The sequence below is a fragment of the Pantoea sp. X-Soil-TKNS-1207 genome (genome assembly GCF_059730485.1).
Window position 1 is genome coordinate 3038959 of the sequence record NZ_AP035958.1, and the last position, 55954, is coordinate 3094912.

A 55954-nucleotide genomic window follows, 5' to 3' on the forward strand; every position below is an offset into this window, starting at 1 on the left:
CCTCTAATCAGCAGCCGCATTGCGCCGCAGGGGCCGCTACCGGCCAGTCGCCTGCGGCGCTGCCCCACGCCATGGGATGGCCGTCGCGCTTCCAGAAATCCAGCCCGCCAATCAGCTCCTTGACCTGAAAACCTAACGCTGCCAGTTTCAGCGCCGCTTTGGTCGAGCCATTGCAGCCGATGCCGTCGCAATAGGTGATATAGACCTTTTGCCGATCCAGCTGTGCGGTGGAGGCGGCGTTCATGGTGCGATGCGGAAAGGAGATAGCGCCACAAATATGCCCGGCCTGATACGCCTCGTCGGCGCGCGCATCGATCACCACAATCGCATCCACGCCCTGAGCCAGATCCTCGGCTAAATCCCAGGCATCGGTGTAATACGCCAGTTTATGTTGCAGATAGGCCAGGCTATCGGGCGCGCTGGCTGGGGGAAAGGCTAATACCGCTGACATCGCATTCTCCTGTTGTGATTTTCCCTCAGTGTACGGCAAAGTGGTCTCCATTCTGATACCACTTTTCATCAGGGAATAAGACCACAATGACGCCCTCTCCTCTTCTGACCCTGTTCAGCCACCACAGCCAGGGTGGCCTGCGCGAGCGGCTGTGCGGCACCCTGCGTCAGGCCATCGCCAGCGGGCATCTGCATTTTGGTCAAAAGGTGCCCTCCAGCCGCCAGCTGGCAGGGGATCTGGGCCTCTCCAGGGTAACGGTGGAAGCGGCCTATGCGCAGCTGGAAAGTGAAGGTTATCTGCAACGTCGCGGCGGGCGAGGCACTTTTGTCGCCATCGCCATGCCGCTGCGCGTGGCGGCTGCCAGTCCGCGCGGCGCGCTGCGCTTTTCCACGCGCGGCAGCCAGGTACTGGCGACGGGAGGCTGTCAGGATCCGCCATTTCCCCACGCATTCGCCGCCGGTTCGCCGGAATTACGCGCTTTTCCCCACACCCTCTGGCGACGCATCAGCGCCAGCGTGCAGCGCTCGCTCGGCAGCAGCGTGATGGGTTATGGCGATCCCTGCGGTTATGCGCCGCTGCGCCAGGCGGTGGCGGATTATCTGGCGCTGTCGCGCGGTGTGCGCTGCGAGGCCGGGCAGGTGCTGATCCTCACCAGTTCCCAGCAGGCGCTTCAGCTGCTGGCGCTGATGTTTCTCGACAGTGGCGACGATGTCTGGCTGGAGGAGCCGGGCTATGCTGGCGCGCGTAATGCTTTTCTCGCCGCTGGCGCCAACTGCCGCGCCATGCCGCTGGATGAATCTGGCGCGGTGCCGCTCAGCGGCAGCGCAAAACTGGTGTATCTCACCCCTTCCCACCACTACCCGACCGGCACGCCAATGAGCCTCGCACGACGTTTACAGTGGCTGGCGTGGGCGCGGCAGCAGGATAGCTGGCTGATTGAGGACGATTACGACAGCGAGTTTCACTATGACGAACGCCCGATGCCAGCGCTACAGGGGCTGGAGGCCGATAGCCGCGTTATCAGTCTCGGCACCTTCTCGAAAACGCTGTTTCCCTCGCTGCGCCTTGCCTGGATGGTGGTGCCGCCCGCGCTGGTCGATGCGCTGGGCCGTGCACGCAGCGTACTGGACGGGCATAGCGCGCTGTTGCCGCAGGCGATCACCGCCGAATTTCTTCAGCAGGGCCATTTTGCCAGCCATCTGCGTCTGATGCGCCAGCTGTACCACAGCCGTCGTGATGTCCTGCTGCAACAGCTGAACACGCGATTTGCCCACTGGCTGGCCCCGTTCCCGGCGGCAGGCGGTTTACAACTGACGGTGCGATTATTACAAGGGGAAGAGGCGGCGCTGACCGCGCAGGGGCGTGAGCTGGGATTACAGCTGCCGCGTCTGTCGCCGTTATATACCGGACAGACGCCGCAGCCAGGCTGGATTTTGGGTTTCGCCGCGCTGACGCCCGGCGAAATTGTCGCAGCCTGCGATAAGCTGGCTAAGCTGCGCTGACGTGACGGGCAAAACGCCAGGTCACCAGGATGCCAAGCGCTGCGCAGCAGGCACCGGCCACGTACACCGAACCGTAACCCAATGCTGTTGCCAGCAGGCCGGTGAGCGGGCCGCTGGCCCCATAGGCGATATCCTGGAACGCGGAGAAGCCGCCCAGCGCGGTGCCGCGTATCTGCGGCGAGACGCGTTTGATCACCTCCACGCCGAGCGCCGGGAAAATCAACGAACAGCCGCAGCCGGTCAGCGCCGCACCGATCAGCGCGACCCAGCCCTGTCCGGCCAGCGCCAGCAGCAGCAGACCGGCGGCTTCCACCAGCAGCGAGACCATAGCCACGCGCACGCCGCCGTGACGATCCGGCAAACCGCCGAAGAACACGCGCACCAGCACGAAGGCACAGCCAAAAGCGGTTAAGGCAAAACCGGCATTGCCCCACTGCTCCGCCGCGAAGTACAGCGAGGTAAAGGTGCCGATCACCGCAAAGCCGGTGCCCTGCAACGCCAGCGCCAGCCCCGGCTGGAAAATGGTTTTGATAACGCTAAACAGCGAGGGACGTTCCCCGCCCACCACCGGCACCGCGGAGATCCAGCTGTTAAGCGCCAGCGCCAGCAGCGGCAGCAGCAGGGCCACACCGCCGAGTGCGGCAAATCCACCGTGTTGATGGATCAGCAGGCCGAGCGGCGCGCCGGCAGCCAGCGATCCATAAATCGCCATGCCGTTCCACGACATCACCAGGCCGGAACGTTTGCTGCCCACCAGCCCCATGCCCCAGGTGAGGTTGCCGGTCAGCAGCAGGCTTTCACCAAATCCAAGCAGCAGACGCCCCACCGCCAGCAAGCCAAACTTCGCCCAGGGAGAGACCGGCAAAAGCGCCGCCGCCAGATAAGCCACGCCCACCAGCGCAATCGCCATCATGCCGTGCTGGGTCGTGAGTTTGGCGCCGTGCTGATCGGCGCGTCGTCCGGCAAAGCTCCGCGTCAGCAGGGTGGCAAAGAACTGAATCCCCACCGCCACGCCCACCATCACGTTGTTCATGCCCAGCTCCTGGTGGACATACAACGGGATCACCGGCAGCGCCAGGCCCGCCGTGAGGTAGGTGAGAAACACGGCAAAGGATGTGCAGGCTAAGGGAAATACAGATTGCGTCTGCGCGCTTGCAGCCGTAGTCATAATCGACGTAACTCCTTGTTCTAAGACGTACCTTGCAGGCAAAAACCAGACACACGCAACTCTGCTGGGATTAACAGCAATGGGCGCGAGGATCTTCGTGAACGTTTACGTATGTAGAGATGAGGGAAATGATTGTGGCAAGCGAGGCGCGGAATGTCAAAACAACAAGGGCCGGATTAACCGGCCCTGGAGAAATCGCTGGTCCTGAATCAGGACGGGTACTTACGCATCGTCAGAGTGGCGTTGGTACCGCCGAAGCCGAAGCTGTTTGACATCACGGTGGTCAGCGCTTTTTCGGTCGGTTTGGTCACGATGTTCATGCCCTGTGCCGCCGCGTCTGCTTCTTCAATGTTGATGCTCGGAGCAATAAAGCTGTGTTCCAGCATCAGCAGGGTGTAGATCGCTTCCTGCACGCCCGCCGCACCCAGGGAGTGGCCGGTCATGGCTTTAGTTGCAGAGATGTACGGGGTGTTGTCACCGAACACTTCACGAATCGCACCCAGTTCTTTCACATCGCCAACCGGCGTAGAGGTACCGTGGGTGTTGAGATAGTCGATCGGTGCATCCAGACCCTGCATCGCCATCTTCATACAACGCACTGCGCCTTCGCCTGACGGTGCTACCATGTCAGCGCCATCTGAAGTCGCGCCGTAGCCGACGATTTCAGCGTAAATATGTGCGCCACGCGCCAGAGCATGTTCCAGCTCCTCAACCACCACCATACCGCCGCCGCCAGCGATGACGAAGCCATCACGGTTCGCGTCATAAGTACGGGAGGCTTTTTCCGGCGTTTCGTTGTATTTGGTGGAAAGTGCGCCCATTGCGTCGAACTCACAGGCCATTTCCCAGCTCAGCTCTTCACCGCCGCCAGCAAAGACGATGTCCTGTTTGCCCAGCTGAATCTGCTCAACCGCGTTACCGATGCAGTGTGCAGAGGTGGCGCAGGCGGAGCTGATGGAGTAGTTCACGCCGTGGATTTTGAACGGCGTCGCCAGACAGGCAGACACACCGGAACCCATCGCTTTGGTCACCACATAGGGACCGACCGCTTTCAGGCCGCGTGGGCTGCGCATCGCATCCGCACCGAAAACCTGATAACGCGGGGAACCACCGCCAGAACCGGCAATCAAACCTACGCGCGGGTTGTTCTGATACTGTTCGTCGCTCAGGCCAGCGTCTTTAATCGCTTCAGCCATTGAGAGATAAGCGTAGATAGAGGCATCACTCATGAAACGCACGATTTTGCGATCGATAAGCCCGGTGGTATCCAGTTTTACGTTACCCCACACGTGGCTACGCATCCCGGCTTCTTTCATCTCTTCGGAGAAAGTAATACCAGAACGGCCTTCACGCAGAGATGCCAGCACCTCTTGCTGGTTGTTACCAATGCTGGAAACGATACCCAGGCCAGTAATCACTGCACGTTTCATCAAATAGTCCTCTTCCACTTCTTTTGGATTGACGTGCACTCTAGCTTACAGTTGTAAGCTGAACAAGTCCGATCAGCCATTTCCTTTTGTAAATTTGCGTCATGTGACGGCTCTCGCTAAAATCACGCCACTGCCTGAAAAATGAGCCTTTCCCTTGAAGTTATCCCCCGTTGAACACGCAAAACTGAACTGGAATGAACAGGGTACACCTGTATCCCAAACATTCGACGACGTCTATTTCTCCAACGACAATGGTCTGGAGGAGACGCGTTATGTGTTCCTCGATGGCAACCAGATTCTGCAACGTTTTCCTGCGCACGATCGCGACCTGTTTATCGTGGCGGAAAGCGGTTTTGGCACCGGTCTGAACTTTCTCACCCTGTGGCAGGCCTTTGACCGTTTCCGCGCCCAACAGCCGGACGCGCGCCTGCAACGCCTGCACTTTATCAGCTGTGAAAAATTCCCCCTGACGCAACAGGATCTGGTAGCCGCGCACGCCCACTGGCCGGAACTGCGCCCGTGGGCCGAACAGCTGCAACAGCAGTGGCCTGCCGCATTGCCGGGCTGCCAGCGCCTGCTGTTTGGCGCAGGCGAGGTGACACTCGACCTGTGGTTAGGGGATATTAACGCGCTAATTGATACCTTTGATGACAGTCTGCATCGTCAGGTGGATGCCTGGTTTCTTGATGGTTTCGCCCCGGCGAAAAATCCGGAAATGTGGACGCCGGGCCTGTTCGCGGCGATGGCGCGCATGGCGCGCCCGCATGGCACGCTGGCGACCTTCACCTCTGCCGGTTTTGTACGTCGCGGTTTGCAGGAGGCCGGTTTTACCCTCAGCAAACGCAAAGGCTTTGGTCACAAACGTGAAATGCTGGTCGGCGTGTTAAATGATGCCGCCCCCCTGCCCCCGACCCAACCCTGGTATGCACGGCCCGCAGCCCGCAACCCGGAAGTCGCGCTGATTGGCGGCGGTGTCGCCAGTGCGGTGTTGGCGCTGGCGTTATTACGTCGCGGCTGGCGCGTGACCTTATATTGCGCCGATGCCGCGCCAGCGCTGGGGGCTTCCGGCAATCGACAGGGGGCGCTTTATCCGCTGCTGAATCAGCACGATCCGGCGCTGGCGCGCTTTTTCCCGGCCGCCTTTAGCTTTGCCCGTCGCCTGTACGACGCGCTGCCGGTCGCCTTTGAGCATGACTGGAGCGGCGTATTGCAGCTGGGCTGGGATAGCAAAAGCGCCGACAAAATCGCGCAGATGCTCACCATGGCGCTGCCGCACGACATCGCTTACGGCGTGGATACTTCCGGGGCAGAAGCGCTGGCAGGCGTTGAGCTGGGCATGGGCGGGATTTATTATCCGCGCGGTGGCTGGCTGTCGCCGTCGGAGCTGACCAGCAATCTGCTGGAGTATGCGCAGACGAAGGGCTTACGCCTCCACTGGCTGCATCGCGTTAACCAACTGACGCCGCAGGAGAATGGCTGGACGCTGCATTTTGCCAGCCAGCCGCCGGTGCAGCATCAGCAGGTGGTGCTGGCTAATGGCCATGCGCTGCTGGATATCGCCCAAAGCCAGGCGCTGCCGGTCTACGCGGTGTCGGGTCAGGTCAGCCATGTGCCGACCAACCCTGCGCTGGGCGCCTTGCGCAGCGTGCTGTGCTACGACGGCTATCTCACCCCGGTCAGCCCGAATTATGCCACCCACTGCATCGGCGCCAGCTACCATCGCGGCGATACCGCTACTGACTGGCGCGCCGACGATCAGCAGGAAAATCGTCAGCGGCTGATTGCCTGTCTGCCCGACTGCAACTGGCCGCCGCAGGTGGATATCAGCGACAATGAAGCACGCGTCGGCGTACGCTGCGCCACCCGCGACCATCTGCCGATGGCAGGTAGCGTACCGGATTACGCCGCCACCCTGACGCAATACGCCACGCTGGCGGAACAGCGCGCGCAGGGCGAGGACGTGGCGGAAGCGCCGCACTATCCGGGATTGTTTGTGCTCGGGGCGCTGGGTTCACGGGGATTGTGCAGCGCACCGCTGGCGGCCGAAGTGCTGGCGGCACAGATGAGCGGCGAACCACAGCCGCTGGATGCGGCCACGCTGGCGGCGCTGAATCCTAATCGCTACTGGATCAGAAAGTTACTGAAGGGAAAAAAAGCCGGACGTTGAGCGTGCGGGGCGCAGGATCGCCCCGACAGATCAGGCGGACTGGCGCGCCTGGGTGAACAGATTGTCCCACATGCCAATCACCAGCGCCTGGTCGCGCGGCGAGAGTTCACCGGCGGCGATGGCTCTTTGCAGGCTGTTGGTCACATGAATCTGCAACGCTTCCGGGGTGTGCTCACCGGTAAGTTCGATCTCGGCTACCGCCAGCGTCAGATGTCCCCGCAGATAACCGCCGGCAAACAGCTCGTCGTCACTGGCGTGATCCACCATATCGTCAATCAGCGCCAGAATGCGTGCCTCAAATTCTACGATCATCGTTATCCTCTAATTAAACCCGCGCGCTAAATCGCGCCGCTACAATATGATGTTGGTCACAAATCTTCCGGCCAGGGGAAGTGTGCCGCCGTCAGCGCTGGCGTGCCGTAATACTCCCCTAATGCCTGAATAAAACGCGCCGGGCGCGCCGGAATGCCTTGTTCAAGGTAAGTCATGACCTGGGCATGGACCTTGCGCTGAAACGCAATGCGATCTGGCTCACAATCCCCGTCGAGATTGTCACAACTTACATTGAAGGGAAAGCCTGCCGCCATACAAAACAGCCACTCCAGCGCCTGCGGCTTAATCTCCACCGACTCAAACTGGTTTTGCGTCTGCGCATCGCGCCCGTCCGGGCAGTACCAGTAACCAAAATCCACCAGCTTACGTCGCGCCTCACCGGCGATGCACCAGTGCGAAATTTCATGCAGCGCGCTGGCGTAAAAACCGTGCGCGAACACCACGCGATGCCACGGGGAAGTGTCATCTGCCGGAAGATAAATGGGTTCATCATCGCCTTTAATTAGACGCGTCTGAAAGTCGTGCTGGAAGCAGCTATCGAACAGCGTAATCAGCTGTTCGTAATGGTGTGTTGTGCTCATGATGTCATTGTTCTGTTGAAAACCGGCGTTATTGTCGCATCGGCTGTCGCTATTGACGAGTGTTTGATCACAGGGTGGCCATCCATGCCAGCAGCGCGCTGCCGTGGCTGTCCCATAACAGTTTGGCGCTCATGACCGCTGAGACCGTAACCACCATCGGGCGGATCAGTTTCTGACCCCGGCTCAGCACCAGACGCGCACCGAGCCGCGCGCCGCAAAACGCCCCGAGCAGCATAATCAACCCGGTGCCCCACACCACTTTGCCGCCAAACATAAAGAACAGCAGGCTGCCAAAGTTGGAGGTGAAGTTGAGGATTTTGGCGTGGGCAGTGGCTTTGGCCAGGTTAAAGCCACATAAGGTAACGAACGCCAGCGCGTAGAACGAACCGGCGCCGGGGCCAAAGAAGCCATCGTAAAAACCGACGCAGCCGCCACCGACCAGCGCATACGCCAGACCGTGCAGACGCTGCGCGCGGTCCTGCTCGCCAATACGCGGCATCAGCAGGAACCACAGCCCGATGCTGATCAGCAGCAGCGGCAGCACCTGGCGCAATACATCGGCCTTGATATGCTGAATCAATACCGCGCCACCGATCGCGCCAATAAAGGTCATGGCGATATTCAGCCGCTGCGCACGCAGGTTAATTACCCCACGCCGCACAAAGTACAGGCTGGCGGAGAAGGAGCCGCCCACCGATTGCAGTTTATTGGTGGCTAACGCCTGCGCCGGCGAGAGACCGGCCGCCAGCAGCGACGGCAGGGTAAGCAAACCACCGCCACCGGCGATGGAATCGATAAAAGCAGCCAGAACCGAGACACCAAACAACACTACCAGCACCAAAGGGCTGGCAACGAACCATTCCATGGAAATTCCTAGAGTAAATGTTTATCCAGCAACGCCTGACATGAGGGTGGCAACGGCGGCGGCGTTTTTTTTCACCGGCGGCGTGCTGCCCGGCTGCTTCGGCAGGAACCAGCTGTCCAGCTCCGCGCCACAGCCATCGCCCGGCGGCGGCGGTGCCTGATCCTGACACTCCAGGCTACCCGGCGGGCAGCGCAGGCGCACATGCATATGCGCGCGATGGGCAAACCACGGTCGGACTTTGTTCAGCCAGGCGCGATCGCTACCGGCATCGGCACAAAGCTGCTTTTTAATCGCCGGATTGACGAAGATACGCGTCACGTCGTCATCTTTCGCCGCCAGTTTGATCAGGCTGTCGATCTGCGGCTGCCAGTGGCGTGCCACCACCTGTTTGCCATCGGGGGTGACCAGGTCGAGCGGCTGCGGTTGCAGCAACTGCTGCGCCGTCCAGCGGCTTTGCGGCAGTTGCAGCCAGATATCCACATCCAGCCCGGTTTGATGGCTGGCGTGACCACTGCTGAAACGCCCACCGGCGGCCATGCCCATATCGCCAATCAGCACCTGCCCCAGTTGCAACTGATGCACCTGGGTGCTGAGGCGCTGAATAAAGGCGATCAGATCAGGATGGCCGTAGTAACGACGCTGATCCTGACGCATCACCTGATAGTCTGGGGAATTGAGCGGCAACGACTGCGCGCCGACAATACAGCCGTTGGCAAAGCTGCCAATCGACTGCGGTGCGCCGCTAATCGGTTGATGAATTTGCTGCCACGGCGTGGCAGCCATCGCTGCCGCACTGCACAGCAGCGCGGCAAGGGTCAGCAGCAGACGACGCATTGGCTTACCAGCGCGGAACGGTGGAGTGAACGTCGGCGCACTGCGCACGCTGACGCAGCAGGTGATCCATCAGCACAATCGCCATCATCGCTTCGGCAATCGGCACCGCACGGATACCGACGCAGGGATCGTGGCGACCTTTGGTGATCATCTCAACTTCTTCGCCGTCGCGGGTGATGGTTTTGCCCGGCACGGTGATGCTGGAGGTGGGTTTCATCGCCAGGTTGGCGCTGATGGTCTGGCCGCTGCTGATGCCCCCCAGAATGCCGCCCGCATGATTGCTCTGGAAACCGTTGGCGCGGATCTCATCACGATGCTGGCTGCCGCGCTGGTTAATCACCGCGAAGCCGTCGCCAATTTCTACGCCCTTCACCGCGTTGATGCTCATCAGCGCATGGGCAAGATCGGCATCCAGACGATCAAACACCGGCTCACCCAGTCCCGGCGGCACGTTTTCGGCCATCACCGTGACTTTGGCGCCGATGGAGTCGCCCTCTTTTTTCAGCGCGCGCATCAGTTCATCCAGCGCTTCCAGCTTGTCTGCATCCGGGCAGAAGAACGGGTTATCTTCAACGATGCTCCAGTCCTTCAGCTCGCACTCCACGTCACCAATCTGCGCCAGATAACCACGTACCTGGATGCCGTGCTTCATTTGCAGATACTTTTTCGCAATGGCACCCGCCGCAACGCGCATCGCGGTTTCACGCGCCGACGAACGACCGCCGCCGCGATAATCACGCATGCCATATTTTTGTTCGTAGGTGTAATCCGCATGGCCGGGACGGAACAGGTCTTTAATCGCGCTGTAATCCTGTGAACGCTGGTCGGTGTTCTCAATCAGCAGACCAATTGACGTGCCGGTGGTAACGCCTTCAAACACGCCAGACAAAATTTTCACCTGATCCGGTTCGCGGCGCTGGGTGGTATAGCGCGAGGTTCCCGGACGGCGGCGATCGAGATCGTGCTGAATGTCCGCTTCGGTCAGTGGGATGCCCGGCGGCACACCATCAACAATGCAGCCCAGCGCAATGCCGTGCGACTCGCCAAAGGTGGTTACTCGAAAAAATTGTCCGATGCTGTTTCCGGCCATGTTGATTCCTTGTTGCGATGTTCGTTTTTAGTCTTTGTAGAAAGAGAAATGATGCTGCGCGTCAACAATCTGCTGACGGGTCAGCATAAATACGCCGTCGCCGCCGTTGTCAAACTCCAGCCAGGTAAAGGGCACATCGGGATACTGCGCGATCATATGCACCATGCTGTTACCCACTTCGCAGATCAGCACGCCCTGCTCGCTGAGATAATCCGGCGCGCAGGCCAGAATGCGGCGCACCAGCTTCAGGCCATCGCTGCCTGCGGCCAGGCCCAGTTCCGGCTCGTGGCGATATTCACCCGGCAGGTCATCCATATCTTCGGCATCAACGTACGGCGGGTTGGTGACGATCAGATCATATTTTACCTGCGGCAAACCACGGAACAGATCGGCGCGGATCGGCGTGACGTGGTTGAGCAAACCGTGTTCTTCAATGTTGCGTTCGGCGACGGCCAGCGCATCGGTAGAGATATCCACCGCATCCACTTCGGCTTCCGGGAAGGCGTAGGCAGTGGCGATAGCGATACAGCCGCTGCCGGTACACATATCCAGAATGTGGGTCGGATAGTCAGCGATCAGCCCGGCGAAGCGGTTTTCGATCAGCTCACCAATCGGTGAACGCGGTACCAGCACGCGCTCATCAACATAAAATTCGTGACCGCAGAACCAGGCTTTGTTGGTGAGGTAGGCCACCGGAATGCGCTCGTTCACGCGGCGAATCACGCGCTCAACGATGCGATGGCGCTCGCTGGCGGTGAGGCGCGCATGGCGCATATCTTCCGGGATATCCAGCGGCAGCCAGAGGGTGGGCAGGACCAGTTGTACCGCTTCGTCCCAGGGGTTATCTGTGCCGTGACCGTACCAAATACCGGCCGCTGAGAAACGGCTGACGGCCCAGCGCAGCATATCCTGAATGGTGTGCAGTTCATTAACTGCCTCATCGACGAAAATTTTGTCCACGTAGCCCTCCAGCAGGCCATAAAATCAATCGGCCGATAGTTTGCCACGAAGCCGGGCAGAATTCAGCGCGGTAAGGCGAAAAAGCTGACATTTGTTAACGCTTACGGGTAAGGTATGGCATCGGGATCCCCCGCCATTTCTGATGATATTTGTTGAGACATGAGTAAGAAGACGCCGCTTAGCCAGGACGATCAGGCGCTGTTCCGCCAGTTAATGACTGGGACGCGTAAGCTGAAACAGGACACCATCGTGCATAAACCGGTGGTGAAAACGCGGGAAGTACCGCTGAAAAGGCTGCTTTCCGAACAGGCCGACAATAGCCATTATTTTTCCGACGAGTTTCAGCCGTTGCTGCAAAGCGACGGGCCGGTACGCTATGTGCGCGCTGATGTCAGCCACTATGAGCTGAAAAAACTGCGGCGCGGCGACTACACGCCAGAAATTTTCCTCGACTTACACGGTTTAACCCAACAGCAGGCCAAGCAGGAGCTGGGCGCGCTGATTGCCGCCTGCCGCCGCGAGCATCTGTTTTGCGCCAGCGTGATGACCGGGCACGGTAAACACATCCTCAAGCAGCAAACGCCGCTGTGGCTGGCACAACATCCGTGGGTGATGGCATTTCATCAGGCACCAAAATTGTTCGGCGGCGATGCCGCGTTGCTGGTGCTGATTGAGGTCGAGGAGTGGCAACCGCCGGAGCTGCCTTAAGGGATGGGGCCGCGCAGGCGGCCCACAGAGGGATTTACATCGCTTTGGCCAGTTTTGACGGGCTGACCTGCCACTCCAGCTTGCCTTCGCAGGTCGCCGGATCGAAATTGACGCAGGCAATCGCGGAGGTGGCGAACATCGGCGGCGCTTCCTGCGGGCAGAGTTCAGAAACCAGATAACCCACCAGCGGCAGATGCGAAATCACCAACGCCGATTTCACGCCTTCATTCGCCAGCGTCTGCAGATAGCAGGCCACCAGCCCCGGATCGCCGCCTGGCGTCAGCTCTGGCAATACATCTTCCCCTTCGGGCAGAGTCAGGGCTTCGCGTACCGTCGCGAGGGTCTGACAGGCTCGGAGATAAGGGCTTACCAGCACCCGTTCGATATCCAGCGCCTGGCCGTTAAGCCAGCTCGCCATCTGGCGTGATTCGTCACATCCGCAAAGCGTAAGTGGTCTGACTGAATCACTTGCTGCTTCCAGAGCCGCATCGCCATGACGCATGATAAAAACTTGCATAAAGCACCGCTGTTGTTTGTCGATATCGTCCGGTACCACAGCACCAGACGCTTCATTCTGCGAATGAACGCTGTGTTTTACCGCAATGGCTTCAGTATAGTCAACCGGTTGTTTATTAAATAAGCATATCTCAGAATGGTGCCGCGCAGGCCGTTTGCCGGCACCCTTTCTAACCCGCTGAATCTGTACGCCTATTCACATTTGTGCAGAAGTGTAAAAATTCGTTTGCTGTTGTGCCGCTGTCATCAGCGCGTCACAGGGGGCAAAACGGTCGCCGTGCTGCCGCATTAAGGTGTTTAATGTATTGACCATATCACTGGCCCCGCGCTGATCCATATAGCGGAACGGCCCCCCCAGAAATGGCGGGAAACCCATGCCAAATACCGCTGCGATATCGCCGTCACGGGCGCTGCGAATGACGCCTTCATCCAGACAGCGCGCCGCCTCGTTGAGCATCATCATCACGCAACGCGTGGCTATCTGCGCTTCACTCTGCTTCGCCAGCGGTTTGATACCCAGCAGGCTGTAAATCGTGGCATCGGCCCGGCGCCGGGTTGGCCAGCGTGTCTGCCGATATAAATAGAAGCCTCTGCCGTTTTTACGCCCTTTACGATCGTCAGCGAGAATAGCGCTCACCGCCTCGGGGGCGCTAAAGCGATCGCCATACGCCTGCAACAGAATCGGACTGATCTTGCTGCCGACGTCGATCCCCACTTCATCCAGCAGCTGCAACGGCCCCACCGGGAAGCCAAACTTCACCAGCGCCTGGTCAATATGTTCAATCGGCTCACCTTCCAGCAAACATCGCATCGCTTCATTTATATAGGGCGCGAGAATACGGTTGACGTAGAAACCGGGACGGTCAGCCACCACCACCGCCGTTTTACCCAGTCCACGCGCCAGCTGCACCGTGGTCGCCAGCGTCTCCTCTGAGGTGCCACCGTGCGGAATCACCTCCACCAGCGGCATTTTGTCTACCGGGCTGAAAAAATGCAGGCCAATCACGTTTTCCGGGCGCTGCGCATGGGCGGCAATGTCGCCAATCGGCAGCGAGGAGGTGTTGGAAGCAAAAATGGTATGCGGCTGGCAGTGGTCCTCAATCTCCGCCACCATCTGCTGCTTCAGCGCCAGATCTTCGAACACCGCCTCGATCACCAGATCGCGCCGGGCGAAACCCTGATAATCCTGGGTGCCGCTGATCAACGCCATCTGCTGCTGGCGCTGTGCCGCATTGATCTGGCGACGCTTCAGCCGCTGGCTAAGCCGATCCCAGTTGTACTGCAAGGCATGGTTGATGCCGCTCAGATTGATGTCGCGGATACGCACCGGCAACCCGGCGTTCAGCGCGGTGACGCTGGCGATGCCGCCGCCCATCAGGCCGCCGCCGAGCACGCCGATATGCTGAAGGTCACGCGGTGCCGCAGCGGCAACCGCCTCCTTCTTCATTGCGGTGGAGGCAAAGAACAGGCTACGCAGCGCGGCTGATTCGCGGGTCATCGCCAGCTGACCAAAAGCGCGTGCTTCAGCTTCGTGGCCGGCATTGCTGCCCTGCTCCAGCCCGATTCTCACGACCTGTAAGATACGATCGGCCGCCGGATAGTTACCGTGAGTTTTGCTGTTGGTCTGGCGCTGCGCCAGCGCAAACAACACCTGCCGGGCAAGCGGCCCCTGCAACAGGCGGTCACGACGCGACAGCGGACGCCGCGTTTTTTTCCCTTTCAGCACCCGTTCAATAGCGGTTTGCAGCAGGATGGCCTGCGGCACCGCATCATCCACGATACCCAGCTTCAGCGCCTGTTTTGCCCGCAGCTGTTTCCCCGTCAGGATCAGCGGCAGCGCCTGCTGCACGCCAATCAGCCGCGGCAGGCGTTGGGTGCCGCCGGAGCCAGGCAGTAACCCGAGCTGGACTTCCGGCAGGCCAAGGCGGGTTTTCTCATCCAGCGAGCAGATGCGCGCATTGCACGCCAGAGCCAGCTCCAGTCCGCCGCCAAGGCAGGCGCCGTGGATCGCCGCCACCACCGGAAAAGGCAGCGCGGCAATCGTTGCCATCACTTCCTGCCCCTGACGCGCCAGCGCTTCGGCCTCTTCCGCCGTGTGGCAGCGATCAATCATGCTGATATCCGCCCCGGCGATAAAGTTGTCACGTTTGCCGGAAATCAAGATCAGCCCTGCCAGCTGGGGATCGCGTCGTGCTTCAGCCAGCACCGCCATTATCTGTGGCACAAACTCGGCTTTCAGGGTATTCATCTTCTCGCCCGGCACATCGATGGTTATCACGCCGATGTGGTCCAGGCGCATTTGCAGGTGAAATGCGGAATCGCTCATTATTCGGCCTCCAGTACCATCGCTGTCCCTAATCCGCCCGCCGCACAGGCGGTAACCAGGCCCAGCCCGCCGCCGCGCCGCCGCAGTTCCCGCAACGTCTGAGTGATCATGCGCGCGCCGGTGGCGGCAAAAGGATGACCATAGGCAATCGATCCGCCGAGCACGTTAAAACGTTCTTCATTAACTTCGCCCAGCGCATGTGGCCGATTCAGCACCTCGCGCGCAAAGCGCTCATCACTGAACATTTTCAGATTCGCCAGTGTTTGTGCCGCGAAGGCTTCATGCATATCGATCAGGGTTAAATCAGCGAGACTCACGCCAGCGCGCTCCAGCGCCAGCGGCGAGGCGTACGCCGGTCCCAGCAACATATCCTGCCAGACATCAATGGCGCTGAAGGCGTAGCTGCGCAGATAGCCGAGCGGCGTAATGCCCAGCTCGCGGGCGCGCCCTTCGCGCATCAGAATCACCGCCGCCGCGCCATCGGTGAGCGGCGTGCTGTTTGCCGCCGTCACCGTACCGTGGCGACGATCAAACGCCGGACGCAGCCGTTCATAGTCGGCGGCGCTGGCATTGAAGCGCACGTTGTTGTCCTGCTCGATTGGGGCTTTCCACGGCGGCACAAAGGCCGGCATCACCTCCTGCGCCAGCCGACCGGATTCCCAGGCACGCGCGGCACGCTGATGTGAACGCAGCGCGAGCGCATCCTGCTGCTCACGGGTGATGCCGTGGGTTTTCGCCATCTGCTCCGCCGTGTCGCCCATGCGCAGGCCGGTGGAGTATTCCGCCACCGCCGGTGGCACCGGCAGCAAATCACGCGGACGCAGGCGACGTAAAATTTGCAGCTTCTGGCTGAAGCGACGCGCTTTGTTGAGATCGACCAGCGCCCGCGCCAGGGTTTTACTGACGCCTATCGGCAGCACCGAGGATGAGTCGGCCCCACCGGCGATCCCGGCATCGATGCTGCCCGCCATCAGGCTCTCCGCCACATTCGCCACCGCCTGAAAGCTGGTGGCGCAGGCGCGACTGACGCTGTAGGCGTCGGTATGCACGCTCAGCCCACTGCTCAGCACAATTTCGCGGGCGATGTTGGGCGCTTCCGGCATCTGTACCACCTGGCCGAACACCAGCTGGTCGATAACCTCCACCGGCAGTTCACTGCGCGCCATCAATTCGCTCACCACCATGCGGCCCAGCTCCAGCGCCGGAATGCCATGAAAATCAGTCGCCTGGCGGGCAAAAGGGGTACGTAAACCGTGGGTTATGGCGATGCGTTCGCCCTGACGCGTCAGCAGCGGCTGCGCTTTGCTCATTGCCTGTCACCTGTGATGTTTGACCTGGGCGTCATTGCCAAAGAGGTCTGACCTGATCATCAGTGTTAACCAGGAGCGTGTAAGTCGCCAATATGCAGAGGGAAAAAGTGCGAGGAGAAACACGAAATTGAAAAACGCTGCCGGAACCGGGTCCGGCAGCTGGGGGAATTAACGCAGTCCGAGCTGGAAGATCATCGTCTCCGCCTGGCAGGCGAAGTTGAAGTCGATAGTCAGGCGCACGCCTGCCGCGTCATCTTCAAAGCGCGAACGGATATCGCAGGGTTCAGATTCCACCTCACGCGCCTTCTCAGTCAGATGCGCCAGCATCGCCTCTGCCGCATGACGATCGGCGAACAGCCCGGACCAGCTGGCGGTGCAATCGGTGTTATCCATGACGGTGCCAACATCAACGCAGCAGCAGGCTGCGGTCTCGGTGGCACTGCAGTTTTTAATGGCATCAGTCATTGTCTTCTCCTGATGATAAAACGGACCAATAAGGATTTTTTTCTGCCACAAAGTGTACGCCTGATGCATAACCGCCGCCACGCTCAACCTGCTAAGTGACGAATATCACGTAAAAAATTGATCCAAAACAAATTGGACTCGCTATGCTGGAGGAGAACTGCAACAATTTTGTTAAGCAGATCTGATTTTATCGATCAAATTGGAAATATTTTAAAAACATTATTGCAACAAATACACAGGTCGGACCTATACTCGTCGCACTGGTCTGATATGTGCTTTTATCGTCAGTCCCTACAATCCGCCGTCCCTTGTTACGCCATGTAACAACGTTTAATAATAATTCTGATGAGGTTGTGGTCATGAACCATAAGAACCTGTTTGCAAAGTCAGCTGTGGCAGCTGCAGTGGCGCTCGTTTCTTCTCATGTTTACGCAGCGGGCTTTCAACTTAATGAATTTTCAGCAATAGGCCTCGGCCGCGCCTATTCCGGCGAAGGCGCAATGGGTGATACCGCCGCCTCGGCCAGCCGCAACCCGGCAACCATGGCATTAATGGATCGCCCTGAATTCTCTATTGGCGCGGTTTATATTGACCCCGACGTAAATATTAGCGGTCAGAGTCCGACTGGTAATAGTCTGGACGCCAAAAACATCGCGCCGAATCAGTGGATACCTAATATCCATTACGTGCACCCTATTAACGATCAGTGGTGGGTGGGCGCCTCGGTCACCTCAAACTACGGTCTGGCGACCGAGTTTAACGACGATTACACCGCAGGCGGTTACGGCGGCAAAACCGATCTGCAAACCGGCAACTTTAACCTCAGCACGGCCTATCGCCTGAATGAACACTTCAGCTTCGGCGTGGGTTTTGATGCGGTATATGCCAAAGCGAAAATCGAGCGTTATGCCGGTGAATCTGGCGCAGCGCTCGGCATTCCGGCTGATACCCAGGTGGCTCGTCTGAAGGGCAATGAATGGGGCTACGGCTGGAACGCCGGTATCCTGTATGAAGTGGACAAAAACAACCGCTTCGGCTTTACCTATCGTTCCGAAGTGAAGATTGATTTCGACGGCGAGTATAAGAGCAACCTGCCGACCTCGATTAACCCGATCAACCAGGCGCTGGGCTTAGGCCTGCCGTATGGCACCAGCGGTTCGACCATCCCAGGTTCGCTGACGCTGAATCTGCCGGAGATGTGGGAAGTGTCGGGCTGGCATAAAGTGGCGCCGCAGTGGGCCGTGCACTATAGCCTGACCTACACCAGCTGGAGCCAGTTCCAGGAGCTGAAAGCCACCAACAATGGTCAGACCCTGTTCTATAAAGATGAAGGCTTCCACGACGCCTACCGTATCGCGCTGGGTACCACCTATTTCTATGACGATCACTGGACCTTCCGTACCGGTATCGCCTTTGACGATAGCCCGGTTCCGGCCGACAAGCGCTCGATCTCCATCCCGGATCAGGATCGTCTGTGGATCAGCGCCGGTGCTTCGTATGCGTTTAACGAGGATGCCTCCGTCGACCTGGGTATTTCGTATATGCACGGCCAGAACGTGACGATTAAAGAAGGTAATTACACCTTTAATTCCGAAGGTAAAGCGCTGCTGTACGGTGCGAACTTTAACTACAAGTTCTGATGCAGAGCCGCGGCGGGCATACATGCCAGCCGGGTCACAGGAACAAAAAAGGCGGCTTATTCAGCCGCCTTTTCTTTTATTTATTGCGCATCGATATCGTTGAGATCGCCCTGAATCGCTTTGGCGTTCGGGTTCTCTTCCGGCTTCAGCTTGCCGCCATTGGCGATAAAGTCATGTCGCTGGAAGTAGGCATTACGAATAAACGCATACGGGTCCTGCTGCTGACGCAGAATGGCGTCGGAATCGAGTAGCTGGGCGCGGGTTTCCACCCCTTCCAGCGTCCATTTACCGATCGACATCGGCCATGTCAGCCAGCTCAGCACCGGATAGAGCGTATCGACATAATCGCCGCCATCTTCACGGATGGTAAAGCTGCCGTAGGCCGGTAGTTCAATATACGGACCATAACCCACGCCATAGCGCCCCAGCGTGCTACCAAAGCGGTGCGGCTGTTCGCTCGCCAGCTCCGGATTGGCCTTGCTGGCGACATCGATAAAGCCGCCCAGGCCTAAGGTCGTATTCAGGAAGAAGCGCGTAAAGTGGATCATCGCCCGACGCGGTTCCCCTGTCAGGAAGGCGTTGACCATACCCGCCGGTTCATCGAGGTTTCCGAGAAAATTGCTTAGCCCGGTACGCGCAGGCACCGGCACGTAGTCGCGCCAGGCCACCGCTACCGGACGCACCACATAAGGATCCAGCACGTTGTAGTTGAAGTTAAACATCGTGCGGTTAAAGCTCTCGAACGGATCGCTGCGCTGCGCAGGTTCGTCAGTGTCGGCCGGTTTGGAACTGGCACATCCCACCAGCAGAACACTGGCCAGCGCCAGACCGGTCAGGCGGTAATTCATTCTTATCTCCCTGTGCGGAAAAAGGGGTTATCGCTCAGGGCTGCTGTTGATTAATTTCTACAGCCAGTTGCTGATGACCGTCCCAGGGGGTAACCGCACTTAAGCCAAACCAGTCGCCAGACTGCGGATTGGCACTGCCATCGCGCGAAATACGCACCCGAACCTGCACCTGATGCTGCGCCGACAATAAACGGTCAGGCATCATGGCGTTGCTGTCATCCAGCGTGAGCGATAATGGGAAGTGGCTCAGCGGTAAACGCTTCACAGCCACAGGCACCGGTGATACACCGTCAGACACAGAAATATACATCACTCCGCCTTGCGGTAACATTTTTTCTGCCTGCGGATCTAAACTCACCGTCAGTGCCAGACGGCTATTTTGCTGCCCCGCGTCAGTTTTCGCTTGTTCAATGCTGCGTTCTACCATCGCAATACGCTGATCGCCGGCCGGTAACAATGTCAGCATCACCTGCCAGGCGCCAATCGCCTCGTCGTATTGCTGCTGTTCAAAGGCGTTAAACGCCAGCAAACTCAGGGTACGTACGTTGGCGTGGTCCCGCTTCAGCAGGTCATGCAGCAATACGCTGGCCTGACGATTATCCTGCGGATCGCTGGAGCGCGTCAGCACCTCGGCATAGTCCTGCTGCAATTCCAGATTATTCGGAGCCAGCTGCAACGCGCGCTGAAATGCCTGGCTGGCATCGCTGGCATTATTCAGCACCATGCCGAGACGGCCGAGCATGGTCCAGTCATTCAGGTTTTGCGGGTCCGATTGCAGCGAGCTACGCAGCCCCAGTTGCAGACGCGCCAGTTCTTCCATCGTCAGCGGTTTGGCCTGCGGGTCCATTACGCGCGCGCGCAGGGCCGGATACTCCTGCTGCACCGAGGTCCAGGCCGCCAGTTGCGCCAGACCGCCGGTTTTCAGATACATGCCCAGCGAGATCACCACCAGCAATCCGACGCCTGGCAGCAGGATCCAGCGGCTGCTTTGATGGCTGCGCGCGTCACCATCCTGTTGCGGCACATCGGTCAGCAGAGTTTGCTGTAGCTCACGCACCATCTCCGGCCGCTCCGCCACGACGCCTTCCTCTTCATCACGCTCCAGCTCACGCAGGCGCTGCTGATAGAAGTCGGTGTTCAGTCGGTCGCGGTCGCCGTTGCTGGCCGTACGCTGACGCCAGCCTGCACTAAGAAATAGCGCACAAGCGGCCGCCAGTAAAATAATCAGGGTAATCCAGAATCCAGTCATTACGGCTTCCCGTCACGCTTCAGAATCGCCGCAAGGCGCTGTTGTTCGTTTTCATCCAGTTCGCTACGCGTTTTACGCTGGCGACTGCGCAGGATAATAATCAGGGCGCCCAGCACCACAAACAGCGCCGGGCCAACCCATAAAATCAGGGTTGATGGCGTTACCGGCGGTTCATAGGTGACGAAGTTGCCATAACGCGCCACCATATAATCGATGATTTGCTGTCGGCTCTCGCCCTGCTTCATCAGCTCATACACTTTGAGGCGCATATCTGCGGCAATCATCGCGTTAGAGTCGGCAATGCTGTTGTTCTGACATTTCGGGCAGCGCAGCGAACCGGTCAGGTCGCGGTACTGCTCCTCCTGCTTAACCGAATCAAACTGGTAAGTATCAATGGCTGCCCACAGGCTGGTGCTCAGCAGCACGCCCGCAAGCAACAGAAGCAGCCGTTTCACGCGCCCGCCTCCTTGCTGTATTTATCCCACAGCGGTTTCACTTCCTGCTGCCAGACACGTTCGTTCAGATCCCCGGCGTGGCGATAGCGGATGATGCCTTTGCCATCAATCAGGAAGGTTTCCGGCGCGCCATAGACGCCGAGGTCAAGGCCAAGCATACCGTCGCCATCATACAGGCTGAGCGCGTAGGGATTGCCCAGCGTGTTCAGCCAGGTCACCGCTTTGGTGCGATCGTCTTTATAGTTCAGTCCCACCACGCGAATGCCTTTCTCCGCCAGGGAGTTGAGGTATTGATGTTCGGCGCGACAGGTCGGACACCAGGTGGCCCAGACGTTGAGCAGAATCGGTTTGCCGTCGTTCAGCACCTGTTGATCGTAAATCTTGCCGGGTTTATCCAGCGCTTCCAGTTTGAACACCGGCACCGGTTTACCAATCAGCGCCGATTCCAGCAGCGTGGGATCGTCGCCATTAGCGTTGCGTGACAGCTGCCACAGCAGCGCCGCCGCCAGCAGCAGAAACAGCACCAGCGGGATAAAAAGGATCTTCTTATTCATGCCTGCTCCTCCCGTTGCGCTTTTTTGCGCGAACGATAACGCGGATCGAGCAGACACAGCACGCCACCCACCGCCATAAACACGCCACCGAACCAAATCCAGCGCACGAAAGGTTTGTAGTAAATACGCACCGCCCAGGAACCGTCATCCAGCTCCTCGCCCAGCGCCGCATAGAGATCGCGGGTAAAGCCGCCGCTGATCGCCGCTTCGGTCATCATGGTGCGCGCTGCGGTGTAGAAACGTTTTTCGGCGTGCAACACCGCTTCCTGTTTGCCGTCGCGGGTCACATCGATGATGGCCACCCCGCCGCTGTAGTTCGGCCCTTGCAGGTTGTGAACGTCGCGGAAGATAAAGTGATAATTATGGATATCAACGTTATCGCCCGACTTCATGCGCACATCACGCTCCACGCTGTACTGCGTGCTGAAGGCGATACCAATCACCGTCACCGCCACGCCAAGATGGCCCAGCACCATGCCCCAGTGGCTGCGCGTCAGATGACGCAGGCCGGTAAAGAAGGTGTGCCGATGGGTCGCGCGCTCGTGCAGTTCCATCAGCGTCAGGATGATCACCCAGATCGACATCAGCAGCCCAATCACCGTCATCGCTTCAATACGATCCTGCAACAGCCACGGCAGGGCGATGGAGAGCAGCAGCGTCACCAGCAGCGCGATGCCAAGACGTTTCCACAGTTTCTGCGGTTCATCACGGCGCCAGCGCACCAGCGGCCCAATTCCCAGCATCAGCGCAAAGGGCGCCATCAGCCAGGTAAACATGGTGTTGAAGAAGGGTTCACCGACGGAGATGCTGCCGAGGCCCAGTTGCTTATGCACCAGCGGCAGCAGCGTACCCAGCAGCACCACCAGCATGGCGGCGATCAGCAACACGTTGTTCCCCAGCAGGAAGGATTCGCGCGACCAGGCTTCATTCTGCACCCGACTCCGCACCTGACCGCCTTTGATCGCATACAGCAGCAGCGAGCTGCCAATCACAATCACCAGGAAGGCGAGGATAAACATGCCACGCGCCGGATCCGAGGCGAACGAGTGTACCGATACCAGCACCCCGGAGCGCACCAGGAAGGTGCCGAGCAGACTGAGCGAGAAGGCGGTGATTGCCAGCAGGACCGTCCAGGATTTAAAGCTGCCGCGTTTTTCCGTCACCGCCAGCGAGTGCATCAGCGCGGTGCCCGCCAGCCACGGCATAAAGGAGGCGTTTTCCACCGGGTCCCAGAACCACCAGCCGCCCCAGCCCAGCTCGTAATAAGCCCAGGCAGAACCGAGCACGATGCCAATGGTCAGGAACACCCAGGCCGCGGTGGTCCACGGACGTGACCAGCGCGCCCACGCGGTATCGAGACGACCCGCCATCAGCGAGGCGATGGCGAAGGCAAAAGCGACCGAGAAGCCCACGTATCCCATATAGAGTAGCGGTGGATGGAAGATCAGGCCGATATCCTGCAACATCGGGTTGAGGTCGCTACCGTCAATCGGGAAGTTCGGCAAGGTACGGGTAAAGGGGTTGGAGGTCAGGGTGATAAACAGCAGAAAGCCGAGGTTAATCATCCCCATCACCGCCAGCACGCGCGCCAGCGCATCCTGCGGCATCCCGCGACTGAAAATCGCCACCGCCAGCGTCCAGCTGCTGAGCAGCAGCACCCACAACAGCAACGAACCTTCGTGCGCACCCCAGGTGGCAGCGATGCGGTAATACACCGGCAGCATGGTGTTGGAGTTGGTGGCGACATAAGCCACGGTGAAATCGTTAACGATAAACGCGTGCACCAGCACCAGGAACGCCGCGGCGATACAGGCGAACATCCCCCAGGTGAGCGGACGCGCCAGCGCCATCAGTCGGGCATCCTGACGGACGGCGCCCCATAGCGGATAAACACTTAACAGCAGCGCCAGTCCCAGCGCCAGGCAGAGCAAAAAGCTGCCAATTTCTGGCATCATGATTGGGCACCAGCCTGCTGATATGTTGCCGCAGGTCCATTGTGGTTTTTCTTCATCGCGTCCTGAATTTCCGGCGGCGTGTATTTTTCATCGTGCTTCGCCAGCACTTCTTTGGCGTTTACCAGGTTGCCATCCTCCAGCACTCCCTGCGCCACAACCCCCTGCCCTTCACGGAACAGATCCGGCAGGATGCCTTCGTAGCTGACGCTCACCACGCCATTGGCGTCATACAGTTTGAACGACACTGCCAGGGTTTTCGGATCGCGCTTGACGCTGCCCGGCATCACCATGCCGCCGACGCGCAAACGCTGGCCTGGCTCGGGCTTCTGATGTTCTTCGCCTTTGCCATACAGGATTTCACTCGGGGTGTAGAACAGGTCGATGTTGGAACGCAGCGCGTACATCACCAGCGATGTGGCAAGGCCTAAGCCCACCAGAATCGCCACCACCATATACAGGCGGTTACGACGACGGATATTCACACAGATTCTCCTGCCGCTTCACTGGCGGCTTTTTTCGATTTGGCCGCACGGATGCGGCGCTCCCTGGATTGACGCTGGCGAATCTCAGCCAGCAAACGGCGGCGAAACAGCACGGTGTGCAGTACCAGGCCGAATAACGGAATCAAGGTGAGGATAACGGCGAGCCAGACATAAAAGGCATAACCGCCCATGGCAAAGAAATCCTGCCAGGAGGAAAATGCAGGGGTCATGATTTGCGCCCTCCCTGTGCCATTTCAACCGCCCACGGGCGATGGCGTTCAGAGAACAGGATCAGGTTACGCAGACGCATCAGCGTCAGCGTGGCGAATACCAGCAGATAGCCGAGTATGGACCAGCGCAGCGGCGTACGCATACTTGGCGCAATCGCCTGTTGCAGAATGCCTGACGATCCCTGATGTAATGTGTTCCACCATTGCACCGAGAAGTGAATGATCGGCAGGTTAACCACGCCCACCAGAATCAAAATCCCGGCAGCGCGACCGGCGGTACGACGATCGTCAAAGGCGTGGTACAGCGCGATAACGCCCATATAAAGGAACAGCAGCACCAGCTCGGAGGTCAGACGCGCGTCCCAAATCCACCAGGTTCCCCACATCGGTTTGCCCCAGGCGGAACCGGTGACCAGCGCAATAAAGGTAAACACCGCCCCCACCGGAGCCATCGCGGCCGAGACCAGGTCAGCCATCTTCATCTGCCACACCAGGCCGATAAATGCGGCAATCGCCATCGAAGCATACACGCCCATCGACCACATCGCTGCCGGTACATGGATGTACATGATGCGATAACTGTTGCCCTGCTGATAATCGGCTGGCGCAAAACCAAAGCCCCACACCCATCCTAATAGCAGGGTGGCAACGCCCAGTACCGCGAACCAGGGGATTAAGCGGCTACAAAGCCGATACAGCCGTTCAGGCTTTGCCCACTGGTGTAACCATTTCCACATTTGCATAGCTCACAATATAAGAAGAGGGATTCCGGCATCTCTGTGGATGCACGCGTTAATGCAGACTGATACGCAGCGCCGCAGCCGTAGCAAACGGGGACAGCGTGGCGCTTACTGCCAGCATGGCGCCAAGAATCGCCAGATAACCGCCAATTGGCAGGCCCTGTCCGGCGGCATCAATCGCTGCGCTGGCAAAAATCAACACCGGTATCGCCAGCGGCAGTACCAGCAAACTCAGTAACACCCCGCCGCGACGCAGTCCGACGGTCAATCCGGTGCCAATCGCCCCAAGAAAACTCAGGGTCGGCGTGCCCAGCAGCAGGGTTAACGCCATGGCGCGCCATCCGGCAAAATCGAGCGACAGCAGCAGAGCCGCCAGCGGCGACAGCAAAATCAGCGGCAGGCCGGTAATCAGCCAGTGAGCAATCACTTTGCCCAGAACCGTGACCGGCAGCGGTGTAGGCAATAATAAAAGTTGTTCCAGCGAGCCGTCGAGAAAGTCATCACGGAACAGCCGTTCCAGCGCCAGCAACGAGGCCAGCAAGGCGGCCACCCAGGCGACGCCGGGGGCAATACGCGCCAGCTGCTGTGGCTCCGGGCCAATGCCCAGCGGAAACAACGTGATAACAATCAGGAAAAACCACAGCGGGTTAATGACTTCCGCGCCGCTGCGGAAAGCAATTTTCAGCTCACGCTGAATCACACGCCCCAGCATTATGCCCACTCCGACGTCAGACGGATTTTACGCACGCGTGCCGCGTTATCCGGCAAATCCTGATGGGTGGTCAGAATCACCGCCCCGCCGTTATCAGCATGATGGGTAAAGCGCGCCATTAATTTTTCTACCCCGGCTTTATCGATAGCGGTCAGCGGCTCATCCAGAATCCACAGCGTTGCCGGGCTAAGCCATAGCCGCGCCAGCGCCACGCGCCGCTGCTGTCCGGCTGAGAGTTGCGCCACCGGCACCTCTTCGTAACCCAGCAGATCCACCTGTTCCAGCGCGTCGAAAATCGCCTGACCGTGGCTGTCGCCGTGCCAGAAATGCAGGTTTTCCAGCGGTGAGAGTACCGATTTCACGCCAGGATGATGGCCAAGATAAAGCAGGTTTTGATGCCATGTTTCCCGCTGCTGACGAATCGGCTGCGCCTGCCACAGCACCTCGCCCTCTTCCGGCCGGCTCAGACCCGCCAGCAGACGCAGCAACGAGGTTTTACCTGCACCGTTCGGCCCTTCAATTTGCACGATATCGCCTGCCTGTACACGAAAGCTCAGCCCATGAAACAGGGAACGCTCATCGCGAACGCAAGAGAGATTAATGACTTCGAGCATAGAAGAGGGAATCACTGCAATGAAATAAGGCCGCGATAATACCACAACGAATCTGTGGGCCGAAGTCTGTGAGCACCGTCACACCTCCCCCGAACGGGGTAATCGGGCGGTTCAGATCAACAAATTGCTCAAAAAACCACCTCGGTTAAAATTTTGTTACGCTTAATTTTAATCGAGGTAACAATTTACGCTTGCTTAAAACGGCTACGCTTATTACGCATTGGCACTATCACCGGAGGGAAACATGAAGCAGTCACCATCAGTTTCACAGGATCACAACGACGTCGACAGCGAAGAAAAAGATCAGGGCACTGAGATTGAGGTGGATGAAGATGCCCTGCCCTCACGCGCGGCAGCGATTCACGAAGAGATCCGCCAGGACGGAGAAAAAGAGCTGGAGCGGGATGGCATGGCGCTGCTGTGGTCCGCCATTGCCGCCGGTCTGTCTATGGGCGCATCGCTAATGGCCAAAGGGATTTTTCAGGTGCATCTGGCAGGCGTGCCAGGGGCATTTTTGCTGGAAAATCTGGGGTATACCTTTGGATTTGTCATCGTAATTATGGCGCGCCAGCAGCTGTTCACCGAAAACACCGTTACCGCCGTATTGCCGGTGATGCACAAACCCACGCCGGGTAATGTGCTGCTGTTGCTGCGTCTGTGGGGCGTGGTGCTGGCAGGCAATTTGATCGGCACCGCACTGGGCGCACTGGCGTTTAACCATATGCCCATTTTCGACGATGCGACGCGTCAGGCGTTTACCGTCATCAGTGAAAAAGTGATGGCGAATACGCCGGGTGAGATGTTTGCCAATGCGGTCATCTCAGGCTGGATTATCGCGACCATGGTGTGGATGTTCCCCTATGCCGGGGCGGCAAAGATCGTGGTGATCGTCATGATGACCTGGCTGGTGGCGCTCGGCGATTTGGCGCATATCGTGGTCGGCTCAGTGGAAGTGCTGTATCTGGTGTTTGACGGCCGTATTGCATGGCATGAGTTTTTCTGGCCATTTGCGCTGCCAACGCTGCTCGGAAATATCACCGGCGGCACGCTGATTTTTGCCTTAATCAGCCACGCTCAGATTCGTAACGATATGAGTGAAGCCGCCAAAGCAAAAGCGCGCGCTGAGCAAAAGCGGAAGAAAAGATGAGAAATCGCGCTAATTTGTTGAGATATTGAGCAAACGCGAAACACGAGGTTAAATTCGCGCTGGCGGTACGCTATACTGCGCGCCGACGTTCCCTTAGTTAAATGGATATAACGAGCCCCTCCTAAGGGCTAGTTGCAGGTTCGATTCCTGCAGGGAACGCCAGGCAAACCAGAACCCGTCTCTGCCGACACGCCCTCCGCCCCCCGATAAGCCTCTATTTGTAGCAGTCCTCAGTGGCCTGCGGCAGAATGCGTATCATTCGATTGAGAACCCCCCTTCCCAGACCAGCAATGACCTTTTGGCCATGTCATCACATCAGCCACTCGTCCTGCCTGCACCCGGGATTTAGTTGGCACCAGACACAATGAATTCCCGCGAACATTGTTGCTTCACCATTAATCTTTTCGCGCTTATTACCTGGTCATAAACCTTTTCCTGTCATGATAATTTTATGATAATCATCTTATTTAAATTAAAATCACCCTCTCAATTCTTAATAAAAAAAAGAGATATCTTACGCAATTCCCTTATCAATCCCATAAAAGAAAGAAAGGCAACAAAGCACCAAACTAATCTCTATGCATCAATGGCTTATATAGACCCCACCGGTATTGGTTAACATCTAATAATTCTGGTGTTGCAATTTTTTAACAAAGACACTTTAATAATTAGCATGAAAGCCGCATATAAAACATTCGCATCCTTTTTCTTTCATGAAATCTCATCATGATATTTCTTGTACACCCTTCTCCTGGTCTCTTGATCACCGGCTGTCAAACTGACAGGATCTGTTTTTAATTACCAATACCATTTGAATGATGAAGACACTGACACGCTACGCTTTTGTAGGAGTATTAAATACCGTCTTACACTGGGGCGTTTTCACTGGTTTATATATGACAGGTTACCAACAATCATTAGCAAATTTTTCAGCCTTCTGTATTGCTGTGACTTTTTCATTCTTTGCTAACGCTAAATGGACATTCAGCTCTGAAGCCACAACCATCAGATATATAATTTATGTTCTCTTTATGGGTACGCTTGCCGCTGCCGTTGGTAATTACGCCGACGCAAAAAAACTCTATCCATTAATTACCCTCACATTCTTTTCCGTGGTCAGTTTTGTATGCGGATTTATTTATTCACGATATATTGTGTTCCGGGATGAGAAATGAAAATATCTCTTATCGTTCCTGTATATAACGAGGAAGATGCACTACCGCTCTTTTACGACACGGTAAGAAACTTTGCTGCCTTCGAGAGTGATGATGTTGAAATCGTGTTCGTTAACGATGGCAGCACTGATCAGACTCAGGCGTTGCTTCAGGAAATAGAAGCAAGTGACACGCTGGTGCAACACATATGTTTTACAAGAAACTTCGGAAAGGAGTCTGCGCTATTTGCGGGTCTTGAGGCTTCGACAGGTGATGTCATTATTCCTGTCGATGTTGACCTCCAGGACCCTATTGAGGTCATTCCACAGCTCATTGAGAAATGGAAAGGGGGTGCGGATGTCGTTCTGGCGAAAAGAGCCGACAGGTCATGTGATGGACGGCTTAAGCGTAAAACAGCCGAATGGTTTTATCGCCTGCACAATAAAATAAGCAACACGAAAATTGAAGAGAATGTTGGCGATTTCCGACTGATGTCTCGGGAAATCGTTGAGAATATCAAGCATCTTCCCGAGCGAAATCTCTTCATGAAAGGAATACTTAGCTGGGTTGGTGGCCGCGTTGAAATAATAGAATATACCCGCGCTGAGCGAGTTGCTGGTAAAAGCAAATTTAATGGCTGGAAGCTTTGGAATCTTGCTCTTGAAGGAATCACCTCATTTTCAACGTTCCCGCTCAGAGTGTGGACATATATTGGTTTATTGGTGGCAGGATTATCCTTTCTCCATGGCGCATATATGATTTTCGATACATTCTTCTTCGGAAATCCTGTGCGTGGCTACCCGTCAATACTTGTTTCCATCCTATTCCTTGGTGGAGTACAACTTATAGGAATCGGCGTGCTGGGGGAGTATATCGGCAGGATTTATATTGAGACCAAATCCAGACCCAGGTATATAAGAAAGAAATAACCAGACTAAGCCATACATCGGATGATTGAAATTTAATCGGAACAAAAATGAGACTACTTAAAAGATCAAATGTTTATCTTGCTTTAGTTATTACTTTTTCATTTTACTTATGCCTGATGATGGCTAAGATGTATTTTAAACTCGATCCCGACACCATCAATTCATCACTTATGTGGATGCAATTGGATGAAAAAGGGATTTCATCCTTCTGGGATTGGAAGCCAACGACGGATAACTGGTATCTTTCAGTCTATCCTATTCACTTCTTAGTCTTTTACATTTTCAACGGCAGTTCCATAGCCGTCCTTGAGGTTTTGTCAGCCATCCAGCTATTGCTGTGTGCTTTTTTTTCATATTTAATTGCAAAAAAGATTACGAATAACAGCTATTCACTGATATTGATTCCATTCCTGTCATTTTTGCCGGCCCTTTGCTTTAAAATTGGCTTTGTTTCTCACCTTTTTTCACACAACCTGACTAACTTGTATGGTCTGATATCCATTTACCTATGTCTGACCATTGAAAACAAAAAGACCGCATCACTTATAATCTCAGCACTGAGCCTGATTGCAGGCATATCTGATCCCTGGTATATCGCCGCATATACGTTACCTTTCCTTTTTTATTTTATATACCTTGATTATACCGAAAGAAAAAACAAATGGATTCCAACCATCACCGTTTCGGTATCTTTGCTAATATATTTTAGCCATATCATTCATCGTGCACTACATCTCCCCGTTGAAAAATTTAAAATTGCCAGCCATGAGATGATTTTATCGAATATTTACTGGTACCTGAAGGGATTAGGAGGGTTGCTGAATCTTTTCGTCATACCCGGCAACATCACCTTTATCCTGTCAGCCATGCTGATAATATTACTTATTGCCTCCGTAACTTATCTCCTCCTGAAAAACGATTTAACAGCAGTGGCAATTATCTTCAGTCTGAGTGCTCTGGGGATCTCCAGTGCCTTCATCATTGGCCTGCCAGAAAAAATGGAATATTCCATGCGTTTTCTGACTAATCTGGTGTATATAGCGCCAATTCTTTGTATTGTTGGAATTTCATTAGCAAAAAAATTTAGATTCATTTTCCTCATCGTACTGGCCTCAATAACAGCATCATCAATCCCATCACATTATGCTGCCAAAGAAGATAATTTAGTTAACTCAAGTAAAGAACAATTATCATTTTTGCAAAATAATGACTTAAATTATGGCTTTGGGTCATATTGGTCTGGTAATGCTAATGTCATCCGCTGGCTTTCCGGAAATTCGGTCGTAATTAATCCTGTTATTATTAATAACACAAGTGGATTGATAGACTGGAAGGTTATTCATGCCCAGTCATTTAGAAGCCAGCTATTCCCTGAGAAACGGAAGACATTCATCATGATTTCATCTGATGGTGAATCCTGTGCCAATATTGATATTTGTATCCATGGGATAAAAAAACAATTCGGGCAGCCGGACACCATTCTTACGCGAAATAATGAATATTATTACATATATAATAATGGTATCAGCCGTTAGTTGTTTTTTACCCCTGCTGCTGCCCACGCCACGCCGAGGGCGTTGCGCCATGCAACTGGCGGAAGCGGTTACTGAAGTGGCTGGAGGAGTGGAAGCCGCAGCGCAACGCGATTTCTGTCAGTGGAAGCGCGGTGTGCTTCAGCAGCGTCAGCGCTTCGTCCATGCGACGGCGCATCACATATTGATGCGGGGCCACGCCGGTGCTGGTGCGGAACATCCGGGCGAAATGAAACTCGCTTAATGCGGCTTCGCCCGCCAGCTGCGCCAGGGTTAACGGTTGATCGAGATGGGCATCGATATAAGCCAGAATGCGACGTAAGACAACCGGTGCCAGCCCGCCCCGCACCTGCGGTGCCTGCCACTGAACATCGCTGTAGTGTTGTAGCAGATGCGTCATTAACAGGGTGGATGCGCTGCTGAGCATCAGCTGATTGGCAGGCTGCTGCCAGTCGGTACTGAGCAGGAAATGGCGGTACAGCTGGGTAATGCGGTCGTCATCTGCGAACACTTTCTCATGCAGGTTGAGGCGCGCCGGGCTGCGATCCCAGATCTCTTCCGCCATCTGACGCAGATGGTGATCGGTGCAATAAAGATGCACGAACGACAGGTCAGCGCGGATATCCCATACCGATTCCATGCCGGAGGGCATCAGACAGAAACGATCCGGGCCGCCGCCGTTGCGCCAGCCGTGCTGGGTTTTATGCCAGGTTTCATAGCCGTCGGCGGTATACAGGCTGAGGGTATGGTGGTCGCTGAGGTTAGTGACGCGATCGCCGCTGTTAAACCAGGCCGCCAGCTTGATGCCGCTGTTTAGCTGCACGCTGTCACGCAGTTGCGCTTTGTGCCGCTGAAGCATGTTAAAAGTCTGGTAGTCAGGCATAGTCAGGATCGCTCTCTCTTCAATAGCCGACAGTTTACGGATTCACGCAGACAGAAAACAGATCACATCGGGACACCGCCGTAAAAAGCGCAAGATTTTGCAATTCCTCCGCAAGGTGATGCAAGCCAGCAACCGCTCACGGCGGCACACTCGCCACAAATTTGTTGTGGAGAGTACAAAATGAACCTGATGTTGTATCTGGCCGTGGTCTTAATCTGGGGGACGACCTGGATTGCGATCTTTTTGCAGCAGGAAGCGGCCAATACCCCGGTGCTGGTAGCAGTATTCTGGCGTTTTTTTCTCGCCTCACTGGTGATGCTGGTGGTGCTGAAACTGTTCCGCCGTCTGCGTCGGCTGGATGCTCAGGATCACCTGTTCTGCATCCTGCAAGGTTGCTGCGTGTTCGGCTTCAATTTCGTCTGCTTTTATCATGCGGCAGCGTGGATCAGCAGCGGCCTGGAGTCGGTCATCTTCTCAATGGCCGTATTGTACAATGCCCTGAATAGCTGGATTTTCTTCCGCCAGCGTCCCTCATTCCGCCTGCTGCCCGCCGCGATTCTCGGATTAGGCGGCATTGTCGCGCTATTCTGGGGCGATATCCGTGCCGCACACCCAGCGCCGCAACTGTTGTGGGGCGTAGGATTAAGCGCGCTTGGGACGCTGGGCTTCTCCTTCGGCAATATGATTTCGACCCGTCACCAGCGGCGTCAACGTGATGTGCTGACCACCAACAGCTATGCCATGCTGTACGGCGCCGTGATGATGGCATTGCTGGCGTTGCTGAATGGCGATTCACTGGCACCGGCGCTTAACCTGCAATGGCTCGGCGCGATGAGCTATCTGGCGATTTTTGGCTCGGTGCTGGGATTTGGTGCCTACTTCACCCTCGTCGGACGCATTGGCGCCAGTCAGGCCGCCTACAGCACCCTGCTGTTTCCGCTGGTTGCGCTGACCTTATCAACGGTTTATGAAGGCTATCAATGGCATAGCAACGCGATTGTCGGACTGGTGATGATTCTGGCGGGAAATATGGTGATGTTTGTTCGCTGGCCGACGGCGAAACGTCTGCGCCTGGCCTGAGACACGAGAGCGGGCATTGCGCCCGCTCCGTACGTCCTCTTAGCGCCAGCCCTGCACGCCGATATTGAGCTGGTGAGGTTGATTGATCGCTTTTCTGGCGATCCAGTAAAGCAATATTCGCTCATCGTCTCTGTCGCGATCGGCCATGGCCAGTAGTTTCAACGACAGTGTGGATTTATTCACTGGTTGATGCTCATCGCTTAACTCGATCACCGCCTGACCGATGATGCAGCAGACTTCATCCTCACTGGACGCGGATTCATATGCTCGGTCTTTCATATTTCCTCCTGATTAGTGAGCTTTAAGCCTGGCAAAACTTTTGAGTTTTGCTGGCAAAGCTGCGCCATTGATACGCCTGGTTACATATGCTCACATGAAGCAACCCATTCGTACTCTATGACATGCTTTTCACGCCATTCCTGCCCGCCAATGTCATTCATACCCGTTTCGCTGCATTTCATTCCATCCCCATAGCCTCTCACGCCCTTTCCCGCCACGCGCACGCGTGGGGGATTTATCATCGCCACAGTTTCCGAATTCCCGGATGGGAGAGAAAAAAATGAAAACCACCACACAAAGTTATCAACGTATCCGCTGGCTCACCCTCGCCGGCACCATTTTGACCCAGTTTGCGCTGGGTTCGGTCTACACCTGGAGTCTGTTCAATGGTCAGCTGGCGCACAAACTCGATGCTCCTATCAGTCAGGTGGCTTTCTCCTTTGGTTTGCTGAGTCTCGGACTGGCGATTGCCTCGTCACTGGCGGGCAAATTACAGGAGCGTTTTGGTGTGCGTAACGTCACCATCGGCGCTGGCGTGCTGATGGCAATCGGCTTCTGGTTAACCGCTCATGCCGACAACCTGATGATGCTGTACCTCAGCGCAGGCGTGCTGGTGGGCCTGGCCGATGGCGCGGGTTATCTGATGACGCTGTCTAACTGCGTGAAGTGGTTCCCGGAACGCAAAGGGGTGATCTCCGCCTGTGCGATTGGTGCCTACGGTCTCGGCAGCCTCGGTTTTAAATTTATCTGCGGTGCGCTGCTCAGTATGCAGGGTCTGGAAAACACCTTTATGATCTGGGGTGTGCTGGCGATGACCATGATTATCCTCGGTGCGCTGCTGATGCGTGATGCTCCGGTTCGGCAGAGCAACAGCAGCACAACGCAGCAGAGCAAAGATTACACCCTGGCGCAGTCGGTACGTTTGCCGCAGTACTGGATGCTGGCACTGATGTTCCTGACTGCCTGCATGAGCGGCCTGTATGTTATTGGTGTCGCGAAGGATATTGGCGAAGGCCTGGTCCATCTCAGCACGCAAACCGCGGCTAACGCGGTGACGGTAATTGCCATCGCCAACCTGAGTGGTCGTCTGGTGCTGGGTGTGCTGTCTGATAAAATGGCGCGCATTCGCGTGATTTCGCTGGCGCAGGTGGTGTCGCTGGCCGGGATGAGCATCCTGCTGTTCACCCATATGAATGAATCAACCTTCTTTATCTCCCTGGCCTGTGTGGCCTTCAGCTTTGGCGGCACCATCACCGTGTTCCCGTCGCTGGTGAGTGATTTCTTCGGCCTGAACAACCTGACCAAAAACTATGGCCTGATTTATCTCGGCTTCGGTATTGGTAGCGTGCTGGGTTCTCTGGTGGCGTCGGTATTCGGCGGCTTTACCATCACCTTCAGCCTGATTATGACGTTGCTGGTCATTTCCCTGTTCCTCTCCCTCAGCATCCGCCTGCCGCAGCGCCAGAATGTGCAGGAACCGGTGCTGCATCGCAGCTAACGTTCTGACCGATGCCGTGCCTGCGCACGGCATCGTGTTATCTAACCTTTAAATAACGGTTCAGCCATCCCCGCCACATCCACTTCTACGGCAAAAATATCCCCCGACTGCGGATAGCGCGCCAGCTCCTCTGCGGTACGATGTTCACGCGATGAGGTGATATACAGGGTTTGCAGATCGGCACCGCCGAAAGCCACCATCGTCGGCCAGCGTACCGGCAGCGCGATCTCATCAACGATCTCCGCCGTGACGGGATCGATACGCACCACGCGGCCACCATCAAACAGGGCTGACCAGTAGAACCCCTCGCTATCCACCGCCGCACCATCCGGTAAGCCGCCGCTGGCCTCAAACTGACGAAAACGCGCGCGCTGGCCGGGTTCTCCGCTGTTCACGTCGAGCGGGTAACGATAGAGCACCTCATTTGGCGTATCGCTGTGATACATCCAGCGGCGGTCCGGGGAAAATGCCAGCCCGTTGGAGATTTTGATATCCTGCGCCATTACCCGCAGCGCGCCATCAGGCGTTACGCGGCACAGTAGCCCGCCATTTTTATCCTGCGGCTCCCACAGGCTGCCGCACCAGAAGTTGCCCCAGGGATCGACACGGCCATCGTTAAAACGACTTTTTGTCGCAATACCGGGATTATCCGCCAGCTTACGTTGGGGTTTCCCCTGCTGATCCAGTAGCCAGATGCCACTGCGCAACGCTGCGATTACACCGCCCTGCTCGCGAAGCCCAATGCATCCCACCTCTTCCGGCTGGGGAAAGGTGTCCAACTCGCCAGTGGCGGGATCGAAACGATGAATGGCGGGTGCCAGGATATCCACGCACCACAGCACCTGTTCGCGGGTTGACCATAGCGGGCACTCAGCCAGCTCCGCCTGCAAGGCCAGTACATTTCTTACTTCACGCGCCATGATTTTCTCCTTATTAATCTCTGATTACTCTAGCCTGATTTTTAACTGAGAACAGATATTATTTCGGCTTGCTTTTCGGAGTATTCGGGTTATTATCATCAGGTATTCAGCTTATTCCGATTGGTTTATATTCCTTCCCGCTCATCATCACGCCTGATTGAAATATTCAGAAATAGATCCAGAAATAACTCTACATTGGCTGCATCTTCACTCCACTTTTCCGTCGTAATCTGACTTCATTGGAAAAGAGGAGGACTCTCCATGAAAAAAATGATTAAAATCGCGTCTGTGGTCGCCATTATGACAATGTTGAGCGGCTGTATTATTGACCACGGACATCGTGGTGGACCGGACTGGGGACACGGGCACGGCGGCGGTGGCTGGCATCACGGTCCAGGTCGCCACTGGTAATTGGGCAAAGCTCACACAGCAAATAATAAGAAATAAAAAGGGCGGGAAATATCCCGCCCTATTTTTTTAACTTTTCACCGCGTAATTACATTGGTACCAGGCAGTCTTTAATCCTGGAATATGGCTATCTTCCGCAGGCAGTGATTCAACTTTGTCAAATCCTCGCTGGCTGCAATAGTTTGCCAAATCCACTTCCATCGCATCTTTGTTTAATTTCTGCGGATCGTAACGGTACTGCACGGTATTTGAGCTGGTATCTTCATCAACGCGCTCAAATCCCCCGGGATGGCTGACACTACAACCTGCCAGCATAAAAAGCGCCGCGGCGCCAAATAACCAATTTTTCATTTTGATGCCCTCTCAGTCGCCGCAGTGTAAAAGGCGGCGCTGCGTCCTGCTATAGGAATAAGACGCGAAAAAACCGGACAAGTCTAAGTTTTTACCAATCGGATTGATAAAATCAAACGGCTATCCTTATCACACCAGCAATGGCATGATGCCCGCAGACAACACGATGTCGGCACCACACCAGGTGATACAACGATAAGAAATATACTGAAGTGACCTTGATGCCCGCGCTGAGCGGGCTTTTTTTTGCCCGCTATCCGGTCAGGCTGACCATTTTACGCAGGAGATTGGCGGCTTGTTTGTCAGGCAATGCGAGAATGCCGCTGTAGAGATCAATCGACATCGAACACATCGCCGAACGATCTACCGCGGTATCGGCAGGCATATTGAGCTGTTGCAGGCGATCGCCCCATTTGCCGTACAGGGTTTCCACCACTTTTTGCAAATCACGCTGCGCCGCCTGGTTATCCAGCGGCAGATCGTTGCCGGTGCTTTGCGACAGCAGTTTATCCAGCGCCTGAGCATCCCGCTGATTCAGCTCCGGCGAAAGCACCTGTTGCAAATTGACACCGCCAATCACCTGCGGGTACAGAAAGCGGAAGCAGCTTTGCGGGTCGACCTGTTGCAGCGCCTGCATCTCCTGCACCGACACGGCAATGTAATTGAGGATTGCCGCATCACTGGCGCGCACCAGGCGCTGATTCACCAAATCCAGCAGCCAGCCGCGCATTTCACCCAGCGCTTCATCTGGCGGTACGCCCGCCAGCCGCTTGTGCAACAATTCGCGATTGAGCAGTTGCCACAGCGCCGGTTCCTGGGTTTTCAGCAGACGATAGCCTGGTGCGAGGCTGAGCTGATTCGCCACGTCAGCCGCCAGCGCCTGCCTCTCCTGGCGCGGATGCAGCCAGCTAAACCATAAAAGATTCGCCAGCAACACAGGTAACAGAAACAACACCACGCCCTGCCAGAGGCGTAAACCGGTGGTGCGCAGCAGTAAAATGATAATCAACGCCAGCAGCACAAAGGCTGCGAGCGTAATGGGGAAAAGCGAGAGCATGGAACGGTTATTAATCCTTGCGAACGTCAATCAGAACCGGGCAGTTAGCACGTTCAATCACGGCAGCGCTGACCGAGCCTTTCAGCAGGCGGTTAAAGGGTGAAAGATGACGGCGCCCCATAATGATCATGCTGGCATGTACCGCTGCCGACTGCGCGACGATGGTCTCTGCCGCTTCACCGGCCAGAATCATGCCTTTGGCCGCCACGCCAGCACGCAATATCGGCGCAAGCGCATGTCGTACCACCATTTCCGCGGTGTTTTGCTCATCCTTTGCCACCACAAAATCATCCGGATCTTCACCCGCATCGATTTCAATCGGCTGGCTACAGGAGGAGTACGCGGGATCGACACAGCACAGCACCACGACCTGCGCCTGATGCGCCAGTGCCTGTTCAATAGTAAGCGCGATCACTTTTTCGGCTACCGGGGAGTTATCAATGGCCATCAACAAGGTTTTCATCAGTGGTTATCCTTCAACAACGGTCAATTTGCCAATTTCGCGGATTAGCGACTCTTTACACTTCAGGATTTCCTCACAATAGCGCGCTTCATGTTTACGAAAACGCGCTGTAGGCACCAGCAGTGAGATAGAGAAGCGACCAAACAGGGTATCGATAGCCACCGCCATGGTGGAGATGCCTTCCAGCGTCTCACCACGGTCGTAGGAAAAGCCGGTTTTACGCACCTCGCTAATCAGCTCCAGCAGCTGCGGCAGCGTTTTCACCGTCATTTCGGTCAGCTCCTGATAGGCTTCGCCAACCATCACCCGCACATCTTCATCACTCTCCAGCGCCAGCAGGGCGCGGCCGCCGGAGGTGCTATACAGTGGCAGGTTCAACCCCATACGCGGCACCACGCGCAACTCGCGTGACGCGACCACGTAATGGACGATCGCCAGCTGCGTACCGCTGGCGCGCGCCAGCGACACCGTTTCATTCGTATCGGCGGAAAGTCGTTCGAGAAAAGGGCGCACCACTTCAACGGCGTCGCTATGCACGCTGGAGATCAGCTTCAGCAACCCCGGACCGAGGCGTAAACCGCCCGCCCCGCTGCTTCGCACCAGCTGGGCGCTATCCAGCGCGGCGACAATGCGTTGCACCGTGGAGCGCGGTAAATCCACCGCCTGAGCAATCTCCCCCAGGCTCATACCGCCGGGGTGTTCACCCAATGCATTAAGAATTTTTGCCGCACGGGCAATGACCTGAATGCCGCCCGTTTTTTCATCCTCACGGCAGGAGGGAAGTTCACCCATAGTACGATCCTTTGTGGCCTGCCCTACTTTAGCGCGATTAACCGCATTTTTACACCCTGTATCACATTGCAATACAACATACCGGGATGTAATATGCCTTGCTGTATCACATCGCAATACACTGCATCAACAAAACGAGAAACCTGCTATGAACGCCCAGCCCGCAGCGGCCCCGGCACCTCATCCGTTCACCCTGCGTCTGGCGCTGGGTCTGGTGGGTGTGCTGATTGCCGCACTGACCGCCGGTTTAAACGATCGCGTCACCGACATTGCGCTGGCAGATATCCGTGCAGCCATCGGCATCAGTTACGATCAGGGTAGCTGGATTATCTCCGCTTATCAGGCCGCCGAAGTGGCCGCTATGATGATCGCCCCGTGGTTCGCCGTAACCTTTTCGTTGCGCCGCTTTGCCCTGACCGTCTCCGCTGGTTTTATGATCACCGGCATCCTGTTGCCGCTGCTGCCTAATCCCACGCTGTTTATTACCCTGCGCGTCATTCAGGGGCTATTTGGCGGTGCGCTGCCGCCGCTGCTGATGACGGTGGCGCTGCGTTTTCTGCCGCCGCCGATCAAACTCTATGGCCTGGGCGCGTATGCCCTGACAGCGACCTTCGGCCCCAATGTCGCCGCCTCGCTGGCCGCCTTCTGGACCGATGACGTCAGCTGGATGTTCGTATTCTGGCAGGTGGTCCCCTTTATGGTGATCGCCATGTTGCTGATTGGCTGGGGCCTGCCGCAGGACCCGGTGCGCTTCGATCGTTTCCAGCAGATGGATCTGTTTGGCATGTTGACCGGCTGTAGCGGCATGGCCATGCTGCTGCTGGCGCTGACCCAGGGCGAGCGGCTGGATTGGCTCAGTTCACCGCTGATCGTCGCGCTATTATTCAGCGCAGCGGCATTGCTGATTGTGTTCTTTATTAATGAATGGTTTCACCCGCTGCCGCTGTTCAAGTTACAGATGCTGCAACGACGCAATCTGGCGCACGGTTTGCTGGTGCTGGCGGGAGTCCTGATTCTGTCGCTGTCCGGCTCCGCCCTGCCCTCGGCCTACTTCGCACAGATCGAAGGCTTCCGCACCCTGCAATTCGCGCCGCTGGCGCTGGCGGTGGGTCTGCCGCAGCTGCTGATCGCGCCGCTGATTGCCGCGCTGCTGAATATCCGCTGGATCGATTGTCGCTGGATGCTGACGGCCGGTGTCGCGCTGCTGGTGACCTCCTGCCTGCTCGGTATGCAGATCACCACCGACTGGGGGCGGCAAAATTTCTGGCTGATTCAAATTTTGCAGGCCTTTGGTCAACCGATGGTGATCCTGCCGGTACTGATGAGCGCCACCAGCGTGGTTGCCCCGCCGGAAGGCCCGTTTGCTTCGGCCATGTTCAATACCGTGCGCGGTTTCTCCAGCGTGGCCGCCAGCACCCTGGTGGAGTGGTTTATCAGCCATCGTGAACAGTTTCATTCCAATGTGCTGGTAGGCAATGCCGCCAGCCGTTCCTGGCTGATGACTGCGCAAAGCAGCGCTCAGGCCAGCAGCAGTTTTCCTTTATTACCGGATGGCAGCGCCAGCAGCAGCGAATACCTGAGCGGTTTCGCCAGCCTGCTGAAGCAGCAGGCGATGGTACTGAGCCTGAGCGACGCCTATATGATGCTGATGGGTTTTGCCGCGCTGTTGCTGTTGCTCACCGTCTGGCTGCCAAAACGCGTCTGGCCGCCACAAACCCTGATTCAACCTGTTACAAACACGTCGAGATAAATGATATGCGTGCTTTTGCTATGAAAAGAACGGTGCTGCTGAGCGCTTTATTGCTGTTGTTGCTGGTGATGGCTTTTTTTGTCTGGTCGGCGATGACCGGCAACGACCATCGTACTGATGATGCTTACATCAATGCGGATTACACCCTGGTGGCACCGAAAGTGTCCGGTTATATCGCCAGCGTCAACGTGCAGGACAACCAGCGCGTGCAGGCGGGTGAACTGCTGGCAACGCTGGACGATCGCGATTACCGCGTAGCGCTGGAAACCGCGCAGGCCAATTTGCAGGTCAGCCAGGCTAAACGTCTCAGCAGCCAGGCGCAGCTTGAGCAGCAACAATCCGCTATCGATCAGGCCAAAGCGACGCTGGCGGCCAACCAGGCTTCGGCGCAGTATGCCGGTCAGAGCGCGGCCCGCTACGACAGCCTGTACAAAAGCGGCACCATCGCCGCAGACGAACAGCAAAAAGCCTCATCAACGCAGCGCTCAGCGGCAGCGACCGTACGTCAGAGCGAAGCGGCGCTGGCAGCGGCGGTGAAGGAAGTCGGCGTGTTGCAGGCGGCATTGCGTCAGTCCGAAGCGGACGTCACCGCAGCGCAGGCCAGCGTCGATCAGGCGCAGCTGAATCTCTCCTACACGCGGATTGTCGCGCCGGTTGATGGCATGGTGGGGCAGCGTTCGGTGCGCCTCGGCGCTTATGTCACCGCAGGCACCCGCCTGCTGGCGGTGGTACCGTTGCAGCAAACCTATGTCACTGCTAACTATCTGGAAACGCAGCTGACGGATGTGCATCAGGGACAGAAAGTGACGATCGCGGTAGATGCCCTGCCCGGCAAGCGCTTTACCGGTCGCGTAGACAGTATCGCACCCGCCACCGGGGCGACCTTTTCCGCCATCTCACCCGATAACGCCACAGGCAACTACACTAAAGTGGTTCAGCGTTTGCCGGTCAAAATCGTGCTGGATCCGAACCAACCCGATCTGGCGCAATTACGTGTCGGTATGTCGGCGATCCCGGAGATTGAGGTGCGGTGAAAATGTGAGCTATATCTCAGGTCGGACCTATTTATTTTCGGATCGATTACGCGTAAATTAGCGCTCGATCCTGTTCTGAGTTCGCTCTGAACGACCTGAGAAGAAAGCGTGCAGCGGTTATGAACTTCACCTTTCTCTTATTCTGTCGCGTTACGCTGGCCTGGGATCGCCATCATCGTAACCGCTCAGAGGAGTTGTTTTGTGAAATACGCTTTGATGGGAATCTCTTTTTTCCTGTTAATCTGGGTCGGCACCTTCGTGCTGATGCTCTAGAGCCGCCAGGAGGGGCGACGACCCTGTCGCCCCACTCACTCGCTTAATCCTGTTCTTCTTCCAGTGTCTTCACGGTTCCCGGCAGAATGCCATCGGCACGGAACATCGCTTTAATCCCGCGCACCGCCTGACGAATACGATCGCTGTTCTCAATCAGCGCGAAACGTACGTGGGTATCGCCATAGTCACCAAAGCCAATGCCCGGTGAAACGCATACCTTCGCGTCCTGCAACAGACGTTTGGCAAACTCCAGCGAACCGAGATGAGCATAGTGATCGGGGATCTTCGCCCAGACGTACATCGACGCCTTCGGCATCTCAACCATCCAGCCCGCCTCATGCAGCCCTTTCACCAGCACATCGCGACGACGTTTATATTGCTCGGCGATATCGCGCACGCATTGCTGATCGCCTTCCAGCGCCGCAATAGCCGCCACCTGCAACGGTGTAAAGGTGCCGTAATCGTGATAACTCTTGATACGCGCCAGCGCCGACACCAGTTCTTTGTTGCCGACCATAAAACCAATACGCCAGCCCGCCATGTTGTAGCTTTTGGACAGCGTGAAAAACTCCACCGCCACATCGCGTGCGCCCGGCACCTGCATAATTGACGGGGCTTTCCAGCCATCATAAACAATGTCGGCATAGGCCAGATCGTGGATCACCAGCACGTTGTACTGCTTCGCCAGCGCAATCACGCGTTCGAAGAAATCCAGCTCGACGCACTGCGCGGTCGGGTTCGACGGAAAACCGAGGATCATCATCTTCGGTTTCGGGTAGCTTTCGCGGATCGCGCGTTCCAGCTCGTTGAAGAAATCGACGCCCGCCACCAGCGGCACAGAACGTACCTGCGCACCGGCAATCACCGCGCCGTAGATATGAATCGGGTAGCTGGGATTGGGCACCAGCACGGTATCACCGTGGTCGAGGGTAGCCAGCATCAGATGCGCCAGCCCCTCTTTCGAGCCGATGGTGACAATGGCTTCGGATTCCGGATCGATATCCACCTGATAGCGATCGGCGTACCAGCGCGAAATGGCGCGACGCAGACGCGGAATGCCTTTGGAGGTGGAGTAGCCGTGGGTATCCTCGCGCTGTGCCACCTGGCACAGTTTTTCCACGATATGCGGTGGCGTGGGGCCATCCGGGTTCCCCATCGAAAAATCGATGATATCTTCGCCGCGCCGACGCGCAGCCATCTTCAATTCAGCGGTGATGTTAAAAACATACGGGGGAAGGCGATCGATACGGGAAAAACGACGGGGTGTGCTGTTATCAGCCATGATGTCCTCTGGAGTACGTAAGCGCCCGGACCGTCCGAGCGACGTGGGTCACTGCTGTGACCGAACCAAGAACATAACGTGGCAATAACAGGATTGTCGAGAGCGGAAGATAATTTTTTATTTTTACGGATTCAGACGACCGAACACCCAATCGCTTACCCATTGGCCGTTTAACAGATAATTATCCCGTAGCGTCCCCTCCAGCACGAAATCATTCTTCTCCAGAATGCGTCTCGACGGCCAATTCCCCTCCACCACCAGCGCTTTCAGCTTATGAAATTCGGCGTGGAGCAAAAAGGCGCACAGCGCGGCCAGCGCCTCGCTGCCGTATCCCTGGCCGGTAAAGCGATGCAGCATCATGTAACCCACTTCGGCCTGGCGATAAGGTTCCCATTCCGGGGTGCAGCCAAACAACCCGATGGCCTCACCGGTCTCGCGCAGCCGCGCCACCAGGCACAGCATGTGAAAGCTGCTGACCTGCCAGGGGGCAAGCCGCTCGGTAAAGCGTTGACGGATATCGTCCTCGTCGGGGATTTCACTCACCCAGGTCATGGTGGCGGCATCTTCGTGAACCGCTTTGAAAATCTGCCAGTCTTCCGGTTGTAACCGGTTCAGGGTTAAACGAGCTGTGACTAATTGCATGGCTGCGCTCCGCAAAAAGGCTTACGGCAACATAACAAACCGGGCCAGGGACAACCAGTCTGTCTGTAGGGAAAAGGTAATCCTCTTTTTACTACTCAACTTTTCCCCTTTTTGTATTTTCCCCGGCAAAAATTGATCCTGGCCATGAGAATCATCTGATGCCTGTCGGGACGCTGGCGGATCGCGATCACATTTTTTATCATAGCCTCACCCCCTGGTTGTAGACGAGATGCCCGTGCCTTCTCACTTTGACATGCTGCTGGCGGTATTTGACCGCGCCGCACTGATGCTGATTTGCCTGTTCTTTCTGACCCGCACGCGCGCGTTTCGCCAGCTGCTCCAGAAAGATGAGCCTTCGCGTCAGGAAAAAGTGGTGGTGACAGCGATTTTCTCGCTGTTTGCCCTGTTCAGTACCTGGTCTGGCATTGATGTTGATGGCTCGCTGCTGAACGTCCGCGTGATTGCCGTGATGTCAGGCGGCATTTTGTTTGGCCCCTGGGTCGGCATCGCCACCGGCGTGATTGCTGGCCTTCACCGTTTTCTGATTGATATTCATGGCGTTACCGCCGTTCCCTGTCTGATCACCAGCATCATCGCCGGCATCGTCTCGGGCGCGATTAATCGCCGGGTCAGCAAGGAGCAGCGCTGGCGCGCCGGCATCCTCGGCGGCATGTTGTGTGAATCCCTGACCATGCTGCTGATTGTGCTGTGGGCCAGACCGATGTCGCTCGGCCTGGCGATTGTCTCTGAGATCGCGCTGCCGATGATTCTTGGCGCATCAAGTATCGGTTTGATTGTGCTGCTGGTGCAGAGCGTGGAGGGGGAAAAAGAGGCGATTGCCGCGCGTCAGGCCAAGCTGGCGCTGGAGATTGCCAACAAAACGCTGCCACTGTTCCGCCAGGTCAACAGCCATTCGCTGCGCCAGGTGTGCGATATCATCCGCACCGATATCCATGCCGATGCGGTGGCGATCACCAATACCAAACAGATTCAGGCTTATGTCGGCTACGGCGAGCATAACTATCAGAACGGCGACGATGGCATCAGCCCCACCACCGCCCAGGCGATCACCAGCGGCAAAATCATCATCAAGAATAATGATGAGGCGCATCGCACCAAAGATATCCACTCGATGCTGGTTATTCCCCTTTGGGAAAAAGGGGAAGTCACCGGTACGCTAAAAATCTATTATCGCCGCGCGCATCGCATCACCGGATCGCTAAAAGAGATGGCGGTCGGGCTGTCGCAAATCATCTCGACCCAGCTCGAAGTCTCCCGCGCTGAGCAATTACGCGAGATGGCGAATAAGGCGGAACTACGCGCGCTGCAAAGCAAGATCAACCCGCATTTTCTGTTTAACGCGCTGAACGCCATCTCCTCTTCGATCCGCATGAATCCCGATACCGCCCGTCAGCTGGTGATTAACCTGTCGCGCTACCTGCGCTACAACCTGGAGCTGAATGATGACGAGCCAATCGATATCAAGAAAGAGCTGTGGCAGGTGAAGGATTACATCGCGATTGAGCAGGCGCGCTTTGGTGACAAGCTGTCGATGATTTATGACATCGATGAAGATCTGCATTTCACGCTGCCCAGCCTGCTGATTCAGCCGCTGGTGGAGAATGCCATCGTGCACGGTATTCAGCCCTGCCGCGGCAAAGGGGTGGTAACGCTCAGCGTGAAAGATTTGGGCGATCGGGTGCGGGTGGCGGTGCGCGATACCGGCGCGGGGATCAGCGATGATGTGATGGCGCGCGTGGCGCGTGACGATATGCCCGGCAATAAAATCGGCCTGCTCAACGTCCATCATCGGGTAAAACTGCTCTCCGGCCAGGGGTTGACCATTGTACGCCATCATCCCGGCACCGAAATTTCCTTTACCCTCAGCAAAAATGGCCACCGGTTATCGGCACCGCTTGCCAGCGTTACGGAAACCTCAACGTGAAAGCCATTATTGTCGAAGATGAGTTCCTGGCGCAGCAAGAGCTGAGCTGGATGATTCAGCATCATAGCCAGATCAGCATTGAAGCCTGCTTTGATGACGGACTGGAAGTGCTGAAGTATCTGCAAAGCCATCGTGTTGATGTGATTTTCCTCGACATCAATATTCCGTCGCTGGATGGGATGCTGCTGGCGCAAAACATCAATCAGTTCGCACATAAGCCATTGATTGTGTTTATCACCGCGTGGAAAGAACATGCGGTTGAAGCCTTCGAGCTGGAAGCCTTTGATTACATCCTTAAGCCGTATCACGAGTCCCGCATCATCACCATGCTCAACAAGCTGGAAGCCAGCTGGCAGCAGCAGCAATCACCGGCCAGCAACCCGCAGGCAAACACGCAGCAAACGGTGAATCTGGTGAAAGATGAACGCATTATCGTCACCGATATCAACGATATCTATTATGTGGAAGCGCACGAGAAGCTGACGTTTGTCTACACGCGGCGCGAAGCTTATGTGATGTCGATGACCATCAGTGAATTTTGCAGCCGCCTGCCGGAAACGGCGTTCTTCCGCTGCCACCGTTCGTATTGCGTCAACCTGAGCAAGATTCGCGAAATCGAACCCTGGTTCAACAATACCTATCTGGTGAAATTACGCGATCTGGATGCGCAGGTGCCGGTGAGTCGTAGCAAGGTGAAAGCCTTTCGGCAGTTGATGCGGTTATAAGGCGAACGGCGCGTATGGCCGTTCACCCGCTATAGATTACAGCACGCGGCCCAGCGTCTGACGCAGATGCGCCCCCGCACCCAGCAGCCCCGGTTGATCGTGAGTGATCATAAACACCGGAATATCCACCAGATAGTCGCGGAAGCGACCTTTATCTTCAAACGCCGCGCGGAAACCTGAGGCTTTAAAGAAGTCGAGGAAACGCGGCACGATGCCACCGGCGATATAGACGCCGCCAAAGGTGCCAAGGTTCAGCGCCAGGTTGCCGCCAAAGCGCCCCATGATGACGCAGAACAGCGACAGCGCGCGACGGCAGTCAGTGCAGCTGTCCTTCAGCGCGCGCTCGGTAACATCCTTCGGTTTGAGATTTTCCGGCTCACGCTGATCCGATTTCACAATGGCGCGGTACAGATTTACCAGCCCGGACCCCGACAGCACGCGTTCGGCCGACACATGGCCCAGCTCCGCACGCAGCACTTCAAGGATCTCGCCCTCTTCTTCGCTGTTTGGCGCGAAATCAACGTGGCCGCCCTCACCTGGCAGACTCACCCAGCGTTGATCGACATGCACCAGATGGCTGACGCCAAGGCCGGTGCCCGCGCCGTAGATGGCAATCGGTTTGTCTTTAACTGGCGCTTTGCCGCCGAACTGCAACACATCCGCGTCTGATAACATCGGGATCGCCATCGACACCGCCGTGAAATCATTGATGATTTCAAGATGGGCAAAGCCGAGGCTCTCTTTCATCTGTTTGGTGGAGAAGGCCCAGTCATGGTTGGTCATTTCGACCCAGTCGTCGGTGATCGGGCAGGCGATAGCGATGCAGCCATCTTTGATATCCTGCTTCTGCTCATCCAGATAGTGACGAATCACCGCTTCAAGATTGTCATAGTCTGATGTTGAGAATGTTTTGGCCTGGGAGATGGCACCGGTTTCCACCTCACACAGGGCGAGACGGGCATTGGTGCCGCCCACATCGCCGACCAGGGCGTATTTTGTCATTCTTCTGCTGCTCCGCTTGGGTCATAAACAATTGCAGGACACTATAAAAGCCTGCCAATAAAACAACAACGCCCATCAGTGCGTCAGATGGGCGTAATCACTCAGGTGCGACCACATCCTGACATGCGTCAGGCTGGCTGCACAGCGGCAACTGTCCGAAACTCAGCCGCCATTGCGCTGATGCAGCGCGGCCGTAACCTTACGCAGCAGCGGTGGCAGATCATCTTTATCCAGCACCACTTCCACCAGCGACAGACGCGTGCTGTCTGCCAGTTGCGCCATGACGTCGGTCAGCTGCACCGTTTCACTCACGCGCCAGCTTTGCGCCTCACCCGCCAGGCTCAGCGCCTGCGGCAAGGCGGTCCAGTTCCATTGCGCGATATCGTTGTAACGCTGCTGCGCGCCATGAATCGCACGTTCGACGGTATAGCCTTCATTATTCAGCAGAAAAATGATCGGTTGCTGCCCGTCGCGCTGCATGGAACCCAGTTCCTGAATGGTTAACTGCGCCGAACCGTCGCCAATGATCAGGATCACCCGTCGATGCGGCTGCGCCGTTTGCGCACCAAAGGCGGCAGGTAAAGTATAGCCAATGGAACCCCAGAGCGGTTGCACCAGCAGCTGCGCGCCCTGCGGCAGGCGCAGGGCGGCGGCGCCAAAGGCGGCAGTGCCTTGATCGGCCAGGATAATATCACCGGGCAACAGGAAGTGCTGCATTGCCTGCCAGAAGGCGTGCTGACTGATTAGCCCGTAATCAAACTGCTCGTTTTCACCGCCATCAGTCTCCCCCAACGCCCACTGCGCGCCATAGCGGCGGAACAACGGCTCCAGCGCGCTGAGCGCCTGCGCCATGCTCAGCGGGGCAAAGGTTTCCCCGCCCACCACCGCATGGAACGGTTGCAGGTCGATCAGTTTGGCGGCGGGCAGCTGCTGGGTAAAACCGGCGGTTAAGGTATCGGTGAAACGCACCCCGACGCAGATCGTCACATCGGTATCTTCAATCGCGGCCCGTACCGCAGGGGTGCTGCCCTCCGCGGCATAGGTGCCGACAAACCCAGGCTGCTGCTCATCCAGTACCCCTTTCCCCATCAGCAGGGTGGCGGAGGGAATGGCGCGCAGCTGGCGCAGGGCGGCCAGCCGGGATTGCAGCTGCCAGCGTGAAGCGAGGAAATCAGCCAGCAACGCCACACGTTGTGCCGATGCCAGCAGGCGTTCGGCGGCGGCGGCAAACCCGTCGGCCACGGTCGGTGCTGCCGCGCAGGTTTTTTCCGGCAGCTGAACCTCCGCCTGCGCCACATCCACCGCCAGCAACAAATAGCCCGGCCGATGCTGATGCAGCGCCTCAGCAATAACGCGATCGATCTCCTGCACCGCATTCGCCGCCGTCAGCACCGCACTGGCCACACTGACCTCCTCCGCCATGCGGCTGAAATGGCGGAAATCGCCATCGCCCAGCGAATGATGCACACAATCGCCCTGCTGCTGCACCTGGCTGGCCGGAGCGCCCACGATGTGGATCACCGGCACGTACTCGGCGTAGCTACCGGCAATACCATTAATGGCGCTGAGTTCGCCCACGCCAAAGGTGGTCAGCAACGCCGCTGCGCCAGTGCAGCGCCCATAGCCATCGGCGGCGTAGGCGGCATTCAGTTCATTGGCACAGCCCACCCAGGCAATATCGGGATGGGCGATGACGCTGTCGAGAAATTGCAGATTGTAATCACCCGGTACGCCAAACAGATGGCGGATACCCGCTTCGTGTAAACGCATCAACAAATAATCGCCAACCTTAAGGGTTTTCATCAGCCGCATCCTTCTTAAGAGTTATCGTAGAAAGTATTGCCAATGTGGCTGAATTGGCGAGATTTTCATCATGAGCGAACGGCCAGGTCTGGCAAGCAATCGTTACGACGACAGAAAATTCTGTAAGTTGCGATCGCCCCCGCGTTTACGCTCAGTGTAAACGCATACACTGCTATGCTGATGACACTTTCTCCCCCTTTGAGACAGGAACGCTGCATGACTGCTTTTCCCCATCCCGAACGTTACCAACAGATGCAATATCGCCGTAGCGGCCACAGTGGCCTGAAGCTGCCCGCCATTTCACTCGGCTTATGGCATAACTTTGGTGACAGCACCCGCGTGGATAACAGCCGGACGCTGCTGCGTCACGCCTTTGATCGCGGTATCACCCATTTTGACCTTGCCAATAACTATGGGCCGCCGCCGGGATCGGCTGAAGAGAATTTCGGTCGCATTCTGCGTGAGGACTTTCGCGGCTACCGTGATGAGCTGGTGATCTCCACCAAGGCCGGTTACACCATGTGGGACGGCCCCTATGGCGACTGGGGTTCACGCAAGTATCTGATTTCCAGCCTGGACCAGAGCCTGAAACGTATGGGACTGGAGTACGTGGATATTTTTTATCACCATCGCCCGGATCCGGAAACGCCGCTGGAAGAGACCATGCGCGCGCTGGATCAGGTGGTGCGTCAGGGCAAAGCGCTGTACGCGGCCATTTCCAACTATCCGGCAGAGAAAGCCGCCGAGGCGATTGCCATCCTGCGCGATCTCGGCACCCCGTGCCTGATCCATCAGCCACGTTATTCCATGTTTGAGCGCGCGCCGGAACAGGGTTTACTGGATGTACTCGGCGATAACGGCGTCGGCTGTATTGCCTTCTCGCCGCTGGCGGGCGGCGTGCTGACCGATCGTTATTTACAGGGCATTCCCGAAGATTCCAGGGTAGCCAGCGGCAGCAAATTCCTGCGGGAAGATCAGCTGACGCAGGAGAAAATGGAGAAAGTGCGCGGCCTGCACGCCATTGCGCAGCAGCGCGGTCAGAAGCTGGCGCAGATGGCGCTGAGCTGGGTACTGCGCGACAGCCGCGTCACCTCGGTATTAATTGGCGCCAGCAAAACCGCGCAAATTGATGACGCGGTGGACATGCTGAGCCAGCCAGCGCTGAGTCCGGAAGAACGCCAGGCCATCGAATCTATTTTAGTGTAACCGCTTACCCGCCCGGTATTCGCCGGGCTTCTTCCGCCGCAGAAAATTCCCATAGCAGAATTTCCTTAGCGTTTTAGGACGACTTCTTAAAGATTTGCTGGTCCGATGTGGCAAACTAGCGCAACGGTAGCAGTCCATAAGCTGCCGATGAGGAGAAGTTATGAAACGTGGAATTTTGTTTGCCGCTTTGCTGGCAACGCTGTCACCCCTGACCATACACACAGCCCAGGCCAGCAGTGCCACTGTTAACCTGGCACCAGGCGTTACCCTGCATTTAGGCGATCGCGATCGTCGTGGTTACTACTGGGACGGCGGACACTGGCGCGAACCACGCTGGTGGCACGATCGCTACCAATATAACGACCGCCGCTGGTGGCGCCATGAAGAGTGGCGACGTCATCAGGCGTGGATGCGTGAGCAGGAGCGTCGTCGCCATGAACGCTGGCGCTACGAGCATCGCCACGATCACCACGGGCATCATCACCACCATTGATGAACGCCACGCAAAAAAAAGCACCGATCGCGTCGGTGCTTTCTTTTTTACCCGGTTTTGTCAGCGATGGCGTTTATAACCCAAGCGCCTGACCCACCAGCAGATAGATATTCAGCGCCACGACCAGCGCCACAATCACCCAGCCGATAGTCTGCATCAGGCGCGAGTTAACCATCTCGTCACCCATCAGCTCGCGGTTGCCGGTAAATGCCAGCAGCGGCACCAGCGCCAGCGCGATACCAAAGCTCAACAGCACCTGGCTGAATACCAGGATACGTGTCGGATCCCAGCCCGCCCAGATCACGATAAAAGAGGGCAGCATGGTAATGGTACGGCGCAGCCACAGCGGAATGTGGAAGCGGATAAAGCCCTGCATCACAACCTGACCGGCCAACGTCCCCACCACGGTGGATGAGAGGCCTGCCGCCACCAGACTCAAACCAAACACCGTCGCAGCCGCATGGCCGAGCAGCGGTTGCAGCGTCAGATACGCCTGATCGAGATCGGCGATACCGGAATGGCCGCTAAAGTGAAACGCCGCGGCGGCGGTAGCCATCATCGCCAGGTTAACGAAGCCCGCAATGGTCATGGCGATCGCCACATCCAGTTTGGTGGAGGAGTAACGCTGTCCTTTGGTGCCCTGATTACCGTATTGCGTCAGCGCCGAGTGCAGATAAATCACATGCGGCATAATGGTGGCACCCAGCACACCGGCTGCGAGGAACACCGCATCGGCAGTCGGCAGCGACGGCAGCGCCATGCCGGTAACCAGTTCACTGACTTTTGGCTGCGAGAAAAACAGCTCGACAATATACGCCGCCGCGACAAACAGCAGCAGGCCTCCAATCACCAGCTCCAGCGGTTTTTGTCCACGATTTTGCAGCATCAGAATCAGGAAGGTCGCCACACCGGTCAGCACTGCGCCCTGTAATAGCGAGATGCCGAGCAACAGCTTAAAACCGAGGGCGGCACCAATGAATTCGGCCAGATCGGTGGCCATAGCGATAATTTCGGCCTGTACCCAGTAGAACCAGACGGCCGGACGTGGGAAGCGATCGCGGATATGTTCCGCCAGGTTTTTACCGGTAGCAATGCCTAACTTGGCGGACATCAGCTGGATCAGCATCGCCATAATATTCGCCCAGACAACGACCCACAGCAGCTTGTAACCGTAGGCGGCACCCGCCTGAATATTGGTGGCGAAGTTACCGGGATCGATATAACCGATGGCCGCGATGAAGGCCGGTCCCAGCAACGCAAGTTTAATCTTTCTGGCTCCGCGAGCGGCGCGCTCGGCGGTGCGGCTCTCTGACATAGTGTTGGACCCTGTCTTAACGCTTGTTTACCCGCACAGGTTACGAGGCATTCAAGGCAAGTGAAATATGGTTATAGTTATCGCTTTAATAGATGGTGCTATAAAGTATAGCCTTTGCTATATCTTGCGGTAAAGCCAGGTCTTGCCAAAAGTTTGTGCAACAGAATTCACTCTACCCCTGGGCTATTTTATAGACAATCATTTTGTGGTTATTTTTCTTGTGACAGTCATGTTAAAAGATTGTGATTGGTGAGACTAATCCGAGAAATATGTCGATAGCGAATACTTATAATGTGGTTTTGATCTCGTTTTTAAGTAACGCGTTACATAGAATACGCAACAAAATACAACCCTCCTCAAATTTGGAGCCGACATGTCCCATGTTTTGCAATTTCTTTTAGCATTGGTGGTGGTAGCCGTACTGGCCTTGCTGGTCAGTCACGATCGTAAAAGCATCCGTATCCGCTATATCGTTCAGCTTCTGGTGATTGAAGTTCTGCTTGCCTGGTTCTTCCTGAACTCAGAAGCAGGCCTCGGCTTTGTAAAAGGATTTGCTGGCCTGTTTGACCATCTGCTGAAGTATGCGGCAGAAGGTACCAATTTCGTCTTCGGCAACATGAATGATAAAGGCCTCGCCTTCTTCTTCCTGAATGTACTCTGCCCGATTGTGTTTATCTCTGCGCTGATCGGTATTCTGCAACATTTCCGTATCCTGCCGTGGGTGATTCGTGGCATCGGTACCGTGCTGTCAAAAATCAATGGCATGGGCAAACTGGAATCCTTTAACGCCGTTAGCTCTCTGATTCTGGGACAGTCAGAAAACTTTATCGCCTATAAGGATATCCTCGGCAAAATGTCGCAGCGTCGCATGTACACCATGGCGGCTACCGCGATGTCGACCGTGTCCATGTCCATCGTTGGCGCTTACATGACCATGCTGCAACCGAAATATGTGGTCGCGGCGCTGGTGCTGAACATGTTCAGTACCTTTATCGTGCTGTCGCTGATCAACCCTTACCGCGTTGATAGCGAAGAAGATTTGCAGTTGCAGGATCTGCACAAAGGTCAGAGCTTCTTCGAAATGCTGGGTGAATATATCCTCGCCGGTTTCCGCGTCGCGATCATCGTTGCCGCTATGCTGATCGGTTTTATCGCCCTGATTTCTGGCCTGAACGCGCTGTTTGACCTGATCTTTGGTATCAGCTTCCAGGGCGTGCTGGGCTATGTCTTCTACCCGTTTGCCTGGGTGATGGGCGTGCCAGCGCACGAAGCGTTGCAGGTTGGCAGCATCATGGCGACCAAACTGGTTTCTAACGAATTCGTTGCGATGATGGATCTGCAAAAAATTGCCGGTCAGCTGTCGCCGCATTCGGAAGGGATCCTGTCGGTGTTCCTCGTTTCCTTCGCCAACTTCTCCTCAATCGGGATTGTGGCAGGCGCCATTAAAGGCCTGAACGAAGAACAGGGCAACGTGGTTTCCCGCTTCGGCCTGAAGCTGCTGTACGGTTCTACCCTGGTGAGCGTGCTGTCAGCCGCGATTGCCGGTCTGGTACTGGCCTTCTGATGGTCAGGGCGAGCTGCGGCTCGCCCTTCTCTTCTTAATTATGCCTATCCGTTATATCTCATTTTTTCTGCCCTCTCGCCCCACCCCGCCCTGCTTCACCGCCCTGCGCAAAACCTTTGCACAATATTGAATTTCCGTTGCCACCGCCTGCGCCCGTAGCTTTTCTCCATAACGTCACATCTGGAGAACAGCATGAGCATTCAATTTCTTGGCATGATCGGCCACCGTCTCGCTTCCGAGATCATTCCGGCCAGCGGCCCATTATTCGATAAAGATTACATCGCCCGTTTCGCCCGCGCCCACGAAGAGGCCGGGTTTGACCGCATCCTGGTGGGCTACTGGTCCGATCAACCTGACGGCTTTCTGGTTACCGCCCACGCCGCCGCGCACACCCGCACCCTGAAATTCCTGCTGGCGCACCGGCCTGGCTTTGTGGCGCCCACGCTGGCGGCTCGCAAACTCGCATCACTCGATCATCTGACCGATGGCCGCCTGGCGGTGCATATCATCAGCGGCGGCAGCGACAGCGAGCAGCGTCGCGACGGCGATTTCCTCAATAAAACCGAACGCTATGCGCGCACCGATGAATTTCTGACGGTGCTGAAGCAGAGCCTCGAATCCACGCAGCCTTACGATCATCACGGCCATTTTTACCAGTCCGAGCAGGCATTCTCTGCCATTAAGCCGGTGCAGAAAAAGTTGCCGATCTATTTCGGGGGGTCATCAGCGGAGGCAATCGAGGTGGCCGCACGCCATGCCGATGTGTTCGCGTTATGGGGCGAACCGCTGAAAGGGGCAGAAGAAACCGTACGTAGCGTGCGGGCCGCCGCCGCGCAACAGGGGCGGGAGATCGACTTCAATATCTCCTTCCGTCCGATCCTCGGTAAAACCGAGAAAGAAGCCTGGGAGCGCGCGGAATATATTCGTGCCACGGCGGAAAAACAGCTGGCGGAAACCGGCTACACCTTTGGCCTGCCGAAGCCGCAAAGCGTCGGCGCGCAACGGCTGCTGGCCGCCGCGAATGAAGGGGATCGCCTGGATAAGGTGCTGTGGACCGGCGTCGCCAAACTGGTGCAGGGCGGCTACAACTCCACCGCGCTGGTAGGGACGCCGGAACAGGTGTCCGACGCCCTGCTCGACTACTATCGCCTCGGCATTCACAACGTACTGATTCGCGGCTTCGATCCGCTCAATGATGCGGTGGAATATGGGCGCGAACTGATCCCGCTGACGCGGGAAAAAGTGGCAGCGCTTGATGCCACCGAGAAAAGGAGCGCCTGATGCGCCTGGCTGCCCTCTTTGCCGGACTCACCCTGGCGTTAACGCTGCATCCGTTGTTTGCGGCGGAGAAGGTCACTCTGCGACTTGGCGATGTGAAAGGTGACCGTTTTGCCGCGCTGAAAGCCTCTGGCGAGCTGAACAACCTGCCCTACGACCTCAAGCTCACCGCCTTTGACTCCGGCGCGCCGGTACAGGAGGCGCTGAACGCCGGTGCGCTGGATGTCGGCTTTACCGGCGATCTGCCGTTCCTGTTTGTCTATGCCGCTGGCGCGCCGGTAAAAGCGGTGGGTGCCTGGCAGAACAACCCGGACAGCATCGCGCTGTTAACCCGCCCCAATGCCGGGGTTCACAGCCTGCGGGATCTGAAAGGTAAGCAGATTGCGGTGAATCGGGGTGGCTGGGGTCATTACCTGCTTCTCGGCCTGCTGGAGCGCGCGGGCCTGAAACCCAGCGATGTGACTTTTCGCTTCCTTGGCCCGGTGGATGGCCGCGCCGCCTTAACCTCCGGTGCCGTAGCGGCCTGGGCGCCGTGGGAACCCTATATCGCCACCTCGACGGCGGTGGATGGCACGGTGCGCGTCCCCGACGGGGGCGGCAAAGGCATTATGTCTGGCTACTCCTATGCGCTGGCGCGCGATGAAGCGCTGAACGACCCGGAAAAACGCAAAGCGATTGCTGATTTGCTGGTGCGTTTAGCCAAAGCGCAGATCTGGGCGCAGCACCATCCCGAGGAGTTCGCCCGCGTGCTGGGTCAGACCCTGAATATGCCAACCAGCATTACCGCCAGCTGGATTGCCGATGCCGGTATTCGTCCGCTGGTGTTTGATAGCCGCCTGATTGGCACGCTGCAAAAATCAGCCGACTTCTTCCATCGCTATCAGGTGCTGCCCAAACCGGTGGATGTCAGCAAAGCCTTTGATTTCAGTCTGGCGGCCGGTGCTAACCAGGTGGCGAAAAATGC

At 56.6% G+C, this 55954-nt stretch carries 56 protein-coding genes, 1 tRNA gene and 1 pseudogene (2 of these 58 running past the window's edge); 23 read left to right on the top strand and 35 right to left on the bottom strand.

Annotation, left to right across the window (positions count from 1 at the left end; translation table 11 throughout):
- Nucleotides 1-7, top strand: partial view of a flagella biosynthesis regulator Flk gene (flk, locus tag AC6I8V_RS14140; protein ID WP_497842892.1) — the 3' portion only. Its footprint begins 1025 nt before the window's first position; 7 of the gene's 1032 nt are visible here — the last part of the coding sequence; the start codon falls outside the window, past its left edge; the stop codon is at nt 5-7.
- On the opposite strand, the gene AC6I8V_RS14145 is transcribed toward flk, so the two are convergent.
- Entirely contained in the window at nt 8-451 is a 444-nt protein-coding gene (locus tag AC6I8V_RS14145) for a rhodanese-like domain-containing protein (RefSeq protein ID WP_497842893.1), read from the bottom strand.
- Nucleotides 452-537: 86 nt separating this feature from the next.
- On the opposite strand from AC6I8V_RS14145, the gene pdxR reads away from it, so the two are divergent.
- Complete coding sequence (pdxR, locus tag AC6I8V_RS14150; protein ID WP_497842894.1) at nt 538-1953, top strand: MocR-like pyridoxine biosynthesis transcription factor PdxR; 1416 nt, start codon at nt 538-540, stop codon at nt 1951-1953.
- On the opposite strand, the gene AC6I8V_RS14155 is transcribed toward pdxR, so the two are convergent.
- Both AC6I8V_RS14155 and fabB read right to left on the bottom strand, forming a co-directional pair.
- Nucleotides 1940-3121 carry an MFS transporter gene (locus AC6I8V_RS14155; protein WP_497842895.1) on the bottom strand — a complete coding sequence of 394 codons (1182 nt, stop codon included), beginning with the start codon at nt 3119-3121 and terminating at the stop codon, nt 1940-1942. The two genes, pdxR and AC6I8V_RS14155, sit on opposite strands and share 14 nt — an antisense overlap.
- Before the next feature lie 209 nt (nt 3122-3330).
- Nucleotides 3331-4551, bottom strand: a complete 1221-nt coding sequence (gene fabB / locus AC6I8V_RS14160; protein ID WP_497842896.1) for a beta-ketoacyl-ACP synthase I — start codon at nt 4549-4551, stop codon at nt 3331-3333.
- A 154-nt stretch (nt 4552-4705) separates the two neighbouring features.
- Here fabB and mnmC point away from each other — a divergent pair, with 154 nt between their 5' ends.
- Entirely contained in the window at nt 4706-6718 is a 2013-nt protein-coding gene (gene mnmC, locus AC6I8V_RS14165) for a bifunctional tRNA (5-methylaminomethyl-2-thiouridine)(34)-methyltransferase MnmC2/FAD-dependent 5-carboxymethylaminomethyl-2-thiouridine(34) oxidoreductase MnmC1 (protein WP_497842897.1), read from the top strand.
- A gap of 30 nt (nt 6719-6748) precedes the next feature.
- On the opposite strand, the gene AC6I8V_RS14170 is transcribed toward mnmC, so the two are convergent.
- The 6 genes and pseudogenes from AC6I8V_RS14170 to prmB all read right to left on the bottom strand — a co-directional run bounded on the left by AC6I8V_RS14170 (nt 6749) and on the right by prmB (nt 11381).
- Complete coding sequence (locus tag AC6I8V_RS14170; RefSeq protein WP_497842898.1) at nt 6749-7030, bottom strand: YfcL family protein; 282 nt, start codon at nt 7028-7030, stop codon at nt 6749-6751.
- 56 nt (nt 7031-7086) lie between these two features.
- Nucleotides 7087-7632, bottom strand: coding sequence for an elongation factor P hydroxylase (locus AC6I8V_RS14175; protein ID WP_497842899.1), 546 nt, complete (start codon nt 7630-7632; stop codon nt 7087-7089).
- A gap of 67 nt (nt 7633-7699) precedes the next feature.
- Nucleotides 7700-8497 carry a sulfite exporter TauE/SafE family protein gene (locus AC6I8V_RS14180; RefSeq protein ID WP_497842900.1) on the bottom strand — a complete coding sequence of 266 codons (798 nt, stop codon included), beginning with the start codon at nt 8495-8497 and terminating at the stop codon, nt 7700-7702.
- Between the two features lie 8 nt (nt 8498-8505).
- Nucleotides 8506-9331: pseudogene (gene mepA / locus AC6I8V_RS14185) on the bottom strand (penicillin-insensitive murein endopeptidase).
- Nucleotides 9332-9335: 4 nt separating this feature from the next.
- Nucleotides 9336-10421, bottom strand: coding sequence for a chorismate synthase (gene aroC / locus AC6I8V_RS14190; RefSeq protein ID WP_497842901.1), 1086 nt, complete (start codon nt 10419-10421; stop codon nt 9336-9338).
- A gap of 27 nt (nt 10422-10448) precedes the next feature.
- Complete coding sequence (gene prmB / locus AC6I8V_RS14195; protein WP_497842902.1) at nt 10449-11381, bottom strand: 50S ribosomal protein L3 N(5)-glutamine methyltransferase; 933 nt, start codon at nt 11379-11381, stop codon at nt 10449-10451.
- A 159-nt stretch (nt 11382-11540) separates the two neighbouring features.
- Between prmB and smrB the strand changes: the two genes are divergently transcribed.
- Nucleotides 11541-12089 carry an endonuclease SmrB gene (smrB, locus tag AC6I8V_RS14200; RefSeq protein WP_497842903.1) on the top strand — a complete coding sequence of 183 codons (549 nt, stop codon included), beginning with the start codon at nt 11541-11543 and terminating at the stop codon, nt 12087-12089.
- A 34-nt stretch (nt 12090-12123) separates the two neighbouring features.
- On the opposite strand, the gene sixA is transcribed toward smrB, so the two are convergent.
- The 4 genes from sixA to AC6I8V_RS14220 all read right to left on the bottom strand — a co-directional run bounded on the left by sixA (nt 12124) and on the right by AC6I8V_RS14220 (nt 16706).
- Nucleotides 12124-12606 carry a phosphohistidine phosphatase SixA gene (gene sixA, locus AC6I8V_RS14205; RefSeq protein WP_497842904.1) on the bottom strand — a complete coding sequence of 161 codons (483 nt, stop codon included), beginning with the start codon at nt 12604-12606 and terminating at the stop codon, nt 12124-12126.
- A gap of 195 nt (nt 12607-12801) precedes the next feature.
- Complete coding sequence (gene fadJ / locus AC6I8V_RS14210; RefSeq protein WP_497842905.1) at nt 12802-14931, bottom strand: fatty acid oxidation complex subunit alpha FadJ; 2130 nt, start codon at nt 14929-14931, stop codon at nt 12802-12804.
- Nucleotides 14931-16241: an acetyl-CoA C-acyltransferase FadI gene (gene fadI / locus AC6I8V_RS14215; RefSeq protein WP_497842906.1), complete on the bottom strand. Its 1311-nt coding sequence runs from the start codon at nt 16239-16241 to the stop codon at nt 14931-14933. Before fadI ends, fadJ begins: the two co-directional genes overlap by 1 nt.
- A 168-nt stretch (nt 16242-16409) precedes the next feature.
- Complete coding sequence (locus tag AC6I8V_RS14220; RefSeq protein ID WP_497842907.1) at nt 16410-16706, bottom strand: YfcZ/YiiS family protein; 297 nt, start codon at nt 16704-16706, stop codon at nt 16410-16412.
- Nucleotides 16707-17065: 359 nt separating this feature from the next.
- Between AC6I8V_RS14220 and fadL the strand changes: the two genes are divergently transcribed.
- A complete protein-coding gene (fadL, locus tag AC6I8V_RS14225) occupies nt 17066-18346 on the top strand; it encodes a long-chain fatty acid transporter FadL (protein WP_497842908.1) in 1281 nt (426 codons plus the stop codon).
- Nucleotides 18347-18426: 80 nt separating this feature from the next.
- Here the strand turns inward: fadL and mlaA are convergent, their stop codons facing one another.
- Genes mlaA through ccmA form a run of 10 tightly spaced genes read right to left on the bottom strand, consistent with a single transcriptional unit; the run spans nt 18427 to nt 26185 of the window.
- Complete coding sequence (mlaA, locus tag AC6I8V_RS14230) at nt 18427-19194, bottom strand: phospholipid-binding lipoprotein MlaA (RefSeq protein WP_497842909.1); 768 nt, start codon at nt 19192-19194, stop codon at nt 18427-18429.
- Between the two features lie 34 nt (nt 19195-19228).
- On the bottom strand, nt 19229-20443 hold the full coding sequence (gene ccmI, locus AC6I8V_RS14235; RefSeq protein ID WP_497842910.1) for a c-type cytochrome biogenesis protein CcmI: 1215 nt from the start codon (nt 20441-20443) through the stop codon (nt 19229-19231).
- Nucleotides 20443-20898: a cytochrome c-type biogenesis protein gene (locus AC6I8V_RS14240; protein WP_497842911.1), complete on the bottom strand. Its 456-nt coding sequence runs from the start codon at nt 20896-20898 to the stop codon at nt 20443-20445. The genes ccmI and AC6I8V_RS14240 overlap by 1 nt, the downstream gene beginning before the upstream one ends.
- The gene (locus tag AC6I8V_RS14245; protein ID WP_497842912.1) at nt 20895-21452 is read right to left on the bottom strand and encodes a DsbE family thiol:disulfide interchange protein; all 558 of its coding nucleotides are present in this window, start codon (nt 21450-21452) and stop codon (nt 20895-20897) included. The genes AC6I8V_RS14240 and AC6I8V_RS14245 overlap by 4 nt, the downstream gene beginning before the upstream one ends.
- Nucleotides 21449-23407, bottom strand: a complete 1959-nt coding sequence (locus AC6I8V_RS14250; RefSeq protein WP_497842913.1) for a heme lyase CcmF/NrfE family subunit — start codon at nt 23405-23407, stop codon at nt 21449-21451. Before AC6I8V_RS14250 ends, AC6I8V_RS14245 begins: the two co-directional genes overlap by 4 nt.
- Nucleotides 23404-23889, bottom strand: coding sequence for a cytochrome c maturation protein CcmE (gene ccmE, locus AC6I8V_RS14255; RefSeq protein WP_497842914.1), 486 nt, complete (start codon nt 23887-23889; stop codon nt 23404-23406). The genes AC6I8V_RS14250 and ccmE overlap by 4 nt, the downstream gene beginning before the upstream one ends.
- Complete coding sequence (gene ccmD / locus AC6I8V_RS14260; protein ID WP_497842915.1) at nt 23886-24119, bottom strand: heme exporter protein CcmD; 234 nt, start codon at nt 24117-24119, stop codon at nt 23886-23888. The genes ccmE and ccmD overlap by 4 nt, the downstream gene beginning before the upstream one ends.
- A complete protein-coding gene (locus AC6I8V_RS14265; protein ID WP_497842916.1) occupies nt 24116-24856 on the bottom strand; it encodes a heme ABC transporter permease in 741 nt (246 codons plus the stop codon). The genes ccmD and AC6I8V_RS14265 overlap by 4 nt, the downstream gene beginning before the upstream one ends.
- Nucleotides 24857-24911: 55 nt before the next feature.
- On the bottom strand, nt 24912-25571 hold the full coding sequence (gene ccmB, locus AC6I8V_RS14270; RefSeq protein ID WP_497842917.1) for a heme exporter protein CcmB: 660 nt from the start codon (nt 25569-25571) through the stop codon (nt 24912-24914).
- On the bottom strand, nt 25571-26185 hold the full coding sequence (gene ccmA, locus AC6I8V_RS14275; RefSeq protein ID WP_497842918.1) for a cytochrome c biogenesis heme-transporting ATPase CcmA: 615 nt from the start codon (nt 26183-26185) through the stop codon (nt 25571-25573). The genes ccmB and ccmA overlap by 1 nt, the downstream gene beginning before the upstream one ends.
- Before the next feature lie 244 nt (nt 26186-26429).
- Between ccmA and AC6I8V_RS14280 the strand changes: the two genes are divergently transcribed.
- The 5 genes from AC6I8V_RS14280 (at nt 26430) to AC6I8V_RS14300 (ending at nt 30950) form a co-directional block, all read left to right on the top strand.
- Nucleotides 26430-27332: a formate/nitrite transporter family protein gene (locus AC6I8V_RS14280; protein WP_497842919.1), complete on the top strand. Its 903-nt coding sequence runs from the start codon at nt 26430-26432 to the stop codon at nt 27330-27332.
- An 87-nt stretch (nt 27333-27419) separates the two neighbouring features.
- A tRNA-Arg gene (locus AC6I8V_RS14285) sits at nt 27420-27494 on the top strand.
- 653 nt (nt 27495-28147) lie between these two features.
- Nucleotides 28148-28507, top strand: a complete 360-nt coding sequence (locus AC6I8V_RS14290; RefSeq protein ID WP_497842920.1) for a GtrA family protein — start codon at nt 28148-28150, stop codon at nt 28505-28507.
- Nucleotides 28504-29415 carry a glycosyltransferase family 2 protein gene (locus tag AC6I8V_RS14295; protein ID WP_497842921.1) on the top strand — a complete coding sequence of 304 codons (912 nt, stop codon included), beginning with the start codon at nt 28504-28506 and terminating at the stop codon, nt 29413-29415. The genes AC6I8V_RS14290 and AC6I8V_RS14295 overlap by 4 nt, the downstream gene beginning before the upstream one ends.
- Nucleotides 29416-29543: 128 nt before the next feature.
- Complete coding sequence (locus AC6I8V_RS14300) at nt 29544-30950, top strand: glycosyltransferase family protein (RefSeq protein ID WP_497842922.1); 1407 nt, start codon at nt 29544-29546, stop codon at nt 30948-30950.
- A 7-nt stretch (nt 30951-30957) separates the two neighbouring features.
- On the opposite strand, the gene AC6I8V_RS14305 is transcribed toward AC6I8V_RS14300, so the two are convergent.
- A complete protein-coding gene (locus tag AC6I8V_RS14305) occupies nt 30958-31830 on the bottom strand; it encodes a helix-turn-helix domain-containing protein (RefSeq protein WP_497842923.1) in 873 nt (290 codons plus the stop codon).
- Nucleotides 31831-32010: 180 nt separating this feature from the next.
- Between AC6I8V_RS14305 and AC6I8V_RS14310 the strand changes: the two genes are divergently transcribed.
- On the top strand, nt 32011-32910 hold the full coding sequence (locus AC6I8V_RS14310; protein ID WP_497842924.1) for a DMT family transporter: 900 nt from the start codon (nt 32011-32013) through the stop codon (nt 32908-32910).
- Nucleotides 32911-32949: 39 nt separating this feature from the next.
- On the opposite strand, the gene AC6I8V_RS14315 is transcribed toward AC6I8V_RS14310, so the two are convergent.
- Nucleotides 32950-33189, bottom strand: coding sequence for a hypothetical protein (locus AC6I8V_RS14315; RefSeq protein WP_013509957.1), 240 nt, complete (start codon nt 33187-33189; stop codon nt 32950-32952).
- Between the two features lie 280 nt (nt 33190-33469).
- Between AC6I8V_RS14315 and AC6I8V_RS14320 the strand changes: the two genes are divergently transcribed.
- Nucleotides 33470-34687, top strand: a complete 1218-nt coding sequence (locus AC6I8V_RS14320; protein ID WP_497842925.1) for an L-lactate MFS transporter — start codon at nt 33470-33472, stop codon at nt 34685-34687.
- 41 nt (nt 34688-34728) lie between these two features.
- Here AC6I8V_RS14320 and AC6I8V_RS14325 read toward each other — a convergent pair whose 3' ends face one another.
- Nucleotides 34729-35607: an SMP-30/gluconolactonase/LRE family protein gene (locus AC6I8V_RS14325; RefSeq protein WP_497842926.1), complete on the bottom strand. Its 879-nt coding sequence runs from the start codon at nt 35605-35607 to the stop codon at nt 34729-34731.
- Nucleotides 35608-35868: 261 nt separating this feature from the next.
- Here AC6I8V_RS14325 and AC6I8V_RS14330 point away from each other — a divergent pair, with 261 nt between their 5' ends.
- Entirely contained in the window at nt 35869-36018 is a 150-nt protein-coding gene (locus AC6I8V_RS14330) for a hypothetical protein (RefSeq protein ID WP_497842927.1), read from the top strand.
- A gap of 66 nt (nt 36019-36084) precedes the next feature.
- Here AC6I8V_RS14330 and AC6I8V_RS14335 read toward each other — a convergent pair whose 3' ends face one another.
- The 4 genes from AC6I8V_RS14335 to AC6I8V_RS14350 form a co-directional block, all read right to left on the bottom strand.
- Complete coding sequence (locus AC6I8V_RS14335; protein WP_497842928.1) at nt 36085-36366, bottom strand: hypothetical protein; 282 nt, start codon at nt 36364-36366, stop codon at nt 36085-36087.
- 253 nt (nt 36367-36619) lie between these two features.
- The gene (locus AC6I8V_RS14340) at nt 36620-37423 is read right to left on the bottom strand and encodes a hypothetical protein (protein WP_497842929.1); all 804 of its coding nucleotides are present in this window, start codon (nt 37421-37423) and stop codon (nt 36620-36622) included.
- 10 nt (nt 37424-37433) lie between these two features.
- Nucleotides 37434-37886, bottom strand: coding sequence for a universal stress protein (locus AC6I8V_RS14345; RefSeq protein ID WP_497842930.1), 453 nt, complete (start codon nt 37884-37886; stop codon nt 37434-37436).
- Between the two features lie 6 nt (nt 37887-37892).
- Nucleotides 37893-38678, bottom strand: coding sequence for an IclR family transcriptional regulator (locus tag AC6I8V_RS14350; RefSeq protein WP_497842931.1), 786 nt, complete (start codon nt 38676-38678; stop codon nt 37893-37895).
- Nucleotides 38679-38826: 148 nt separating this feature from the next.
- On the opposite strand from AC6I8V_RS14350, the gene AC6I8V_RS14355 reads away from it, so the two are divergent.
- The 3 genes from AC6I8V_RS14355 (at nt 38827) to ypdK (ending at nt 41735) form a co-directional block, all read left to right on the top strand.
- Nucleotides 38827-40428 carry an MFS transporter gene (locus AC6I8V_RS14355; RefSeq protein ID WP_497842932.1) on the top strand — a complete coding sequence of 534 codons (1602 nt, stop codon included), beginning with the start codon at nt 38827-38829 and terminating at the stop codon, nt 40426-40428.
- 5 nt (nt 40429-40433) lie between these two features.
- Nucleotides 40434-41462, top strand: a complete 1029-nt coding sequence (locus tag AC6I8V_RS14360) for an HlyD family secretion protein (protein ID WP_497842933.1) — start codon at nt 40434-40436, stop codon at nt 41460-41462.
- Between the two features lie 201 nt (nt 41463-41663).
- A complete protein-coding gene (ypdK, locus tag AC6I8V_RS14365) occupies nt 41664-41735 on the top strand; it encodes a membrane protein YpdK (RefSeq protein ID WP_128178783.1) in 72 nt (23 codons plus the stop codon).
- A 43-nt stretch (nt 41736-41778) separates the two neighbouring features.
- Here the strand turns inward: ypdK and alaC are convergent, their stop codons facing one another.
- Both alaC and AC6I8V_RS14375 read right to left on the bottom strand, forming a co-directional pair.
- Complete coding sequence (gene alaC / locus AC6I8V_RS14370) at nt 41779-43017, bottom strand: alanine transaminase (protein WP_497842934.1); 1239 nt, start codon at nt 43015-43017, stop codon at nt 41779-41781.
- A gap of 123 nt (nt 43018-43140) precedes the next feature.
- On the bottom strand, nt 43141-43659 hold the full coding sequence (locus AC6I8V_RS14375) for a GNAT family N-acetyltransferase (RefSeq protein WP_497842935.1): 519 nt from the start codon (nt 43657-43659) through the stop codon (nt 43141-43143).
- 253 nt (nt 43660-43912) lie between these two features.
- On the opposite strand from AC6I8V_RS14375, the gene AC6I8V_RS14380 reads away from it, so the two are divergent.
- The gene (locus tag AC6I8V_RS14380) at nt 43913-45604 is read left to right on the top strand and encodes a LytS/YhcK type 5TM receptor domain-containing protein (RefSeq protein ID WP_497845845.1); all 1692 of its coding nucleotides are present in this window, start codon (nt 43913-43915) and stop codon (nt 45602-45604) included.
- Nucleotides 45601-46329 carry a LytR/AlgR family response regulator transcription factor gene (locus AC6I8V_RS14385; RefSeq protein ID WP_497842936.1) on the top strand — a complete coding sequence of 243 codons (729 nt, stop codon included), beginning with the start codon at nt 45601-45603 and terminating at the stop codon, nt 46327-46329. Before AC6I8V_RS14380 ends, AC6I8V_RS14385 begins: the two co-directional genes overlap by 4 nt.
- Before the next feature lie 36 nt (nt 46330-46365).
- Here AC6I8V_RS14385 and glk read toward each other — a convergent pair whose 3' ends face one another.
- A complete protein-coding gene (gene glk, locus AC6I8V_RS14390; protein ID WP_497842937.1) occupies nt 46366-47331 on the bottom strand; it encodes a glucokinase in 966 nt (321 codons plus the stop codon).
- Between the two features lie 162 nt (nt 47332-47493).
- Entirely contained in the window at nt 47494-49134 is a 1641-nt protein-coding gene (locus AC6I8V_RS14395; protein ID WP_497842938.1) for a thiamine pyrophosphate-binding protein, read from the bottom strand.
- Between the two features lie 216 nt (nt 49135-49350).
- On the opposite strand from AC6I8V_RS14395, the gene mgrA reads away from it, so the two are divergent.
- On the top strand, nt 49351-50340 hold the full coding sequence (gene mgrA, locus AC6I8V_RS14400) for an L-glyceraldehyde 3-phosphate reductase (RefSeq protein ID WP_497842939.1): 990 nt from the start codon (nt 49351-49353) through the stop codon (nt 50338-50340).
- 160 nt (nt 50341-50500) lie between these two features.
- Nucleotides 50501-50833, top strand: coding sequence for a DUF2502 domain-containing protein (locus tag AC6I8V_RS14405; protein WP_497842940.1), 333 nt, complete (start codon nt 50501-50503; stop codon nt 50831-50833).
- A 73-nt stretch (nt 50834-50906) separates the two neighbouring features.
- Here AC6I8V_RS14405 and AC6I8V_RS14410 read toward each other — a convergent pair whose 3' ends face one another.
- Nucleotides 50907-52148 carry an Nramp family divalent metal transporter gene (locus tag AC6I8V_RS14410; protein ID WP_497842941.1) on the bottom strand — a complete coding sequence of 414 codons (1242 nt, stop codon included), beginning with the start codon at nt 52146-52148 and terminating at the stop codon, nt 50907-50909.
- 373 nt (nt 52149-52521) lie between these two features.
- On the opposite strand from AC6I8V_RS14410, the gene AC6I8V_RS14415 reads away from it, so the two are divergent.
- The 3 genes from AC6I8V_RS14415 to AC6I8V_RS14425 all read left to right on the top strand — a co-directional run.
- Entirely contained in the window at nt 52522-53712 is a 1191-nt protein-coding gene (locus tag AC6I8V_RS14415; RefSeq protein ID WP_497842942.1) for a NupC/NupG family nucleoside CNT transporter, read from the top strand.
- Nucleotides 53713-53904: 192 nt separating this feature from the next.
- Nucleotides 53905-54993, top strand: coding sequence for an LLM class flavin-dependent oxidoreductase (locus AC6I8V_RS14420; protein ID WP_497842943.1), 1089 nt, complete (start codon nt 53905-53907; stop codon nt 54991-54993).
- Nucleotides 54993-55954: the 5' portion of an ABC transporter substrate-binding protein gene (locus AC6I8V_RS14425; protein ID WP_497842944.1), read on the top strand. The gene runs 19 nt beyond the window's last position; only the first 962 of its 981 coding nucleotides appear in the window; the start codon lies at nt 54993-54995; its stop codon lies beyond the right edge, outside the window. The genes AC6I8V_RS14420 and AC6I8V_RS14425 overlap by 1 nt, the downstream gene beginning before the upstream one ends.

Bases quoted from the DNA above. Each gene is read 5' to 3' on its own strand.
- AC6I8V_RS14360 (WP_497842933.1), top strand. From the start codon at position 40,434: ATGCGTGCTTTTGCTATGAAAAGAACGGTGCTGCTGAGCGCTTTATTG.
- AC6I8V_RS14375 (WP_497842935.1), bottom strand. From the start codon at position 43,659: ATGCAATTAGTCACAGCTCGTTTAACCCTGAACCGGTTACAACCGGAA.
- AC6I8V_RS14145 (WP_497842893.1), bottom strand. From the start codon at position 451: ATGTCAGCGGTATTAGCCTTTCCCCCAGCCAGCGCGCCCGATAGCCTG.
- fadI (WP_497842906.1), bottom strand. From the start codon at position 16,241: ATGAGCAAAGCGCAGCCGCTGCTGACGCGTCAGGGCGAACGCATCGCC.
- AC6I8V_RS14345 (WP_497842930.1), bottom strand. From the start codon at position 37,886: ATGAAAACCTTGTTGATGGCCATTGATAACTCCCCGGTAGCCGAAAAA.
- ccmI (WP_497842910.1), bottom strand. From the start codon at position 20,443: ATGACTGGATTCTGGATTACCCTGATTATTTTACTGGCGGCCGCTTGT.
- AC6I8V_RS14320 (WP_497842925.1), top strand. From the start codon at position 33,470: ATGAAAACCACCACACAAAGTTATCAACGTATCCGCTGGCTCACCCTC.
- smrB (WP_497842903.1), top strand. From the start codon at position 11,541: ATGAGTAAGAAGACGCCGCTTAGCCAGGACGATCAGGCGCTGTTCCGC.
- alaC (WP_497842934.1), bottom strand. From the start codon at position 43,017: ATGGCTGATAACAGCACACCCCGTCGTTTTTCCCGTATCGATCGCCTT.
- AC6I8V_RS14335 (WP_497842928.1), bottom strand. From the start codon at position 36,366: ATGAAAAATTGGTTATTTGGCGCCGCGGCGCTTTTTATGCTGGCAGGT.
- AC6I8V_RS14180 (WP_497842900.1), bottom strand. From the start codon at position 8,497: ATGGAATGGTTCGTTGCCAGCCCTTTGGTGCTGGTAGTGTTGTTTGGT.
- AC6I8V_RS14175 (WP_497842899.1), bottom strand. From the start codon at position 7,632: ATGAGCACAACACACCATTACGAACAGCTGATTACGCTGTTCGATAGC.
- AC6I8V_RS14325 (WP_497842926.1), bottom strand. From the start codon at position 35,607: ATGGCGCGTGAAGTAAGAAATGTACTGGCCTTGCAGGCGGAGCTGGCT.
- mgrA (WP_497842939.1), top strand. From the start codon at position 49,351: ATGACTGCTTTTCCCCATCCCGAACGTTACCAACAGATGCAATATCGC.
- AC6I8V_RS14290 (WP_497842920.1), top strand. From the start codon at position 28,148: ATGATGAAGACACTGACACGCTACGCTTTTGTAGGAGTATTAAATACC.
- fadJ (WP_497842905.1), bottom strand. From the start codon at position 14,931: ATGAGCGATTCCGCATTTCACCTGCAAATGCGCCTGGACCACATCGGC.
- AC6I8V_RS14280 (WP_497842919.1), top strand. From the start codon at position 26,430: ATGAAGCAGTCACCATCAGTTTCACAGGATCACAACGACGTCGACAGC.
- AC6I8V_RS14155 (WP_497842895.1), bottom strand. From the start codon at position 3,121: ATGACTACGGCTGCAAGCGCGCAGACGCAATCTGTATTTCCCTTAGCC.
- AC6I8V_RS14420 (WP_497842943.1), top strand. From the start codon at position 53,905: ATGAGCATTCAATTTCTTGGCATGATCGGCCACCGTCTCGCTTCCGAG.
- glk (WP_497842937.1), bottom strand. From the start codon at position 47,331: ATGACAAAATACGCCCTGGTCGGCGATGTGGGCGGCACCAATGCCCGT.
- ccmA (WP_497842918.1), bottom strand. From the start codon at position 26,185: ATGCTCGAAGTCATTAATCTCTCTTGCGTTCGCGATGAGCGTTCCCTG.
- AC6I8V_RS14380 (WP_497845845.1), top strand. From the start codon at position 43,913: ATGCTGCTGGCGGTATTTGACCGCGCCGCACTGATGCTGATTTGCCTG.
- sixA (WP_497842904.1), bottom strand. From the start codon at position 12,606: ATGCAAGTTTTTATCATGCGTCATGGCGATGCGGCTCTGGAAGCAGCA.
- AC6I8V_RS14220 (WP_497842907.1), bottom strand. From the start codon at position 16,706: ATGACTGATGCCATTAAAAACTGCAGTGCCACCGAGACCGCAGCCTGC.
- AC6I8V_RS14305 (WP_497842923.1), bottom strand. From the start codon at position 31,830: ATGCCTGACTACCAGACTTTTAACATGCTTCAGCGGCACAAAGCGCAA.
- ccmB (WP_497842917.1), bottom strand. From the start codon at position 25,571: ATGCTGGGGCGTGTGATTCAGCGTGAGCTGAAAATTGCTTTCCGCAGC.
- AC6I8V_RS14310 (WP_497842924.1), top strand. From the start codon at position 32,011: ATGAACCTGATGTTGTATCTGGCCGTGGTCTTAATCTGGGGGACGACC.
- AC6I8V_RS14415 (WP_497842942.1), top strand. From the start codon at position 52,522: ATGTCCCATGTTTTGCAATTTCTTTTAGCATTGGTGGTGGTAGCCGTA.
- AC6I8V_RS14315 (WP_013509957.1), bottom strand. From the start codon at position 33,189: ATGAAAGACCGAGCATATGAATCCGCGTCCAGTGAGGATGAAGTCTGC.
- AC6I8V_RS14300 (WP_497842922.1), top strand. From the start codon at position 29,544: ATGTATTTTAAACTCGATCCCGACACCATCAATTCATCACTTATGTGG.
- ccmD (WP_497842915.1), bottom strand. From the start codon at position 24,119: ATGACCCCTGCATTTTCCTCCTGGCAGGATTTCTTTGCCATGGGCGGT.
- pdxR (WP_497842894.1), top strand. From the start codon at position 538: ATGACGCCCTCTCCTCTTCTGACCCTGTTCAGCCACCACAGCCAGGGT.
- AC6I8V_RS14340 (WP_497842929.1), bottom strand. From the start codon at position 37,423: ATGCTCTCGCTTTTCCCCATTACGCTCGCAGCCTTTGTGCTGCTGGCG.
- AC6I8V_RS14250 (WP_497842913.1), bottom strand. From the start codon at position 23,407: ATGATGCCAGAAATTGGCAGCTTTTTGCTCTGCCTGGCGCTGGGACTG.
- fabB (WP_497842896.1), bottom strand. From the start codon at position 4,551: ATGAAACGTGCAGTGATTACTGGCCTGGGTATCGTTTCCAGCATTGGT.
- AC6I8V_RS14410 (WP_497842941.1), bottom strand. From the start codon at position 52,148: ATGTCAGAGAGCCGCACCGCCGAGCGCGCCGCTCGCGGAGCCAGAAAG.
- AC6I8V_RS14350 (WP_497842931.1), bottom strand. From the start codon at position 38,678: ATGGGTGAACTTCCCTCCTGCCGTGAGGATGAAAAAACGGGCGGCATT.
- mlaA (WP_497842909.1), bottom strand. From the start codon at position 19,194: ATGAATTACCGCCTGACCGGTCTGGCGCTGGCCAGTGTTCTGCTGGTG.
- AC6I8V_RS14355 (WP_497842932.1), top strand. From the start codon at position 38,827: ATGAACGCCCAGCCCGCAGCGGCCCCGGCACCTCATCCGTTCACCCTG.
- AC6I8V_RS14170 (WP_497842898.1), bottom strand. From the start codon at position 7,030: ATGATCGTAGAATTTGAGGCACGCATTCTGGCGCTGATTGACGATATG.
- AC6I8V_RS14265 (WP_497842916.1), bottom strand. From the start codon at position 24,856: ATGTGGAAATGGTTACACCAGTGGGCAAAGCCTGAACGGCTGTATCGG.
- AC6I8V_RS14245 (WP_497842912.1), bottom strand. From the start codon at position 21,452: ATGAATAAGAAGATCCTTTTTATCCCGCTGGTGCTGTTTCTGCTGCTG.
- aroC (WP_497842901.1), bottom strand. From the start codon at position 10,421: ATGGCCGGAAACAGCATCGGACAATTTTTTCGAGTAACCACCTTTGGC.
- AC6I8V_RS14395 (WP_497842938.1), bottom strand. From the start codon at position 49,134: ATGAAAACCCTTAAGGTTGGCGATTATTTGTTGATGCGTTTACACGAA.
- AC6I8V_RS14405 (WP_497842940.1), top strand. From the start codon at position 50,501: ATGAAACGTGGAATTTTGTTTGCCGCTTTGCTGGCAACGCTGTCACCC.
- fadL (WP_497842908.1), top strand. From the start codon at position 17,066: ATGAACCATAAGAACCTGTTTGCAAAGTCAGCTGTGGCAGCTGCAGTG.
- AC6I8V_RS14295 (WP_497842921.1), top strand. From the start codon at position 28,504: ATGAAAATATCTCTTATCGTTCCTGTATATAACGAGGAAGATGCACTA.
- AC6I8V_RS14330 (WP_497842927.1), top strand. From the start codon at position 35,869: ATGAAAAAAATGATTAAAATCGCGTCTGTGGTCGCCATTATGACAATG.